General features: G+C 62.7%; 39 protein-coding genes and 3 pseudogenes. 32 read left to right on the top strand and 10 right to left on the bottom strand.

The features are described 5' to 3' along the window. Positions 1 to 173 (top strand): annotated as a pseudogene (locus E3O45_RS01970) (IS3 family transposase); the annotation flags it as partial. A gap of 166 nt (positions 174 to 339) precedes the next feature. Here E3O45_RS01970 and E3O45_RS01975 read toward each other — a convergent pair. The 3 genes and pseudogenes from E3O45_RS01975 to E3O45_RS01985 all read right to left on the bottom strand — a co-directional run. Continuing rightward, positions 340 to 777, bottom strand: a pseudogene (locus tag E3O45_RS01975) (transposase); the annotation flags it as partial. A gap of 642 nt (positions 778 to 1419) precedes the next feature. Beyond that, complete coding sequence (locus E3O45_RS01980) at positions 1420 to 1704, bottom strand: hypothetical protein (protein WP_134441328.1); 285 nt, start codon at positions 1702 to 1704, stop codon at positions 1420 to 1422. Further along, complete coding sequence (locus E3O45_RS01985) at positions 1701 to 3527, bottom strand: MBL fold metallo-hydrolase (protein ID WP_166789364.1); 1827 nt, start codon at positions 3525 to 3527, stop codon at positions 1701 to 1703. The genes E3O45_RS01980 and E3O45_RS01985 overlap by 4 nt, the downstream gene beginning before the upstream one ends. Positions 3528 to 3657: 130 nt before the next feature. On the opposite strand from E3O45_RS01985, the gene E3O45_RS01990 reads away from it, so the two are divergent. From E3O45_RS01990 to E3O45_RS02060, 15 genes are all read left to right on the top strand, one after another. Further along, positions 3658 to 4713, top strand: coding sequence for a nitronate monooxygenase family protein (locus E3O45_RS01990; protein ID WP_198418207.1), 1056 nt, complete (start codon positions 3658 to 3660; stop codon positions 4711 to 4713). A gap of 1 nt (position 4714) precedes the next feature. Beyond that, positions 4715 to 6250, top strand: coding sequence for a class I adenylate-forming enzyme family protein (locus E3O45_RS01995; protein ID WP_166789365.1), 1536 nt, complete (start codon positions 4715 to 4717; stop codon positions 6248 to 6250). Between the two features lie 49 nt (positions 6251 to 6299). Continuing rightward, a complete protein-coding gene (locus E3O45_RS02000) occupies positions 6300 to 7625 on the top strand; it encodes an MFS transporter (RefSeq protein WP_166789366.1) in 1326 nt (441 codons plus the stop codon). 150 nt (positions 7626 to 7775) lie between these two features. Continuing rightward, positions 7776 to 8795, top strand: coding sequence for an ABC transporter permease (locus E3O45_RS02005; RefSeq protein ID WP_134441336.1), 1020 nt, complete (start codon positions 7776 to 7778; stop codon positions 8793 to 8795). 53 nt (positions 8796 to 8848) lie between these two features. Further along, complete coding sequence (locus E3O45_RS02010) at positions 8849 to 9907, top strand: sugar ABC transporter substrate-binding protein (protein WP_134441338.1); 1059 nt, start codon at positions 8849 to 8851, stop codon at positions 9905 to 9907. 73 nt (positions 9908 to 9980) lie between these two features. After that, positions 9981 to 12086 (top strand): SMP-30/gluconolactonase/LRE family protein, encoded by a 2106-nt coding sequence (locus E3O45_RS02015; RefSeq protein WP_134441339.1) that lies wholly within the window; start codon positions 9981 to 9983, stop codon positions 12084 to 12086. Next, the gene (locus E3O45_RS02020) at positions 12083 to 13195 is read left to right on the top strand and encodes a hypothetical protein (protein WP_134441341.1); all 1113 of its coding nucleotides are present in this window, start codon (positions 12083 to 12085) and stop codon (positions 13193 to 13195) included. The genes E3O45_RS02015 and E3O45_RS02020 overlap by 4 nt, the downstream gene beginning before the upstream one ends. Continuing rightward, the gene (locus E3O45_RS02025) at positions 13192 to 14688 is read left to right on the top strand and encodes a sugar ABC transporter ATP-binding protein (protein WP_134441343.1); all 1497 of its coding nucleotides are present in this window, start codon (positions 13192 to 13194) and stop codon (positions 14686 to 14688) included. Before E3O45_RS02020 ends, E3O45_RS02025 begins: the two co-directional genes overlap by 4 nt. An 85-nt stretch (positions 14689 to 14773) precedes the next feature. Beyond that, positions 14774 to 16033: a sugar ABC transporter ATP-binding protein gene (locus tag E3O45_RS02030; RefSeq protein WP_134441344.1), complete on the top strand. Its 1260-nt coding sequence runs from the start codon at positions 14774 to 14776 to the stop codon at positions 16031 to 16033. Between the two features lie 42 nt (positions 16034 to 16075). Next, the gene (locus tag E3O45_RS02035; protein WP_134441346.1) at positions 16076 to 16339 is read left to right on the top strand and encodes a hypothetical protein; all 264 of its coding nucleotides are present in this window, start codon (positions 16076 to 16078) and stop codon (positions 16337 to 16339) included. After that, entirely contained in the window at positions 16329 to 17366 is a 1038-nt protein-coding gene (locus E3O45_RS02040) for an ABC transporter permease (protein ID WP_166789367.1), read from the top strand. Before E3O45_RS02035 ends, E3O45_RS02040 begins: the two co-directional genes overlap by 11 nt. Before the next feature lie 36 nt (positions 17367 to 17402). Further along, positions 17403 to 18590 carry a sugar ABC transporter substrate-binding protein gene (locus tag E3O45_RS02045; RefSeq protein ID WP_166789368.1) on the top strand — a complete coding sequence of 396 codons (1188 nt, stop codon included), beginning with the start codon at positions 17403 to 17405 and terminating at the stop codon, positions 18588 to 18590. Further along, positions 18590 to 19369, top strand: a complete 780-nt coding sequence (locus tag E3O45_RS02050) for an SDR family NAD(P)-dependent oxidoreductase (protein ID WP_134441352.1) — start codon at positions 18590 to 18592, stop codon at positions 19367 to 19369. The genes E3O45_RS02045 and E3O45_RS02050 overlap by 1 nt, the downstream gene beginning before the upstream one ends. Before the next feature lie 37 nt (positions 19370 to 19406). Continuing rightward, entirely contained in the window at positions 19407 to 20576 is a 1170-nt protein-coding gene (locus E3O45_RS02055) for an LLM class flavin-dependent oxidoreductase (RefSeq protein ID WP_134441354.1), read from the top strand. 65 nt (positions 20577 to 20641) lie between these two features. After that, positions 20642 to 20869, top strand: a complete 228-nt coding sequence (locus E3O45_RS02060) for a hypothetical protein (RefSeq protein WP_134441356.1) — start codon at positions 20642 to 20644, stop codon at positions 20867 to 20869. 419 nt (positions 20870 to 21288) lie between these two features. Here E3O45_RS02060 and E3O45_RS02070 read toward each other — a convergent pair whose 3' ends face one another. From E3O45_RS02070 to E3O45_RS02085, 4 genes are read right to left on the bottom strand one after another with little or no spacing between them, the layout of a single operon-like run. Beyond that, positions 21289 to 22020, bottom strand: a complete 732-nt coding sequence (locus E3O45_RS02070) for an SDR family NAD(P)-dependent oxidoreductase (RefSeq protein WP_134441358.1) — start codon at positions 22018 to 22020, stop codon at positions 21289 to 21291. After that, positions 22017 to 22484, bottom strand: coding sequence for an alpha/beta fold hydrolase (locus E3O45_RS02075; RefSeq protein WP_134441360.1), 468 nt, complete (start codon positions 22482 to 22484; stop codon positions 22017 to 22019). The genes E3O45_RS02070 and E3O45_RS02075 overlap by 4 nt, the downstream gene beginning before the upstream one ends. Further along, on the bottom strand, positions 22376 to 22606 hold the full coding sequence (locus E3O45_RS18320; RefSeq protein WP_134441394.1) for an alpha/beta fold hydrolase: 231 nt from the start codon (positions 22604 to 22606) through the stop codon (positions 22376 to 22378). The genes E3O45_RS02075 and E3O45_RS18320 overlap by 109 nt, the downstream gene beginning before the upstream one ends. A gap of 27 nt (positions 22607 to 22633) precedes the next feature. Further along, positions 22634 to 22831: an alpha/beta fold hydrolase gene (locus tag E3O45_RS02085; protein WP_134441362.1), complete on the bottom strand. Its 198-nt coding sequence runs from the start codon at positions 22829 to 22831 to the stop codon at positions 22634 to 22636. Between the two features lie 196 nt (positions 22832 to 23027). Here E3O45_RS02085 and E3O45_RS18325 point away from each other — a divergent pair, with 196 nt between their 5' ends. The 11 genes from E3O45_RS18325 (at position 23028) to E3O45_RS02140 (ending at position 34088) form a co-directional block, all read left to right on the top strand. Next, complete coding sequence (locus tag E3O45_RS18325; RefSeq protein ID WP_166789369.1) at positions 23028 to 23333, top strand: YciI family protein; 306 nt, start codon at positions 23028 to 23030, stop codon at positions 23331 to 23333. Positions 23334 to 23399: 66 nt separating this feature from the next. After that, a complete protein-coding gene (locus tag E3O45_RS02095; protein WP_134441365.1) occupies positions 23400 to 23879 on the top strand; it encodes a 2,4'-dihydroxyacetophenone dioxygenase family protein in 480 nt (159 codons plus the stop codon). A 307-nt stretch (positions 23880 to 24186) separates the two neighbouring features. Continuing rightward, a complete protein-coding gene (locus E3O45_RS02100; RefSeq protein WP_134441367.1) occupies positions 24187 to 25038 on the top strand; it encodes a cyclase family protein in 852 nt (283 codons plus the stop codon). A gap of 101 nt (positions 25039 to 25139) precedes the next feature. Next, complete coding sequence (locus E3O45_RS02105) at positions 25140 to 26264, top strand: acyl-CoA dehydrogenase family protein (protein ID WP_134441368.1); 1125 nt, start codon at positions 25140 to 25142, stop codon at positions 26262 to 26264. Between the two features lie 83 nt (positions 26265 to 26347). Further along, complete coding sequence (locus E3O45_RS02110) at positions 26348 to 27151, top strand: acyl-CoA dehydrogenase family protein (protein ID WP_166789370.1); 804 nt, start codon at positions 26348 to 26350, stop codon at positions 27149 to 27151. Further along, positions 27144 to 28340 carry an acetyl-CoA C-acetyltransferase gene (locus E3O45_RS02115; protein ID WP_134441372.1) on the top strand — a complete coding sequence of 399 codons (1197 nt, stop codon included), beginning with the start codon at positions 27144 to 27146 and terminating at the stop codon, positions 28338 to 28340. The genes E3O45_RS02110 and E3O45_RS02115 overlap by 8 nt, the downstream gene beginning before the upstream one ends. A 151-nt stretch (positions 28341 to 28491) precedes the next feature. Next, entirely contained in the window at positions 28492 to 29262 is a 771-nt protein-coding gene (locus tag E3O45_RS02120; RefSeq protein ID WP_134441374.1) for an electron transfer flavoprotein subunit beta/FixA family protein, read from the top strand. 16 nt (positions 29263 to 29278) lie between these two features. After that, positions 29279 to 30253, top strand: coding sequence for an electron transfer flavoprotein subunit alpha/FixB family protein (locus E3O45_RS02125; RefSeq protein ID WP_134441376.1), 975 nt, complete (start codon positions 29279 to 29281; stop codon positions 30251 to 30253). Next, complete coding sequence (locus E3O45_RS02130; protein ID WP_174843040.1) at positions 30250 to 31158, top strand: cytochrome b/b6 domain-containing protein; 909 nt, start codon at positions 30250 to 30252, stop codon at positions 31156 to 31158. The genes E3O45_RS02125 and E3O45_RS02130 overlap by 4 nt, the downstream gene beginning before the upstream one ends. 31 nt (positions 31159 to 31189) lie before the next feature. Beyond that, a complete protein-coding gene (locus E3O45_RS02135; protein ID WP_134441377.1) occupies positions 31190 to 32398 on the top strand; it encodes an acetyl-CoA C-acetyltransferase in 1209 nt (402 codons plus the stop codon). A 118-nt stretch (positions 32399 to 32516) separates the two neighbouring features. Next, positions 32517 to 34088 (top strand): class I adenylate-forming enzyme family protein, encoded by a 1572-nt coding sequence (locus E3O45_RS02140; protein ID WP_134441379.1) that lies wholly within the window; start codon positions 32517 to 32519, stop codon positions 34086 to 34088. Positions 34089 to 34274: 186 nt separating this feature from the next. Here the strand turns inward: E3O45_RS02140 and E3O45_RS02145 are convergent, their stop codons facing one another. Continuing rightward, on the bottom strand, positions 34275 to 34559 hold the full coding sequence (locus tag E3O45_RS02145) for an EthD domain-containing protein (protein ID WP_166789371.1): 285 nt from the start codon (positions 34557 to 34559) through the stop codon (positions 34275 to 34277). Positions 34560 to 34659: 100 nt separating this feature from the next. Here E3O45_RS02145 and E3O45_RS02150 point away from each other — a divergent pair, with 100 nt between their 5' ends. The 3 genes from E3O45_RS02150 to E3O45_RS02160 all read left to right on the top strand — a co-directional run bounded on the left by E3O45_RS02150 (position 34660) and on the right by E3O45_RS02160 (position 37298). Next, entirely contained in the window at positions 34660 to 35406 is a 747-nt protein-coding gene (locus E3O45_RS02150; RefSeq protein WP_134441383.1) for a glucose 1-dehydrogenase, read from the top strand. A 44-nt stretch (positions 35407 to 35450) separates the two neighbouring features. Further along, positions 35451 to 36230 (top strand): SDR family NAD(P)-dependent oxidoreductase, encoded by a 780-nt coding sequence (locus E3O45_RS02155; RefSeq protein ID WP_134441384.1) that lies wholly within the window; start codon positions 35451 to 35453, stop codon positions 36228 to 36230. A 333-nt stretch (positions 36231 to 36563) separates the two neighbouring features. Further along, positions 36564 to 37298 (top strand): SDR family oxidoreductase, encoded by a 735-nt coding sequence (locus E3O45_RS02160; protein WP_134441386.1) that lies wholly within the window; start codon positions 36564 to 36566, stop codon positions 37296 to 37298. A gap of 119 nt (positions 37299 to 37417) precedes the next feature. On the opposite strand, the gene E3O45_RS02165 is transcribed toward E3O45_RS02160, so the two are convergent. Together E3O45_RS02165 and E3O45_RS02170 are read right to left on the bottom strand one after the other, a co-directional pair. After that, positions 37418 to 38089: a 3-oxoacid CoA-transferase subunit B gene (locus E3O45_RS02165; RefSeq protein ID WP_134441388.1), complete on the bottom strand. Its 672-nt coding sequence runs from the start codon at positions 38087 to 38089 to the stop codon at positions 37418 to 37420. Continuing rightward, the gene (locus E3O45_RS02170; protein WP_134441390.1) at positions 38086 to 38778 is read right to left on the bottom strand and encodes a 3-oxoacid CoA-transferase subunit A; all 693 of its coding nucleotides are present in this window, start codon (positions 38776 to 38778) and stop codon (positions 38086 to 38088) included. The genes E3O45_RS02165 and E3O45_RS02170 overlap by 4 nt, the downstream gene beginning before the upstream one ends. Before the next feature lie 300 nt (positions 38779 to 39078). On the opposite strand from E3O45_RS02170, the gene E3O45_RS02175 reads away from it, so the two are divergent. After that, positions 39079 to 39573 carry a flavin reductase family protein gene (locus E3O45_RS02175; RefSeq protein WP_134441391.1) on the top strand — a complete coding sequence of 165 codons (495 nt, stop codon included), beginning with the start codon at positions 39079 to 39081 and terminating at the stop codon, positions 39571 to 39573. 205 nt (positions 39574 to 39778) lie between these two features. Next, positions 39779 to 41179, top strand: a pseudogene (locus tag E3O45_RS02180) (IS1182 family transposase); the annotation flags it as partial. Between the last annotated feature and the right edge of the window lie 149 nt (positions 41180 to 41328).

Genomic DNA, 41328 nt, shown 5'->3' on the forward strand with positions numbered 1-41328 from the left:
TCAAAAATGAGCGTGTTTACCGCACCGCGTATGCCACGAAATCCCAAGCTCGCAGCGACGTCATCCGATATATCGAAGGGTTTTACAACAGTCGACGCCGGCACTCCGCACTCGGTTACCGAAGGCCGAATGAAGTCCACTATGGTTATCAGCAGCCAGCATTGGCAGCGTAGAAGAATCCACTAATTCCGCTGTCCGAAATGCCCACGGCAGGTCAGACGCGTCGAACGTGGTTTGGAATGCGAGGTCACCGCCCCGGTGAGACCGCAACCATCGGTCATGTTTCTGGGTCCACGCGTCGCCATCCGAATACACCAGCCCGTGCCTCAGTAACAGCTTCGACAGGCGGTGCCGGGCGCTCATTAGATCCTGTCGGGTGTCCTCGCGGGAACGCACCAAATCCCTCGCCGTCTCCTCCTGGACCGTCGGAACCGTCACCGCGACGATCTCGTCCAGCTTCAGCAGCCGGGCCAAATGGAACGCATCCCGGGCATCAGTCTTCACCCGATCCCCCGACGGGCGTTGCAGTTTCGACGGCGCCGCGACGACGCAATCAACACCGGACGCGTTCAGCTGACGGAACAAGCCAAAACCGGTCGGCCCGGCCTCATACGTCGCCGCCGAGGGGCCAGGAAGCGAAGCCGTCCACGCGAGGACCTCGGCCGTCTCGCCGCCGAATCGTCGACGAACCACCTCACCAGTGTCAACATCGATAGCGCAGCCAGCCACAGAACGTGCGTGCACATCCAGGCCAATGAAATTACGATAGGTAGTCACTGGGGCCTCCAAAGTTCAACTGTCGGATAGGCCAACTCTTCACCGACTGGCAACCCACGTCTATATGAACGGAGGCCTCAGCCAGAAAAGTTTGCCACCCTCATATCGTCTAGCTGGGCCATTGCGTGTGATGTAGCGAACACGTGGCGCCAAATGGCCGTGGCATGGTCAGGGTACGGATGGGAAAGAATACCCTGAGCCACGATCGTCGGTCGCGGAGTTCCCACCGACGTCCCCACCGCGCGCCGCGACATCGCCCGCGAGTGGGATCCGCTCGGGGGTGATGTCATTGAGGCTGGCGAGCTCGACACGATCCTGAGGCGAAAGACGTCGAGCTCCGACGGGATGGCATCCTGTGCAGACGGACAGGATGCCTGCGGGCCTATCGTGAGCAGGCTGCGTCCAGAGCGGAGTGCGCCGGGGGGCCCAGGAACGGTTCGCTGCACCGCAAGCTCATTCCCGGACTCGGGATGCCGTTCGCCGAGCTGCTCAACTTCGAGCGGGTCGCCCAGCGGGCTGCGGAATCGGGTCAGCACACGTTCTTCGTCAGCGCAGCTCCCCTCGGCGCTGACGGGTGGCGCAAGCTCGACGGCCTACGCGCTCGCTGTCCACTGACTGTCGATCGCGGCGCACGCGTGGAAGTTAGGAGTGAGAGTCGTCGGTGAGCACGACGAACTTCCCGCTGGCAGTGCGGTTGCGGAGGGCCTCGAGCACGCCGACCACGTCACTGAAGCCCACGGCGTGTGGTTCGGGGCCGGCCATTCGCCCCTGACCCACGAGGTCGAGCAAATGCTGCATCCCCAGTCGGAATCCGAGGAGATCGTGCTCTTTTTGCAGCCCCCAGTACACGCCAACCACCTCGCAGCCGTGGAGGAGCAAGCGGTTGACCTTCACCTGGGGAATCACGCCCGACGTGAAGCCGATCACCAGGATACGACCACCCCAGCGAGGCTTCGCAGACCGCTGTCGAACGCATCCCCACCCACGGGATCGACCACGACGTCGACCCCGCGACCGTTCGTTAGCTCGGCGACCCGGCTACTCACGTTCTCCGAGGTGTGGTCGATGGTGTAGCTCGCTCCGTGCCTGAGAGCCACCTCGCGTTTCTCCGCTGAGCTCGCCGAGGCGATCACGGTGGCACCGGCGGCGTAAGCGATCTCCACCGCAGCGAGGCCGATGCCGCCACCGGCGCCGTTCACCAGAACGGTGTCACCCTCGCGGAGTCGTCCCCGATCCAGCAACGCGTGGCCCGAAGTGCCGTAGATGATCGGAAAGCTCGCGGCGGATGCGAACGAGAGTGCATCGGGGATGCGGAACACGTCGATCGCGTTGACGACTACCTCTTCGCTGAAGCAGCCCACGAGCGGCACTGCGAGAACGCGATCGCCGACCTGAACGGAATCGACCTCGGCCCCGACCTCGACGACCACGCCCGCGCATTCCGAGCCCGGCACAAGGGGCAATGGCCTCTTCACCTGGTAAGTACCGGCGATCACCAGCACGTCGGGGAAGTTGATGCCGGCAGCGTGCACCCGGATGCGCACGGAGCTCGGAGTGAGCGTGTGTCGGGCGATCGTCCTGAGCGAGAGATTGGAAGGCGGACCGAGCTCTTCGCAGACGAGAGCGCGGATGCTGTCGGCTGACTCGGGCGCAACGAGCTGAAATCGCGGGTCGTCGGGTGAATCAGGCATGGTGTTCCTCTCGGAATTCGTCATGAGCGCTCGGCGGTGCGGTAGCGCACGACATCGCCATCGTCCTCGGCGATCAGGAGCCCGATGTTCGTGAGTCGTGAGTCGTGTGGCGTAGGCGATGGCACGGCTGATCGTGAAGCCGAGCCAGACGTCGTCGGCTGCCTTTCGGGACATCAATGGCACCAGCTCCGCAGCCGAGATCGGGGCATCCCGCGCCGTCTCGAGGATTCGCCCGTCGACCTTACGGTGGTATGCGACGATCCTGTCGATCGATTCGTGCAGGTTCATGTTCGGCTCCTGATGGCCGGGCAGTACCAGGGTGTCGGCAGGGAGGGCATCTCTGATGCTCAGTACCGAGGACAGATAGTCGGAGAGCACATCCTGGCCGGCCGAATCGGAAAGCTGCCCCACGCTCGGCACGAACTCAGGAGCGATCTGGTCGCCGCAGATGAAGATATGGCTGGACGGGGAGTAGAGGCCGAGAGCGGCAGGAGAGTGTCCGCCGAGATGAACCACCCGGAACGTGTCGGATCCGATTCGGAACGCCGTGCCGGCGGCCGGGGACTCGTACGCAGACGGCAGTGGACTCATGTGGGAGAGGTAGTCGAACCCGGCATCCAGCCACGGCGCCAGCTGCCGGACATCGGCTCCGTGCCGGCGGAGGTGCTCGCTCTCCTGAGCGCGGCGCTCGGTGCGCCCAAGGGCACAGTGCTTCCAGGCTCGGGAGAACTCTTGGTCGGACATGATGAGAGCCGCCCCGGTCTCTGCGACGAGCCATCCTGCGAGGCCGACGTGGTCGCTGTGCCAGTGCGTCACTACGAGTCGGTTAACGGGCTTCGACGCCAGTGGCCCGTCCAGTAGCATCTGCCAGACTCGGCGGGTGTCGGGACTGTCGATTCCCGCCTCCACGATCAGCCAACCGTCCTCATCGTCCAGGACGTAGCAGTTCACATGGAACGGTGCATATGGAAGGGGCAGTCGGGACCAGTACACGCCGTCAGCGAGTCGACGCAGTTCGCCCTCTTCGGGAGCGAACGCAACTGCGCCAGAAATATCCACGTCGACAATCCTCCTCGCTTGACACCGAGCATTCACGCTTGACACGGACTAGCGCGTCGGTAACATGATGCTATCGACCATTCGGTTGGTTGATGAAATCGTCACATTGGATCAAAGGTGAACCATAAACATGACTGACACTGGCGAAATGAGTCCGCTAAACACGCGGCTCACCGACCTCTTAGGAATCCGCTACCCGGTCATCCAAGAGGGGCTCGGCCCCTATAAGACCGTGAAGCTAGCCGCTGCGGTCTCGAACGCGGGCGGCCTCGGCACCGTGAGCATGCCGGGCATGACCGAGGGTGAGGTGGAAGGCGCCAAGCACCTTCGCGACTTCATCGACGAAGCCTGCAGCCTCACCGACAAGCCGTTCACCGTGAACATTCCGGTGGGCACCACGAGCGACGGCGAGGTGCTGCCGTTCAGTGCTGCTTATGTCAGGGCAGTGGTCGAGTCGATCTCCGACCCGGAGGTAGCTAAACGACTGAAGGCCATCACCACATCGGCCGGGGCTCCCGGCGTGGTGCGAGGCATCATCCGCGACAGCGGTCTGATCCATCTGCACAAGGTCGGCGGAACGCGCCAGGCAATCCGTGCGGAGAAGGATGGCGTCGACGGGCTGATCGTGTCGGGCTACGAGGCCGGTGGGCACACCCACTCCCGGCCCGTCAGCACGATCATCCTGGGGCCGAGCGTTGCCGATCACGTCTCCATACCGACGATCCTCACGGGGGGATTCCGTGATGGACGGGGACTGGCTGCTGCCCTCTGCCTCGGCGCCGATGGCATCGCGATGGGCACACGTTTCGTCGCCAGCCGCGACAACACCGATTGGAATCCCGCTTACGCCCAGCGCATCAACGATGCCAAAGAGGGTGACGACATCATCTTCGATGCAATCTACGGGCCCTCCCGGGCTCTACCGAGCCGCGGAATCGCCGAACTCGCCGAGCTGGTGGCAGCCGGAACCATGGACACGATGCAGCTCACGGCCTGGAAGGACGGGAGATTGATCGGCGCGCAGCGCGACGGCGACCTCGAGCCCGGACTTCTTCCGGCGGGCCAGGTGTCGGGCGCCATCAACGACCTGATCGATGTCGATCCCTTCGTGCGTAAGATCACCGAAGAGGCGGCCGCGATTCTCGGCCGGCTCTCCTCGGTCCGCATCGGTGGAGAGGTGCGCTGACATGCTGCTCGTCAGCGACTCGGTTTCGCGCAACGCCGCTCGCGACCCGGAGAAGGTCGCATTGATTGTCGAAGAAGCTCACTGGACCTACGCACAACTCGACGAAGCCGTCAACCGACTCTCGAACGCGATGATCGGGCTCGGCATCGAACGCGGGCAGTACGTCACGCTGCTCAGCCGCAACCGGGCCGAGCATGTCATCTCCTACCTTGCGACCGCCCGAATCGGGGCGATCCTCAACCCGATCAACTACTGGCTACGGTCGGGCGAGATTACCGCGCTTCTCGAACAGGTGTTGCCGAGCCTCGTGATCAGTGAACCCGAGTGGTTCTCCGTGGTGACGGACTACGCTGTCCATTCGAGCACGACGGTGGTCGGACTAGACAAGGCCGCGGCCGGATTCCTCCTCTGGGGCGAGCTGCTAGCTACCGCGTCTCCGGATGCGCCGACACGTCATGTCGACGAGTCGGATCCGCATATCGTCTTCTACACAAGCGGAACAACCGGCAACCCCAAGGGAGTGCTGAAGACGCAACGCGGGCACGTTCTGAACGCTGCCCAGTTCGCGTTGTCGCTCGGATTGACCGAAGACGATCGCGGGCTCTGTGGCTTTCCTCTCTTCAATGTGGGCGGCTACGAGTCAATCGTGCACAAGTACTTCTACGTCGGCGGAAGCATCGTCATCATGCCGAGATTCGATGCGGCCGAGATCCTGCGCACCATCGAGCGTGAACACGTCACCGTTGCCCTCTTCAACCCCACCCACTTCCGGATGCTTTTAGACAGCCCTGCCATCGGCGACGCGGATCTCTCGAGCCTTCGTCTCTGTTACATCGGTGGCATGGTGACCTCCGAGCGACTGCTTCGTGAAGTTGCCGATGTCTTCGGCGTTGGGATGAGTGGGCTTTACCACATCTACGGTCAATCCGAGGCTCCACCACTTCTGACCGTTCTCCGCGGCGTCGATGCCGAAAGGAAGATTGGTTCCATCGGCCGTCCTGTCGCCGGTGTCGACGTGCGCCTACTTGCCGAAGACGGCAGTTTCGTCGGTCGGGGCGGAACGGGTGAGATCGTGGTGCGGGCGAACGACGTAATGCTGGGCTACCTGCACAACCCGACGGCAACGGCGGAAGTCCTCGTCGATGGATGGCTGCACACCGGAGACGTCGCCCGGATGGACGAGGACGGCTACTTGTTCATCGCAGGCCGCCAGAAAGAGATCATCCGCACCGGCGGTCAGACGGTTTTCCCGAGCGACGTCGAACCCGCCATCCTCGCCCACGAGTCCGTCCGCGAGGTGTGCGTCATCGGAACTCCAGACCCCAGCGGGGTCTGGGGTGAGCAGGTGTGCGCGGTCATCGCACTGAAGACCGGCTACGCGCCCGATGACCAGCGTCTGATCGATTTCCTAAAACCACAGATTGCCGGCTATAAAGTGCCCAGGCGATTCGAGTACGTCGATGAGATCCCGAAGACTGAGACTATGAAAATCGATAAAAAGCGACTTCGTGCCGCCTACGGCTCCGTCTTCGCCTGATTACGACTCGCTCCCGCCTACACGACGAGAACTTCCAATGGAGGAAGAAATGGCTCTGACCAACACTATGAGCACGCCCGAAATTACGACGAGTCCGCGACGAGCCGCGATAACCGCGGGTCTTGGAACCTTCATTGAAGGCTACGACCTCAGCGTCTACGGCTACACCGCGATCTTCCTCGCGCCACTGATCTTCCCGTCGGGTGACCCGATAGTCTCGCTTCTGCTATCCCTCGGCGTGTTCGCACTCGCCTACGTCGCCAGGCCGTTGGGTGGCATCATCTTCGGGCATTTCGGCGACCGGATCTCCGGGAAGGCGATCCTCGTGATTACCATTTCCACCATGGGGATCGCGACCTCGGTCATCGCTTTCATCCCCACCTACGCGCAGGTTGGCCTGGTCGCTCCGATCGTCTTGTTGCTGTGCCGCTTGGTGCAGGGGTTCTCCGTCGGTGGAGAAGTCGCGGGCGCAACCACATATGTGCTGAGGATGAGCCCGGCCGAGAAACGCTCGCGGTACGGTGCGTTCAACCCGCTCGGCGCATCGATCGGCTTCGCGGGTGCCTCAGCGATCACCGGGTTCGTGTCGGGGATCGTGACGCCCGAGCAGATGGCGGAGTGGGGCTGGCGGATTCCCTTCCTCGTCGCGTTGCCGTTGACCATCATCTGCTTTGCGGTGCGCCGACGCATCTCCACCGATGTGGAGGACAAGGTGGCGCCAGCGAAGAGAGTCGGTGTCAAGCTGCCCTTCGCCGCGTTGCTCCACGATGACTGGCGTGCCTTGCTCAAGACGGTTCTGATCGCGATGGCGGTGAATGCTGCGAGCTACCTCGGCTTCACCTACATGTCGATCTACCTGATCAGCACGCTGGGCTACCCGGCGACCCCGGTGTACTGGTTCGTGACGGCGGGAATCGCACTGTCCGCGATCGCAATGCTCTTCACCGGCCGGCTCGGCGACAAGGTCGGCTTGAAGCCGCTGGCCGTGATCGGTCTGGTCGGCTACGGTGCGCTGACGATTCCAGTCCTGGCTGTGATGGGGCTCGGCAGTCTGCCGCTGGCCGCACTCGCGTTCCTGGTCTTCGTGCTGAACGCATCCTTCCTGCAGGTGGCTGCCTACTCGATGCTGCCGATGCTCTTCCAGCCGCACCTGCGAATGTCGGGCATGGGCCTGGGCTACAGCCTCGGTGCGGTGATCGCCGGTGGTACGGCCCCGTTCTTCGCCGTGTGGCTGGTGCAGACCACCGGGATGAACATCGCACCGGGCTTCTTCATCATCGCGGTGGTCGTGATCGCCTTGATCACGATGGCCTTCGTGCGCGTCGCAGAGCCGACTCAACCGCTCGAGGACGCGGTGGCCAGCCTCGATCGCTGACGGAGAAGTCGAGGCAAGCTGCCACGAAATAAAACAATCGTTTGGGCGGAGAGATGTCTTGACGGATAGCTGGCCTCCTTATACTGTGTCAACCAAACAGTCGCTCGATTAAGCGCTGTTCCGTGTCAATGATGATAGGAACGATGAATTGTGACCAGTGCGCTCGGCTCCACGTCATTCAGGTCGACTGATTGGCTGAGCCGCGGGCGACGAATCAATCAGTTCTGGTTGCTCGTGATCGTGGTGGTGATCGTCTTCGTGCTGTGCTCCGTTCTGGTGCAGGGCTTCTTCTCCATGTCGAACCTGCAGAACGCATTGGTCGGGCAGATCCCGTTGGCGATCCTCGGACTGGCGATCGCTATCACGATCATCGGTGGGGCGGTGGACTTCTCCGTGCTCGTCGTCGCGGTGTGCTCGGCGCAGGTTGTGATGTCGCTCGCCGCGAACGAGGTGCCGCTCGCCGTGGCGCTCCTCGGCGGCCTCGGCTTCGCCGTGCTGATCGGCGTTCTGAACGGCGTGATCGTCGCATTCGTCGATCTGCCCTCCCTCGTCGTCACGATCGGGATGTCGCTGCTGGTCATGGGCGTGGCCAGGCTCACGTTCTTCGGCGAAGCTAGCCAGGTTCTGCCCGCCCAGGCTGGCGGCATCCGCCAGGCGCTCGGAGGCTCACTCCTCGGAGTGCCCGCGGCTCTGGTTGTGCTTGTGATCGTCGCTGTCGCCCTGCAGCTCGTGCTCTCCCGGTCGGTTCCGGGGCGCTTTCTCTACGCCAAGGGCGACAACGCTGAGGCGGCACGGCTCTCGGGTATCGCGATCCGGGTTATCACGGTCGGTGCTTTCATCGCCTCCGCGGGGCTGGCATTCGTGGCCGGTCTCGTGATGGCCGCGCAGGGCGGGGCTCTCGCCTCGAGCCAAGGCACATCCGCGATGCTCTACGACATCATCACCGTCGCCGTCATCGGCGGGGTGAGCCTGGCAGGAGGCCGGGGCGGAGTGGCCGGCGTGCTCGTCGGCGCGCTTCTCGTAGCGCTGCTGCTGAACGCCCTCACGCTCCTCGACTTCTCCGAGAACCAGAAGGTGCTCGTCAAGGGCGTCGTTCTTCTTACCGCGCTCGCGATGGACGCCGTTCTCCATCCGCGTTCGCTTGAAGACCTGAAACCTGGGGACCTCTGACCATTCGCTTATTCGCCTCACAATGAAGTCGAGGCGTCGAAGAAAGGACCACCATGTCGAAAATCCACAAAGCAGCACTCGCCCTGCCGCTGGCACTCGGTTTGCTGCTCGTCGCGGGCTGCACTTCGGGCGCCGAAGAGTCGGGACCGGAGCAACCTCTCTCGGTCGAGGGCGGGTCGGTAGAGATCAGTCTCCCCGCCGACACCAATTTGGCCGATATGAACGACGTCGCGAGTGATGTGTTCGCCGGCAAGAGCGTGATCTTCGTGCCGCAGGGCCTCGGTTACCCCATTCACGATTCGCAGAACGCGGAACTCGCGCTGCAGATGGGAAACATCGGCGTCGACTACGAGGTGATGGATCCGGCGAACGACCCGCAGAAGCAGGTTGCGAACCTCCAGGCCGCCATTCAGAAAAAACCGGATGTGCTTGTCGTGATCAGCCTCGATCCTCAGATCACCGCCAAGCTTCTGACGGAAGCCCAAGATGCGGGAATCTACGTCATCCAGTCGAACCTGCAGTCGACCACCATCACCGACGCCTACGTCGGACCCGACTTCCGCGACGAAGGACTGCTGCTCGGTCAGCTGGTCGCGGAGAAGTGCGAGGGCAAGAAGGTCGGCCTGCTGCACGCTCTCCCCAATTCCAGCTTCGACATCGCGGCGACCGACGGCTTCAAGTCGGTCGCCGACGAAAGCGGGATGACCATCGTCAGCGAACAGTCGTCGGGCCTGGACCCGAGTGTCGCGGCCACCATGAGCACGGCGATGATGCAGCAGAGCCCCGACCTCTGCGGGATCGCCGGCACCTATGACGAGAGCATGATCGGCGCGGGCAACGCAGTGTCCAGCGCCGGCAAGACGGGCAAGATCGGGGTCTGGACGATGGGCGGGGGCAACGCCTCGTGCATCGGGGTGAGAGACGGTATCTTCGACGGCGCAACGGCGAGCAACGGCCCGCGTCTTGGAATCCAAGTCGCCTCCGTGATTCAGATGCTGCTCGAGTCGAACATCGGTGCGGGCAACAGCCGCTTCGCGGTGTACACGCCGCTGATCCGAATCACCGCGGAGAACTACTTCGAGCCAAACATCTGCTACTCCGTGACGAAATAAGCCCATTGTGCGAACGCAAACCGTGAACGTGAAACGCCCGCCCTTGGCCGTTCGATGGTCGCTCCAAAGAAGCGTGGCCGACCTGCTCGGCCGCAAATGGATGCAGGGCTGGGTGCCCGTCGTCACGCTGCTCGTGGCGCTCGTCTGGGCGCTCATCGTCGACCCGTATCTTCTCAACGCGCAGAATATTAACGACATCGGTTTCGATCTGGCCATCACCGGATTCCTCGGCCTCGGGCTCGCTCTCACGGTGCTGGCCGGTGGGATCGACATCAGTGTCGTCGGAACCTACGCGCTGTCATCGGTCGTCTCACTGGTTCTCGCGCAGCAGGGCATCCTCTCGCCGCCCCTGGCGCTGGTCGCGGCCCTCGTGGTCGGCGCAGCCATCGGAGCGGTGAACGGTTTCCTCGTGGTGGGCCTGGGGATGAGACCGCTGCTCACCACCCTCGTAGTGCTGGTGTCGCTCCGGAGCGTCCTCACGATCGTCAGCGATTCCGCGAACCGGAGCCTGGAGACTCGTGCGATCGACGATCCGACCTGGGCCTTCTTCGAGGCGGGAACTGTTGTGGGGCTGAAGGTGCCTGTTCTGCTGTTCCTCGTGGTCGCCCTCGTTCTGCACCTCGTGCAAACGCGCACGAGGCTCGGCAGTCACTTCGTCGCCACCGGGGCCTCGGAGCGAGCGTCCCGCGAGGCCGGCATCGCGACCAAGCGGGTGAAGTTCACAAGCTATTTGGTCGCCGGCCTCCTGGCCTCCATCGCGGGCATCTTCTTCGCCGCGCGGGTCGGGGCGGTCAGCGACCAGATCGGCGGTGGTCAGGAGTTCGCGCTCCTGGCCACGCTCCTTCTGGCAGGTGTGAGTCTGGCCGGTGGTGTGGGAACCGTTCCGCGGCTGCTGGTCGCGACCCTGGCCGTGGCCGTTCTGGGCAGGACTCTCATCAACCAGGGCGCCGACGCGAACATCTACGGTGTGCTGATCGCGCTGCTCTTGCTCGCAGCGGTCACGATCGACGCAAAGTTCTTGAAGCACCGGGGGAGAGTACTGGAGAAGCTCGAAGTGGCTCCCACCGCGGTGGAGTTGAGCGGGGCGCTGCCCGACTTCGATGTCGGCAGCGGCTCGTTCTGGGCTCTCAACGACAAGCTCGCTTCGGCGGGGAGAATCGGGCTCGGAGTCGTCGAGGGACCCGAAGATTGCGCTGTCGACCGCGAGGGTCGGGTATATTGCGGAGACCGCCGAGGCTGGGTCTGGAGGTTCTCCGGAGTCGACTACGAGCACGCCGAACTATTCTCTCGGCCGGGTGGTGGCCCGCTGGGCCTGGTGTTCGACCTCGAAGGCAACCTGATCCTCTGCAGCGCAGGGCGGGGATTGGTCTCGATCGATCCAGCTGGAATCGCGACCACGTTGACCGACCGCACCCGGCGCTCGCTGTTCTCGATCGTTGACGACCGTCGTCTCAGGTTGGTCGACGATCTGGATGTCTCGCCCGATGGCAGGATCTGGTTCAGCGAGGCGACGAAGCGGTTCGACCAAGAGAAATGGATGTTCGACACGCTGGAGAGCCGCCCGAACGGACGGCTGCTCTGCTACGATCCGGCGACCAAGAAGACGACAACCGTACTGAAGGAACTCTTCTTTCCGAACGGCGTCTGCAGCACCCACGAAGGCGATTCCGTACTCGTCGTCTCGACCAGCCGGGCCAACGTGAAGCGCTACTACCACTCGGGACCGAAGCGCGGCCAGCTGGAGATGTTCATCGATGGTCTGCCCGGCTACCCCGACAACATCAATCGCGCGAGCGACGGCGGGTACTGGATCGGCTTCGTCGGCGTGCGGAATCCCGCCTTCGATCTCGCCATGAAAGACGTCGGGTTCAAGCGTCGCATGGTGCATGAACTGCCAGTCGATGACTGGATGTTCCCGAATTTCAACCAAGGGTGCCTCGTGAAGCTGTCCAGCACCGGTGAGCTCGTCGAATGTTTCTGGGACAAGGGGATGACCGAGCATTCGATGGTGACGTCGATGCGCGAGTTCGACGGTCGCCTCTTCATCGGCGGCCTGACAAACAACCGTGTCGGCTACATCCCAGTACCCACGGGCACCTGCGACTGCGGGCAAACGCCCTGCGGCGGCGGTCAGGCAGTCTCGGTCAGTACCGAGAGGGTGCAGGAGGTGATCCGATGAGCGTGGTCGACAAGCTGCCGGGCCGATCGTCGCGTTCCGCCCGAACGCGTGAACGCGCTCTGCGCTCGGACATCCCGCCGATGGATGGGGCGTGGACCCCGAACGAAGACCTCGACGGTCCTCCCGCCCTATGGAGCGGACCCGGCCCGGTGGACGTGCTTCCGCTCGGCGACGGCGCCGCCGTGGTGGTTGGAGATTCGCGACTGGAAACAGTGGTCGCGGCGGATCCGGCGTCCCGCCGGCTGTTGATCGACTTGGAGACCACCGTGACCGCAGCCTGCGCTTTCGGAGACGACATCGCGCTGGCGACCACCGGCGGGATACTTCTCGTCACCCAGACAGGCGTTCTCCGTCAGGGGCCGCGACTCCCGGACGCGACCTTCGGGCACGTGACAGCGCTCGCTTCGGATCCCTCCGGCTCGCTCTGGGTCGCTGTGGGGTCATCGGTGCGCACCACCGAGGAGTGGCAGACTGACCTGCTGATCCGCGGGCGAACAGGCAGCGTTCTCCGGATCGATCCGGGCGCATCCGATGCCGTTCTCGTGGCCGACGGTCTCGAGTGGCCGAGCGGCCTGCTCCCCGACGATTCCGGCTGCATCGTCTCCGAGGCGTGGGCTCATCGCCTCATCCGCGTCGACGATCACGGACGCACAGTTCTGCAGGACGACCTCCCAGGGTATCCGGGGCAGCTGAGTGCCGTGCCCGGCGGGGGTGCCTGGCTTTCGCTCTTCGCACCGCGGTCGGCGCTGGTCGATTTCGTGATGAAAGAGGAACGATACAAAGAGGAAATGATCCGAACACTCGAGGCCCGGGCCTGGGTCGCGCCGCAACTGCGCACCCTCCACCATCCGGTCGAACAGGTGCAAGGTGGCGAGTTGCTGGTGTTCGGGCAGATGAAGCCTTGGGCGCCGACGCGCTCGTACGGCTTGATCGCCCGGCTCGACGAGAACGGGCGAGCGCTTTACAGCCATCACAGCCGAGCCAACGGCTCCCGTCACGGAATCGTGCGGAGTGTGGAAGACGGCGACCGCCTTTGGGTCGTGAGTCGTGGGTCGGGCGAGGTATTTTCGCTCGATCGAACGGGTCCCGAACTTGGAGAAGGACAATGACCGTGCAACCGGAAGCGACCGTGCCTCTCATCGAAGTGCGAGGCGTCACCAAGCGATATGCCGGAGTGGCGGCGGTCAATGCCCTCGACCTGACGATCTTGCCGGGTGAGATCCACGCGCTCGTGGGGGAGAACGGCTCGGGCAAGTCGACGGCCTGCAAACTGCTCGCGGGCGTCATCCGACCTGACGAAGGCCATTTGGAGATGGATGGCGGGCGGGTCGACTTCCACAGTCCCGCGGATGCGCGCAAGCGCGGCGTCGCCATGGTCTACCAGGAGTTCAGCCTGATCGACTCCATGACCGTCGGCCAGAATCTGCAGCTGGGTCGAGAGCCGCGCGTGTTCAGCGACCAGTCGGTGAACAGTGCGGCGCAGGCGGTGCTGTCGGAGCTCACATTTCCGCTTGACCCGCGGGCGGTCGTGTCGACGCTCGGCAGTGCGCACAAGCAGATGGCCGAGATCGCGAAGGCAGTGGGAAGCGGCGCCCGCGTGATCATGTTCGACGAGCCCACCGCGACCCTCACTCCGGAAGACAAACGTCAGCTCTTCTACGTGATCGAGAAGCTCCGCGACCAAGGCATCGGCATCCTTTTCGTCTCGCACGTGCTGGAGGAGGCGCTTGATCATGCTGATCGGATCTCGGTCATGCGTGACGGCGTTCTCCAGGTGACAGCGCCGGCGTCGGAGTTTACGAGGGAAGCCCTGGTGCGCAGCATGGTGGGGCGTGACGTGCAGTTCACCCGGGTGAAGAGGCCGCCGTTGCCGGACACCGAGCCGGCGCTCGTCGTTCGTGGGCTCAGCGTCGGGAACATCGTGCGCTCGATGTCGTTCCGGGTTCGCCGGGGCGAGATCGTGGGGTTCGCCGGTCTCGTTGGATCAGGGAGGACGGAGACCGCCCTCGTGGTCTCCGGCGCGTTGAGGCGCAACCGGTTCGGAGGCGGCAGGGTGGTGATCGACGGCCGGGCCGTGCGCTTCCGCACTCCGGCGGCCGCGATCCGCGCCGGTGTGGGATACATCACAGAGGATCGCAAGAAGAACGGCTTCTTCGAGACGATGAACACTGAGCAGAACATCTATATGGGCTGGCTCGCCAAGCATCGCGGATTCTGGACGTCGCCAAAACGTGCTCGGAAGCTGGTGGAGCGCTATTCCACCGAGCTCTCGGTGCGGGGGAACCTGAACGGCTCGGTGAAGAAGCTCTCGGGCGGTAATCAGCAGAAGGTCGTGATCGCGAAGACACTCAGCGCCGACCCGGAGATCGTGATCTTCGACGAACCAACCCGAGGCGTGGATGTGGGAGCGATCGACTCGATTCACGCGCTCATCCGCGCCACGGCCGACAGTGGCAAGGCTGTGGTTGTCATCTCCAGCTACCTTCCGGAGGTGCTGGCCATCTCCGACCGGGTGCTGGTCACGAAAGCCGGCCAAGTGGTCGCAGAGTTCGACCCCGAACGCGCCACAGAGGAGGACATTCTTTTCGCCGCCGTGCATTGACATCTGAGGTTCGAATGGATAGGTTTTACCGACAATCAAACAATCGATTGATCGGTACCAGTAACCAGACACAAGGAAGTGGCTGATGTTCCGAGGTGAAGATTTGACGCGCGACGCATCCGGCGGCCTCCCCATGGTCACGATTGCCGGGCTGACGAAGCAGTTCGTCGGTACCCGCGCTCTCGACCAGGTAGACCTCCAGATCGCCGCTGGTGAGATCCACGCCCTCTGCGGCGGGAATGGATCCGGCAAATCGACGTTGATCAAAATCCTGGCCGGAATCGAGCGGGGTGACGGCAATGGCAAGATCGTTGTCGGCGACCGAACAGTGCGGGCCGACTCGATCACCGCGGAGTTCTCACACGCGGCCGGAGTGCGCGTCGTGCATCAGGACCTTGGGATATTTCCCGACATGCGGGTGTCGGAGAACCTGATGCTCGGCAGTGGGTATCCGCGCGGACCGATCGGGAACATCCGCTGGAAGGCAGTCAAGAAACGTGCGAACGAGCTGATCGCGCGGTTTGACATCGCGGCTACTCCCGACACACTGATGGACGAGTTGGCGCCGGCGATGCAGACCCAGATCGCCATCGCCCGGGCGTTGCAAGACGTCACGATCGGCGAGCCGGGCCTCTTGATCCTCGACGAGCCGACCACGGCCTTACCGCCGCATGAGGTCGACAAACTGTTCGCGGCACTTCGGCGTTACGCAGCCGAGGGACTCAGCATCGTGATCGTCACCCATCGTCTCGACGAAGTGTTAAAGCTCTCCGACCGGGTCACCGTGCTCCGCGACGGCACTCGACTCGGCACCTGGCAGACCCGCAACCTGACGGAGTCCGACCTCGTCGGGCTGATCGTCGGGCGCGAAATTGATCTCGTTCACCGCGATGCGTCGGCGGTAACGGGAGAGGTCGCCCTCGCGCTGCGAAACGTCTGCGCAGACCGCGTCGAAGACGTATCATTCGATGTGCGTCAGGGCGAGATCGTCGGCATCGCCGGACTGATCGGGTCGGGCCGAACTGAGCTCCTGCGCACGGTCTTCGGGGACCTGGCGCTTCGATCGGGCACCATTCGCGTCGGCGGCAGCCCTGTGGGCCGCACGCCGACGCGCGCAATGGCCGCGGGTATCGCCTTCATCCCGGAGAATCGCAAAGCCGAGGCTGCGTTCCTCGACCAGTCGATCACCGAGAACATCGGCATCGCAGTATTGAAGACCTACTGGCGCCGGCTGCGCATCGACAATACGCGTATGAAGCTTGATGTTGAACGTCTCGTCAAATCATTCGACGTGAAGTCCTACTCGCCAATGCAAGAGCTCCAGACGCTTTCCGGCGGAAACTAGCAGAAGGTCATTCTGGCCCGCTGGCTACAGCGTTCCCCCGCGGTGCTGCTGCTCGACGAACCCACTCAGGGAGTAGATGTCGGCGCGCGCAATGACATCTACCGGCAGATCCGCACCACGATCGAGGCCGGTGCCGCGGCGATCCTGGTCGCCTCCGATTTCGAAGAGCTCGCCGAACATTCCGATCGAGTGCTCATTATGTCGCGAGGTCGCATCACGCGCGAGATCCCGACGGACCGGCTGAGCGCACATGTCCTAACGCAAGCGATGTTCGATGAGGAAGAGGCCGAGTCTCATGTCAGCTGAAACTGAAACGGCCCTTGAAGTGGGCGCTGTCGCGGCGCCGGTGCAGATTAGCCGCCAGCGATCGGTCGGGCGAGAGATCGGACGATTCGGCCTGCCGTTGCTCCTCGTCATCCTGATCTTCGTGTTCGCCACGAACGGGGAGAGCAGCGCCGCGTTCACCTCGCTTCCCAACATCCGTCAGCTGCTCGCGAATCAAGCTGTAACCGGGCTGATCGCACTCGCGATGGTCGTCCCCCTGGTGGCCGGCTACTTCGACCTCTCGGTCGGTGCCGCGGCAGGGGCCTCAAGCATCGTGTTCGCCCAGCTGGTCGGTCCGCTGCAGGTCACGCCGGTGCTCGCCATCGCCGTTGCCATGGTGGTCGCGATCCTGATCGGAGCGGTCAACGGTTTCCTGGTGGCGGTGCTGAGGCTCAACGGGCTCATCGTCACCCTCGGAACGTATATTCTGCTCCAGGGCGTGCTGCAGTGGCTAACCGGTGGTTCGACGATCTCCGACGGAATTCCCGAGGAGGTGGGCCGCTGGGGCAGCAACCAGTTCCTGTTCGTACCCCAGGCTTTCTGGCTCCTGATCATCGTCGCCGTGATCGTCTGGTATCTCTTGAGCTACTTCCCGCGCGGGCGCGAACTCGAATCGATCGGATCGAACGAGCGCGCTGCCCATCTTGTCGGTGTGCGGGTGCGTCGCAACATCTTCTTCGCCTTCCTCTCCGCGGGATTCATCGCCGGCATCGCCGGGGTGCTCCTCACGTCACGGGCGGGCAGTGCCGACCCGACATCCGGCCCGGGCTACCTCTTCCCGGCTCTGGCAGCGGTCTTCCTGGGCGCCACGTGCTTCCGGCCTGGCAAATACAACGTGTGGGGCGCCATACTCGGCGTCTACTTCCTCGCCATCGCGGTCAACGGTCTTACCCTCCTCGGTGCCGACTCCTGGGTCACGCCCGTTTTCAATGGCGCAGCCCTGATCGTGGCGGTGATGATCTCCACCATGATCGGCCGTCGTCGAGGCGGCTCCAGCAGCGCCCCCTGATTTTCACGAATGCGACCACCTTCCGCTACCCGAACAATGGAGTTCATCACAGCGATTAAAAACAAGAACGCGCGAGCACGACTCATCGCCGGGCTCGCGCTCGGATTGGCCGCCGTCTTCGGCGTGACAGCATGCGGCTCGAATGTTAGCTCGCCTGCTGCGACCGAGGACTCCACAAACGCCGGATCGGGCACCGTCACGACGCGAAGCGTCGACGAACTCGCCGCCACGGGCCTCGAGACGGCACCGCCGACGGAGGGGCCGTCTCCGGCGAGCGGCAAGAAAGTGTGGTGGGTGTCGTGCGGGCCGATCGCGGCCGACTGCGCCCTGCCCATGGGCGCTGCGCAGGAGGCCGCCGACGCGATGGGCATCGATTTCAATACCGCCGACGGCAAGCTCAACGAGGGTGGCGGGTTTATCTCGGCACTGCAGACGGCCATCGCTGCGCGGCCTGACGCCATCATCGTTCACGCCCTGGACTGCAACCTCTTGAAGGCGCCGCTCCGAGAGGCCAAGGAGTTGGGAATCGCAGTTTTAGGTGTTGAGACCACACCGTGCACCGGCGATCAGCTCTTCGAGGACATGATTTATGCTCCGGAAATCCAAGATACGAACGCCTACTTCGAGTCGTGGGGCATCCAGGCGGCCGAGTACCTCATCGCGCAGTCCGATGGGAAGGCGAAGGTGATCGTAAACGAGGGCACCGACTCCGTGTTTCCGCCGGTCCAGAAGGGCTTCATGGACACGCTCACTGGGTGTTCAGGATGCGAGGTCGTCGACACGGTGACGTTCACCATGGCCGATCAGGTTCCGAACGGTCCTTGGATCCAGCGCCTGCGAGCGACTCTCGTGCAGAACCCTGACGCGACCGCGGTCTTTATCCCGTCCGACAACATGAGCGTGACGCTCGGTGGAGCCCGCGCCGCTCAGGAGGCGAATCCCGACATGGTCGTGATCAACGGCGGAAGTGGAACCAGCAGTGGTATCACCGGCGTGCGGAACGGCGACGTCACCGCGATCGGCGCGGCTCACGACGCGGGGTGGATAGGTTATGCCGCCATAGACTCCGTCAATCGCCTCCTCGCCGGCGAGGAGCTCGTGCCCGAAGGTATCGGAGTCATCGCCGTCGATGCCGAGAACAATCTGCCCGAGGCCTCGGACGTACCGTACGAGAGCAAGGTCGATTGGAAGAGCGCCTACGAGAAGCTGTGGGGAGTAAATTGATGGTGGATTTTAGCGCCGTCTCGCTGGAGGGACGAGTGGCCGTCGTCACGGGCGGGCTGGGCGGACTCGGTGCCGGAGCCGTCGAGTCGATGACGGCGCTCGGAGCCCACGTCTACGTTCTCGACAAGGCGCCTTTGGGCACAGCCCCGGACGTGGGCTGCCACGTCGGCCGGTTCTCGGTCGACGTTCGCAACCGAGCCGCAATCAGAGAGGCCTTCGACGAGATCGTCGAGAGGGAGGGCCGACTCGACGTGCTGGTCAACGCGCACGGCGTGCGGCAGGACTTTTCCTCGGTCGAAGACACCCGCGATGCCGAGTACGAGCGAGTGATGTCGATCAACACCTATGGTGCCTTTCTCACCTGCGGCGAGGCGGCGCGGGTGATGAAGCCGAACGGTTTCGGACGAATCGTGAACCTGGCGTCGCAGGCCGCTCGGGCACCCTGGCCCGACCTCGGCATCTACGGCGCTTCGAAGGCGGCGGTCGTCGCGATGACCCAGACCCTTGCGACCGAGCTCGGGCGCTACGGCATCACCGCTAATGCGATCTGCCCTGGTGTGATGCTGACGGACATGACCGAGAAGTCGTATGCCGACATCAGCAACTCGACCGGCCGACCCGTCGCCGATCTCCTTGCGGAGAAGGCGGCGACGCTGCCGGTGCGTCGGCTCGGTCACGGTGGGGATGTCGGCGGGCTTGCCGCCTGGCTCGCATCCGACGCCTCGTCGTTCATGACCGGGGCGACTTTGAACCTGACCGGCGGCGAGCAGTTCTTTTGATCTGCCACCGGTACCCGCACGACATGAGAGGAAACAAATGAAGTTCACCAACAGCCCGATGCGTTTCGGCATTTTCATGGGACCGGTACACAAGCCGGGACTGAACCCGACACTCTCTTTCGAACAGGACCTGCAGATCATCGAGCATCTGGATCGCTTGGGATTCGACGAGGCCTGGCTCGGCGAACACCACTCGGGAGGGATCGAGACCGTGGGTTCTCCCGAGCTTATGGTGGCCGCGGCTTCCCAACGCACGAAACGAATCAAACTCGGCACGGGGGTCATCTCGATTCCCTACCACAACCCGTTCATGGTCGCCGAGCGCATCGTGCAGCTGGACCACATGACACGGGGTCGGGTGATGTTCGGAGTGGGCCCGGGCCAACTCGCTCAGGACGCCGAAATGATCGGTCAGAGTCCGGTCGACAATCGCTCGCGTCAACACGAGTCGCTCGATGTTATTCTCCGGCTGTTCCGCGGTGAGAAGGTCACGGAGAAAACCGACTGGTACGACCTTCGCGATGCCGAACTGCAGTTGCTGCCCTATTCCGATTTCGACGTCACCGTCGTCAGCGTCATGTCCCCGTCCGGCCCGCAGGCCGCCGGTAAGTACGGCACCGGCATGATCTCGGTTGCGGCGACTGATCCGGTCGGCGTCGAGAAGCTGGCGGGCCACTGGGACATCTGGGAAACGGAGGCTCGAGCTCGCGGGCGCGAGGCGAGGCGTTCGGACTGGCGAATGATGGGCCCCATGCACCTGGCCGAGACCGAGGAGAAGGCGCGCGCGGACGTGCGTCACGGTCTCTCGGTGCTCGAGGACTACCGTGCACACATCAACCCGACGCCCCCGACCGACTTCTACGATCTCGACAAGCTGATCGACGAGTGGAACGCCTCGGGCGCGGCAGTGATCGGTACGCCCGAGATGGCGCGCAAGCAGATCCAACGTCTGATTGACAAGTCGGGCGGCTTCGGCGCCTACCTATTGATGGGGGTCGACTGGGCGAACTTCCCGGCGACACTCCGCAGCTACGAGCTCTTCGCTGAAGAGGTCATCCCACATTTCACGGGTGTTCTCGACTCGATGGACAAGTCTTACCACCGAACGATGGACGAGGGGTTCCGCAGCGCCGACGTCGCGGGGCAGGCACAGAAGGCGTTCGCCGAGAAGTACTCAGCAGAGCGTTTGGCTGTGGTCAGCTCCTGATAGTCATCCGATACGACGGCTCCGGCAAGCCCGATTCGAGTGCGTTACGCCTGGACAAACCCGAGGTGTTCGCCCATCTCAAGGCGGTTCCCCGCAGTTCGCCCAGCGGGGAGCAGCACCGATCTGCCGAGCTTGGAACCTGGATCGACGGGGAGCACTTGTTCGTGCTCCCCGGTACGATCGAGCGGCTCGCGGGTGACGTGGCGCAGGAGGCGAGGGGGCAGTTGGGCTTCGCCGGAATGATCGCCTACGCCGCGCAATCGGGCTGGGTCGATCCCGAAGGACTCGTGTGAGTTCACGTCGAATACGTGGATTGAACGGATTACTGGAAAGGAGCGAGCATGACCGTGGCGCTGCAGGGCTACTTGGGGGAGTCAACACGTCATCTTCGTCAAACTGGACGGCGGTGCGATCACGGATCGACATCAAGGCGGAGCTCTCCCTGATGTAGGGTGCCGTGGGCAACACCGTTCCAGGGTGATTGTCGAGTGCGGCGGCATGGCCACCTGCGGCACCTGCCACGTCCATGTGGATGCCCCGTGGGCCGAAAACCTGCCAGAGCCCGAGTACGAGGAAGAGGTACTCGTGGAGTTCACCGCGACCAGCGCCTCAACTCCAGGCTCGGCTCGGCTGCCAGATCATCACGGGCAGCGACACCGGTGGCTGCGTCGTGCGCATTGCCGAAGGCACCTGACCGCTGGAGACCGAAACCTTATCGGGCGGTATAACCGCCATCTGCGAGATAGAACGAACCCGTCACGAACGAGGAAGCGGGGGAGATCAGGAACAGCGCCAACTGGGCGATCTCCCCGGGAGTGCCAAGACGGCCGAGCGGATGCCGACTGCCGATCTCCGCACGCTGCTCTTCGCTGCGGTTCGCCAACATTGGCGTCTCAATGTAGCCCGGGCCGATCGCATTGACACGGATGCCCTGATCTGCGTAGTCGAGGGCGGCCGCCTTAGTCAGCCCAACGACACCGTGCTTGCTCGCGACATAGGCGCCCGCCCCTGCGGTGGCGACGCTACCCATGATTGACGCGACGTTGACAATGGACCCGCCCGCCTTGATCAGTGCGGGAATTTCCGCTTTGAGGGACAGGAAGACGCCGTCCAGATTGACGGACATGAGCCGGTGCCACTCATCCACCGAGATATCGGCGACCGGGCTCTTATCGACGTTTCCGGTGCCGGCATTGTTCACAGCGAAGTCCAGCCGCCCGAATTCGACCAGGGCGACGTCCACCATCTTCCGGCAGTCTCCTTCCTTCGACACGTCCGCCTGCACCCCGACGGCGGCGGGGCCGAGTTCCCGGGCGAGATTCTCGGCACGCTCGAGGGAATAGTCCGCAATGACGACCTGGTGACCCTCAGCGACGAAAGCGCGCACGCAAGCCTCACCGATGCCGGAGGCGCCACCAGTGACGAGGCCTGCGAGCGGGCTCATACGGTCGTGCGACTGTCTGCAAACTCGGCGCTAACGGCATCGACGAACTCACGGGTTGCGTGGTTGATTTGGTCTGCGTGGGTCAGGTTGAGCGCGTGAGGGCCACCCTCGACGAGGAGAAGGCCCCGGCTGTCGGGTACTTCGTTGGCGACCCTCTTTCCCAGTTCGAACGGAGTCGACACGTCGGCGAGGCCGTGGATTACCGGGGTGGGCGGCGTGATTTCGCCGAGGCGGTCTTCGATGGACTTCGCGTCGTACAGCGCATAGGTCGCATCCAAGAGGTTCTGCGGCATCAGAGTCGACCAGTAGTCACGCCAGACCTTCTGGTCAGTTCCGGGGCCGAGAATAAGACTCACTAGGAAATCCAGCTTCTCCTCCGTGGGGCCGAGCTCGATCCACTCGGCAACGATGGCGCGGAAGGCCGCTTCCTCCTCGCCCGCTGACCGCCAGCTTGGGTGGAGCACTGGATTAGTCCCACAAAACGCTCGGGGTGCGTGAGCACCGCGCGCAGTGCGAGCAGACACCCCTGGCTGAAGCCGAAGTGAATGAACTTGTCGATGCCAAGGGCGTCGGCGAGGGCGAACAGGTCTGTAGCGGAGTCCCAGTAGGTGAATTAGCCCGCCCATTCCGTTTCACCGTGTGCGCGCTCGTCCCAAACGATGCAGCGGTGATCCTTCGAAAATTCTTCGAGTTGTGGAGCGAACATCTCCCGGTTCATGAAGAGCCCGTGGCTGAAGATAATGGGTACTCCCTCTCCGCCGGTGTCTGCGTAGGCGATGGTGGGACCACTGGGAATCTGAATTGAGGGCACGACATTCTCCATCCGAGTCAACGTTTCAACATCAGTGTTCAAACGTTTGGTATAAATCAAAATCTACGCAATGCTGCGATGTGGGGCAAATAGTGTGACAAATCGCATGAGTAATTTCGCTCAAACGCTAGCCCGATTAGCAGTGCGTTCCTCGGCGAGCCACGAGAAACATGTTCGAGAAAAGAAGGGTACGTGCATGAGAGTCTTCGCCGTTCGATACGGATACGACCGCCGGAATGAGGGCGCTCGCTGCGCGGCACTCCCTGGTCATCGCTCATGGTTGCAGGGTCTTCTCGACGATGAGCTGCTGATCGGGGCGGGCATCTTTCCGGATGGCACAGGCGCGATGCTTCTGCTTCTCGCGGAGGACGAGCCCTCGGTTCGCCGATGTATGGATCAGGACCCCTACGCTCTCGAGGGGCTCATCGTCGACGTCCAGGTCACGCACTGGGCACCAAGCTGGGGCCCAGTGTCAGCGCTGGCGGCGGGCAAGTCGGGATAATAAATCAGCCAAACGTCTGGTATGTTTTAGGCAGTAGTTCACCGTACCAATGGAGTTAGGAAAACTATGCTTGAGACAAGCCCTTGGAGCCCCGAGGAGATCGTCGAGATCGCGAACAGTGCCGACGAACGCGAGTGGGTACCGGGAGCGCAAGAAGGCGTGCACATGCGCCCGCTACTGTTCGATACGGTGCGTGGAGCATGGGTCAATGTCACGCGACTCCGGAAACAAGGTTTCGTCAGTCGTCACGCCCATCCGAGCCCGGTGCACGGCTTGGTGCTGAGCGGTCAGTGGCACTACGCCGAGCGCGATTGGGTGGCCACGGCCGGCTCGTACGTGTTCGAGCCCCCGGGAGACGTGCACACCCTGATCGCCGAGGGCGAGGAGTCGCTGACATTATTCTGGATCACAGGCACCTTGGTCGAGATCGACGACAACGGCAACACGGTCGGTTACGCCGACACCTTCACACGGCTTGAGCAGGCCGAGCGGCACTTCGAGAAGGTCGGGCTCGGCAAAGACTACGTCAAGCGCTTCGTCCGCTGAGGCGCCGACCTGGACCGTGCGTAGACCTTGCACGACTGGGCATTCTCCCAGCCGGACAAGGCCTACTTCATGACCGGCGACAACGAGCACACCTTCCTTCGCAGAGGTCCCGGACGCGATCATTGAGGCAACGGCAACCTCGCCCCCGTCACCTTGTAAGCAGCCCTTGAAGCTCTGCTTCTGAAGGGTGTTGGCCTGTTAGACCCGGCATGGTTATTGCCCCAGTCATTAATTCCATTCGCCGTCGGCGTCGTGACCGCGGCGAACGGCTACCTCGCTACCCGACCCTCACTACAGGAGTGACATCATGACCGGAGAACCGCACGAGAATTGGTCGGGGTCGTACCTCGACACAGACATCGATGTCTCGATCTCGGGCCGGGTACGGGTCTTCGACCTCGCGGTGCGCCTAGAGATGGGGATGTCCCGGCACCCGCACCACCCGCCGTACAACTTCACGATGGCGAAGACGCACGGTGGCGGCCCCTACAAGAACGGCGTATCGGCGGCCATGGAGCAGTTCGCGATGGGCGCCCACGTAGGCACCCATGTCGATGCACTCGGCCATGTCTCGAAAGACGGGATGGTGTTCGGCTGCCGTGACGTACTGATGGGCGACGAGGGCCTGGACGGCCTCGACGCCGGCAGCATCGAGGAGACCCCGCCGATCATCGGGCCTGGTCACCTCTTCAACGGCCCCTCCTTCTTCGGCCGTGACCTCACCCCTTCCGACGGTCTGGGGCCCGAGGTTTTCGAGAGCTGGTTCGGCGACCACCCTCCGCTCGAGCCGGGCTCGATCTTCTTGGTGCGCACCGGGTGGATGAAGTACTGGAGCGACGCCGAGCGCTACATCGGCTTGTCGACGGGTCTCCCGGGCGTCACGGTCGACGGGGCGCACTGGCTGAGCGAGCACGGCATCATCGCCGCCGGATCGGACACCATGAACTTCGAGCACAAGCCCAATTCGAACCTCGTCGATCTACCCGTGCACGTACACTTCCTGGTCGAGAAGGGCATACCGATCATGGAGTCGATGGCTCTGGAGCAGCTGGGGGCGGCCGGCGTGACCGAGTTCACCTTCATCGCGACGCCATTGCGCATCGGCGGTGGAACGGGCTCGCCCATCCGCCCAATCGCCATCGTGGACACACCGCGATAATCACCTATAATCAAACAATCGTTTGACGAAATAAACAGACTCATCATCACCGGTAGGGTTCTGTAAACAAACAATCGTTCGGTTAATTTTGAGAGGTATTCATGCCCAATGTAGAAACGCTCCGGCGAGAGGGCTTCGCAGAGACCGTGCGCACCTGGCTCGAAGAAAACGTCCCTCATCGTTGGCGAACCGAGCGGGGCGCCCTCAGCGAGGACGAAAGCGATGAGATCCGTCATGAGTGGGACCGGCAACTGTTCCGCGGAGGACTCGCCGGCCTCTCCTTACCCAAGGAGTTCGGTGGACAGGGCCTCGGGGTAGCCGAGGAAGTGATCTTCGCCGACCTCGCCGGTCGAGCTCAGGCCCCCGACGGACTCGCCCGCATCGGCAGAATCCTGACTGCGCCGACCTTGATATCGCACGGTACGCAATACCAGCTCGAGCGCTATCTGCCCCGTATCCTCAGCGGGGATGAGATCTGGTGTCAAGGCTTCTCTGAGCCGGACGCGGGCTCCGACCTCGCAGGCGTGCGATGCAATGCCGTCAAGGTCGACGGAGGCTACCGTGTGACGGGTCGCAAAATCTGGACTAGCTTCGCCCGCCTGGCCGATCGCTGCCTGCTTCTCGCTCAGACCGACCCGGCCGCACCACGGCATAAGAACCTAACGATGTTCTTGCTCGACATGAAGCAGCCGGGCATCTCCATCAGCCCAATCCGTCAGGCATCCGGTATTTCGCACTTCGCTGAAGTGCAGTTCGAGAACGTGTTCGTCGCCGACGATGATCGTGTCGCCAACGACGGCGACGGGTGGAAGGTCGCCATGACCGTTTTGGCGAACGAGCGCGGCGGGGTCGAAGCGGCCAGCCGCTACGTCGAGCTCCGGGCCGACATGGACCTCCTATCCCAGTCGATCGGGCACCTCCCCGAGTATCAACGCCAGCTGGCAGAGCTCGATACACGTGTCGAGCTCATTCGTTGGCAGACCCTGAAATCGATCGACTTCGACCCGCAATCGACGGTATTCTTTCGCTCGGCCGCCATCCTCAAGGTGTCTTGGAGCGAGCTCCTCCAGGAGATCGCCGCCCTCGGTATCGAAACGATGAATGCCGACACTGCCGATCACTGGCGGTTTCAATATCTCGAGACCCGCGCCGCGTCGATCTACTCGGGAAGCAACGAAATCCAACGCAACATCATCGCCGAGAGGATCCTGGGGCTGCCACGATGAATATGATCAAGACAAGCTCCGGCGACATCGGCCTGGTCGTGGCTGAAGCCATCCGCGAGGTCATGACGAAGGCCACGGCCGGAATGACGGTGGCGACCTACATCGAGGCGGAATCTCCCGTCGGCTGGGATGCGCTCGGTGACGCCGGCTGGGATCTCTCGGGGGTGATCGAAGACAAAGATAGTGCGACCCTGCGCGACCTAGTCGAGATCGCGGGCGCGTGGGGGTCGACCCTGATCCAGCTTCCGCTCATGACGACTATCCTGGCGAAGCGCCATTCAGCGGCCGCCGCCGAAACCGATGGTCCGATAACCTTCAGCATTCCGATTCAGAGCATCGCCGAACCATCTGGTTTCGTGCCGTTCGGCCAAGTTCCGGACATCTCAATCGTCGATTCCTTCGAAGGAGGTGGCATGGTGCACCCCTTCGCGCAGGGAGCGACCCTGGAATTTGCGCCCAGTCTGTTGGCCGCGGTGACGCCCGTGACCACGGTTCTCAGCGACGATGTGCGTCGTGAACTCGCCGTTGTGTGGGCAGCCGAAGCTGTTGGAAGCGCGAGGCGCGTTCTTCTCGATGCAGTCGAATTCGCCAAGCAGCGGCAGCAATTCGGTAAGCCCATCGGCTCATTCCAAGCGGTGAAGCATCACCTGGCCAATGCTCACGTGGCAGCGGAGTTCGCCGAAACGGCATCGATTTGGGCGAGCCTTCAGCCTGAAGACTCGGAACGAGCCATCACGCAGTCGTTCAAGGAGGCCCTTCGCAGCGTCCAGTTGTCAATCCAGGTCTATGGCGGCCTAGGGTTCACCTGGGAAATGGGACTGCATTTCTACCTGCGTCATATCACGACGCTGCGCGAACTCGCGAAAGGTGTTCAGAGAAATGCGTGAGGCAGTCATCGTCGCCACGGCGCGGTCTCCGATCGGGCGTGCGTTCAAGGGATCACTGACCAGCATCCGGCCCGATGACCTGACTGCACAGATAGTCCGACGAGCGCTGGACCAGATTCCCGAACTTGATCCGATACATATTGACGAAGTACTACTCGGATGCGGACTCCCCGGCGGCGAGCAGGGGTTCAACATCGCGCGGGTGGTGTCGGTGCTTCTCGGCCTCGACTCTGTGCCGGGAGCGACCGTGAACCGGTTTTGTGCTTCGAGTCTTCTGACTACGCGGATGGCCTTTCACGCTATCCGCTCGGGCGAGGCCGACGTCGTGGTATCGGGCGGAGTCGAGATGGTATCCCGGCTGACGCCCAACAATCCCGACGCTGCTGCCGCGCGGAACCCGCTGTTCGCTGCCCTGCCTCCGGTCGGATCTGCGACTTGGGTCGATCCGCGGCAAAGCGGTCACGTGCCCGACATCTACGTCGCTATGGGGGCAACCGCCGAGAACGTCGCCGGACTCCACGGGATCACCAGGCACATGATGGACGAATTTGCCTTTCGAAGTCAGATGAAAACCAAGGCGAGTGATGAGAACGGATTCTGGGCCACCGACATCACCCCAGTGACTCTCCCGGATGGAACCGTGGTTTCCCGCGACGATGGCCCCCGGCACGGCACTACGCTCGAGGGTTTGGCTTCGCTGACCCCGGTTTTCAGCGAAGACGGACTGATCACGGCGGGGAACTCCTGCGGCCTGAACGACGGTGCGGCGGCGCTGGTAATCATGAGCAACACGAGGGCGCGTGAGTTGGGGGTCACCCCGCTCGCTCGGATCGTATCTACGGCGGCGTCCGGAGTCTCACCGGAGCTCATGGGTCTCGGCCCGATCGAGTCCACGCGAAGGGCACTGGCTCTGGCGGGGTTGAGCGTTGCTGACATCGATCAGTTCGAGATCAACGAGGCCTTCGCGGCGCAGGCCATCCCCTCGCAACGGGAACTCGGCATCCCGGATGAGAAATTGAACGTGAATGGCGGCGCTATCGCCCTCGGGCATCCGTACGGGATGACAGGGGCGCGCATCACCACGACGTTGCTGAATTCGCTGGTCCGGCGCGACCAGACATTCGGCGTGGAGACCATGTGCGTGGCCGGAGGCATGGGCATGGCGATGGTCATCGAGCGTTTGGCGTAGTGGTTCGGTGCGATTCGCTTTAAAACAATCAAACGTATGGTTGAATATTTTCTTCCTTCGTGTTCTACTAGTCGAACGGTACTTATCGCAGGGACGTCCCTTCGAGCTCAGGCGCAAGCGGGGGCGTCTCGAGCATTGAGAGGGCAGGCAAATGAAGATTTTGGTTCTGGTCAAAGTTGTCCCCGACACTTGGAGTGAGCGGAAGATCGATCTGGCATCCGGGTGGGTCGAGCGCGGCACAGCCGACGACGTCATCGATGAGATCGGTGAGCGCGCCCTCGAGGTCGCCCTGACTTACAGGGACGTGCACAAGGACACCGAAGTCGTTCTCGTCTCGATGGGACCTGCCTCCATTATCAAGCCCCTCCGCAAGGGACTCGCAATGGGGGCGACTTCGGCGGTCCACCTCGTCGACGACGGTCTCGCCGGCGCCGACCTCCTGGCCACGGCCGCTGCACTCGCCGCAGTGATCCGCAGGGAGGGCTTCGACCTCGTCCTGACGGGCAACGAATCAACCGATGGCCGCGGAGGCCTGATACCAGCAATGCTGGCCGAGCACCTCGGAGTGCCGGAACTGACATTCCTGAACTCCATTGAGATCGCAGAAGACCGTGTGCGCGGGGAACGCCGCACGGAAAGCGGGACGGCCCTAATCAGCGCGTCCACTCCCGTGATCGCGTCGATCACGGAGCGCTTACCGGACGCCCGCTTTCCGAATTTTAAGGGCCTGATGACGGCAAAGAAGAAGCCTCTCGTCGCTGTCTCCCTTGCTGAGCTGGGCTTGCGTGCTGATCGACCCGCCGCCTCCGTGGTGGTGTCGGCCAAAGAGCGTCCCGCTCGCACCCATGGTGTGAAAATCTCGGATTCCGGGAACGCCGGAAACGACATCGCCGAATTTCTCGCCTCGAATCGCCTGATCTAAAGCAAAGGATCACGTCATGTCATACATTCTCACTTTGATCGAAGTATCCAGCGTCGGCCTAGTGCGCGGAAGCGCGGAGACGCTGCTGGGAGCCGCATCTCAACTGGGAGTTCCGGTGGCCGTGGTCACCGTCAAGCCGGGGGAAGGCCTGGCTATCGCCGAGCGACTCGGGCAGCTGGGTGCGCAAAAGGTCGTCGTGGCCGAAACCGAGCACGCGCAGTCGACGTTAACGACGCCCCAGGTTGAGGCGCTTGCCCAAGCAGCGCTGATATTTCCTCCTTCAGGGATCCTCCTCTCGCACTCGAGCGAGAGTCGCGACGTAGCGGGCCGCATCGCCGTGCGCCTCGGCGCTGCGCTGAACGTAGACGCTGTCGGTGTGCACCTGGCAGGCGACCAACTCGTTGCGACCCACTCCATTTTCGGAGGCGGTTTCATCACCGAATCCACCGTGAGCACCGGGCCTGCGGTGATAACCGTCCGCCTCGGCGCCATCGACGCCGGGGCTGAGGCCTGCGCCGATGCCGAGGTCATCCAGCTGACGATCGACGTGTCAGGAGCGCCCGCGGCAGTCGTCGAGTCGCGACAGGAACTGGCCGACACCTCGGACCGTCCGGAACTCAGAACCGCCGTCAAGGTGGTTTCGGGCGGCAAAGGCGTGGGCTCACGCGACAACTTCGCCCTGGTCGAGCAACTCGCCGACGCGCTAGGCGCGGCAGTGGGAGCATCGCGGGCCGCCGTGGACGCCGGCTACACGCCCCAAAGCCGGCAGGTCGGACAGACCGGTGTCACCGTGTCTCCGGACCTGTACCTCTCCCTGGGGATTTCCGGAGCGATCCAGCACCGCGCCGGGATGCAGACGGCGAAGACGATCATCGCAATCGACAAGGACGAAAACGCTCCGATCTTCGAAATTGCTGACCTCGGGGTAGTCGGCGATCTGTTTACGATCGTGCCCCAGCTCCTCGAAGCGATCTCGAAGCGGGAAAATTGACCAAGAACAAGTGGTCCAAACTGATATGGATCATCCCCATCGTCGTGCTACTTCTGGCTGCTCTGGTGCTGGTGGCGCGTCTGCTGCGTGACACACCCTGGATGCGCGACTTCATTCTCAGCTACCCCGGAGAGACTCCGCTCCCCGATAGCGCCCCGTCGGGACTGCCGGTCTGGCTGACCTGGCAGCACTTCCTGAATGGGTTCTTCATCGTGCTGATCATCCGATCGGGCTGGCGGGTTCGCACACAAACTCGCCCGAGCGCGTATTGGACCCGCAAGAACACCGGATTGATCCGTACGCGGAACGCGCCCACGAAGATCAGCCTCGATCTTTGGTTCCATCTTTCGCTCGACGTTCTTTGGGTACTGAACGGGCTGGTCTTCTACCTGCTGCTCTTCGCCACGGGCCATTGGATGCGCATAATCCCCACGAGTTGGGATATTGTTCCGAACGCGGTCTCGGCTGGCATCCAGTACCTTTCCCTGGACTGGCCGACCGAAAACGGTTGGGTGAACTACAACAGCCTGCAACTGATCTCATACTTCGTCGTTGTCTTCGTCGCTGCCCCCCTGGCGATCATCACGGGTTTGCGCATGTCGGGTGCCTGGCCGAACGGCGCCGAACGGCTCAATAGGGTGTATCCGATGGAGCTGGCCCGGGCCATCCACCTGCCGGTGATGCTCTTCTTCGTGTTCTTCATCATTGTGCACGTTGCCCTCGTGCTGTCCACGGGTGCGCTGCGCAATCTGAATCACATGTACGCGGGCTCGAACGACGCGGGTTCCTGGCGGGGATTCTGGATCTTCGTGGCGTCGATCGTCGTAATGATCGTCGCGTGGATCGGTTCCCAGCCGGTGGTGCTGCGGCCCATGGCGAATCTCATCGGCAAGGTGAGCAAATAAGCGCTTCGACGCTGGATAAGAGGGAGAACTAATGAGAGACGTGGTAATTTGTGAGCCCATTCGAACCCCGATCGGACGATTCGGAGGGGTATTCGCCGCGGTGACACCGACGGAGTTGGCCACCACCGTGATTGCGGACCTCCTCCGCCGCACCGGCATCGATGGCGCGATGATCAACGACGTAATCTTCGGGCAGGGCTATCCCTCGGCCGAGGCCGCGCCGATCGCCCGCGTCGCAGCCCTCGACGCAGGGCTCCCCCACACGGTGGGCGGATTGCAGGTCGACCGGCGCTGCGGTTCGGGACTGCAGGCTATCCTCGACGCGGCCATGCAGGTTCAAACCGGTGTGGGTGATGTCTTGATTGCTGGCGGCGTGGATTCAATGAGCCAGGCGCCGATCTACTCGGTGGATTCACGCTGGGGAATCAAGGGCACGTCGGGTGTGCGTTTTCAGGATGCCTTGGGTCGTGCCCGCGACACGGCAGGAGGCAAGTTCCATCCGGTGTCGGGAGGAATGTTGGAAACCGCCGAGAATCTGCGCCGAGACTACGGCATCAGCCGGCGCGAACAGGACGAGCTGGCGCTACGTTCCCAGGAACGAGCGGCGCACGCCGTCGAGGCCGGACTATTTCGCGACGAGATCATTCCGGTAACGGTGCCTGGTCGACATGGCGACGTCATCGTCGACGCCGATGAGAGTCCACGGAAGACCTCGCTGGACGTGCTGGCTGGCCTCCGCCCGGTGCTTATCGGCTCAGACCCAGAATCGACCGTCACGGCCGGCAACTCCAGCACCCAGAACGATGCCGCGGCGGCCTGCATCGTGACAACGCCAGAGCATGCATCGGAGCTCGGGTTGAGGCCGCTGCTTCGGCTGCGTGCCTGGGCGCGTGCCGGAGTCGAGCCCAAGCGAATGGGGCTGGGCCCCGTCCCCGCGACTGAGCTCGCCCTCGAACGATCCGGGCTGTCATTGCCCGACATGGACCTGATCGAGCTGAACGAGGCATTTGCCGCCCAGGTACTGGCCGTTTCGCGCGAGTGGAATTTCACAGATTCGGACTGGGACCACACGAACGTGAACGGATCGGGAATTTCGCTGGGCCACCCCATCGGGGCCACCGGTGCCAGGATCCTCGCGACGGCTGCACGGGAACTACACCGTCGTGACGGCCAGTTTCTACTGGAAACCATGTGCATCGGCGGCGGTCAGGGCATCGCTGCCGTGTGGGAGCGCGTCTGACAGCTACGCGGGACGCGGCCACGGGCTCCGCGCCCGGCGTGCCGGGTATCCATGAAGCCGCGGGTGCGATGCATTTCATTAACAAAACGATTGATAGCTTAAGCCGGGAGGGTCAACAGTGAACTCAGAGTCAACCCCTACATGCGAGGGCGCAGAGGACATCGCCGACGCGTTTGGGACCGTTGCGGCGCTGATCCTCTCAGCCGCGGCGAACCGTCCACGCGGTGTGGCCATCAGGGACGCCGACGGTGCCGAAGTTACGTACGAGCAGATGGTGTCCGCCGCTCGGAGGATCGCCAACGGATTGCGCGCGCAGGGCATGGCCGTCGGCGGCCGTGTCGCGGTGTGGCTCCCAGACACGAGCGGCCACATCGAGATGTACGTCGCGTGTGCGATCGCCGGCTTCGTCGTGGTGCCGATCAATGCTCGCTACACCGCCTACGAGGCCGCACACATCGTCTCGGACTCCACCGCCGCGCTCCTGGTTCACGCCGATCGGCCTCCGGGTGAAATAACTGCCCTGGCAGGGCTCGTGTCTGTCCCGATGATCGATCTGGGCCCGGGCAGCGATGTGGTATTTAAAGAGCACCCCGCTCTCGAATTCTCGTCGCATCGCGTCCAGCCGAACATGCCCTTCATCATTGGTTATACCAGCGGCACGACTGGCAAACCGAAGGGTGCGGTACTCACGCAGTCGTCAGTAGCGAAGCTTGCGCAAATGAATGCGCGCTCATACCGACTTCGGCGGGGAAGCGTCGCGCTCCTGACCGGCTCAATGTCGTTCGTCGCCGTCGTGCCCGCGCACGTGATCAGCCATTTCCACGTGCAGGGCACGATCGTGCTTCCCGGCGCCTGGGACGTCCCGCGGATGATCGACTTGATCGACGCTCACGATGTGACATTCACTTACGTGCCCTCCCCCCTCGTCTTGGAGTTTGCCGATGAGGCGGCCTCTCGACCCGACGCCTGGAAGACCCTTGAATCGATCTTGCACTCGGCCTCCAAGATCCCTCCAGCTTCGCTCGCGCGTCTTGCCGATGTCGTCGGCACGCGCCTGATCGAGGGGTGGGGGATGACCGAACACTCGGGTGGGCTGATGTCGGCCACCTCGATTGCCGACGTCGCACCGGGCCAGTATCGACGCCTCACTGGCGTGGGCAGGGCAGTCGACGAGGTCGACATCGACGTGCGTGCCACCGACGGTTCACCGATCGATCATGACGGCGAGGCACTCGGCGAACTGTGGATCCGGTCGCCGGCATTGTTCAAAGGCTATTGGGAGCTGCCAGAAGCGTCGGCGAACGCGCTGCAGGACGGCTGGTTCCGCACTGGCGACCTCGGCACGATCGATCCCGGGGGCTACGTCGTGATTGTCGAGCGACGCTCGGACCTCATAGTCTCGGGCGGTATGAACGTCTACCCGTCAGAAGTGGAGGAGTGCATCGCCGAAATCCCCGGTGTGCGGGAGGTTGCCGTAGTTGGGATGCCCCATCCTCGGTGGGGCCATGCGGTCGTCGCGGTGGTGGTGTCCGAGCCGGAAGCACACGTCACCGTCGAGGATGTGCTGACGCAATGCCGCGCACATCTGGCGAGCTTCAAGAAGCCGACTAGGGTCGAGTTCGTGGGCGCGCTGCCGCGCACGACGAGCCTGAAGGTCTCGCGCAATGCCGTTCGCGAGGCGCTGAGATGATGCTTCCTGAAGATCCATTCATCCGGACTTTTGGAAGGCGGAACGCTGACCCCGGTGTTTCAATCGTCCCAAGGAACGCAATGCGATCAATCGGCAGGTACGTGCGAAGCTGACAGCGTTGCTCGAGTGAGCACCTATGGTGCCTAACATAAAAGTCGACGTGATTGTCGAAAACGAGCGGGCTTTTTACGCTGGTGGCGATGTCGATGCGATGAGCTTTGGCGACGCCAACAGCGCCAAGAAGCTCCTCCGGTTGGGCCTACCACCCAGACGATCCGCGATGCCATCCCACGGTTCATCCGTCGACCAGAGCGGCCTCAGCACATGGGTCTGCGCGTACTCCGAGCGGTGCCGGAGGTAGTCGGGCTGGGCCAGCAGAAACGGCCCGTGGCGGCTGTGCCAGTACTCGGTGAACTCGGATTCCAGCAGCTCAGCGCGTCGGCGAAGAAGTGCCACTCGTCTTTCCGTCATCGGCATCTCCCTAGTTGACATCGCACTCCGGTTCGTGCGACCTTCGTATAATAAACCAACCGATAGTTTGGCAATGAAGCCGAAGTAGGGAGCACGGTCAATGAATCGAATGACAGGCAGGGTAGCCTTGATCACCGGAGCAGCGCGCGGAATGGGCGCATCGCACGCTCGGCTGCTCGTGGACGAGGGGGCTCAAGTCGTCGTGGCCGACGTCCTTGATGCAGACGGAGAGGCGCTCGCGGCAGAACTGGGCGACGACGCCATCTATGTGCACCTCGACGTGACCGACGAGGCGAACTGGGCCGAGGCGGTGCGCGCTGCGCTCGACCACTTCGGACGGCTCGATGTGCTCGTCAACAACGCCGGGGTCAACCACGTCGCCTCGGTAGCCGAGCACACCCTCGAGCACTGGAACCGGGTCATCGCCATCAACCTCACGGGAGCTTTCCTCGGGATCCGCGCGGCCTCCGACGCGCTGATCGCGAGCGGGAGCGGCTCGATCGTCAACATCTCATCCATCGGAGGACTTCAGGGCTTCGCGATGCAGGCGGCCTACATCTCGAGCAAATTCGGGGTGAGAGGGCTTACCAAGACGGTCGCGCTGGAACTCGGAGCGCACAACGTGCGCTGCAATTCGGTACACCCCGGTTTCATCCACACCCCGATGACCGAGGGGGCCGACGACACGCAGGCTCACGTGGCGATGAAGCGCGCCGGTGACCCGATCGAAGTCTCGCGAGCAGTGCTCTTCCTGGCCGGTGCGGACTCGTCATTTAGCACCGGAGCAGAGTTCGTGGTCGACGGGGGCGAGACCGCCGGTCTCGCCCAGAATGCGGTTTTCCATTGAGCACACAAATGTCACGCGACTCGGGCTCACGAAAGGACAGTGCCATGGCAATAAATGAAGGATTCGAGAAGGTCGCACTCACCGGTCAGGTGATCATCGTGACCGGTGGCGGAAGCGGAATGGGAGAGGCCACCGCGAAACTCATCGCGCGGCGCGGCGCCAGAGTTGCCGTGGTCGACATCAATGAGGCCGGCGGTACGGCCACAGTCGAGGCGATCCGTGCGGGCGGCGGAGACGCGGAGTTCTTCCGCGTCGACGTCACAGTCGAACTTCAGGTCGCTGGGTTGATCGGTGATGTCGTGGCACGTTTCGGCCGACTCGACGGGGCGTTCAACAACGCTGGCATCATCGGGCCGAACGCTGTCATCGATAAGTTCAGCTACGAGGACTGGCGCAAGGTGCTGACCGTCAACCTCGACAGCGTGTTCCTGTGCATGAAATACGAAATCGCCTATTTCCGCGAGCAGGGACGGGGCGCGATCGTCAACACCTCGTCGACCGCCGGCCAGATCGCCTATCCCAATCTGCCCGCCTACGTGGCCAGCAAGCACGGCGTGGTTGGGTTGACGCGTCAGGTAGGTGTCGATGTGGCGAGTGAAGGCATCCGGGTGAACGCCGTGCTCCCGGGCTCAACACTGACGCCGCTCGCCGCGGAGTCGTTCGCCGACCCGGAAGTGAAGGCCAAGGCGGAGTCGGTGCAGCCTATTGGCCGTCTCGGTGTGGCAGAGGAGATCGCCGAGCTGGCGGCGTGGCTACTCTCGGATGCCGCCTCCTTCGTGACTGCCTCGGCGTACTTTGTCGATGGCGGAGTCAATGCGGCGTAAAGGTTCGCCGCCCACTGCGACGACGAACGGGCAATGCCGTGGATGGCTGTCGCTCTCGACTTGCCGGAGGAAGGGAGCCTCACTATGTCGGAATGGTCGGCGCGCAGTCTCGGGGTTGGCAAGGAACCTCATCTGACCGAAGTCGATCGGCAACTCCGACCCAGGCTCGCATTATTGACCCGCACAGCTGACGGCTCCGATACCCGCTCCATCGCGCAGCGAAGCGACATCCGATACGGCACGACACAGCCCGACCGCACCTGATCGACTTAGAAACCAACCGTTTGATAATGTAGAGAGGAGATTCCTCGAATACATGGATGTAGGTGAACTATGGCTGTTCTCATCACGGGCGGATCCAAGGGGATCGGTCGAGCAATAGCTGGGCGGCTGGCGCAGCCCGGCATGGACGTCTTCCTCTCATATCATTCCGACGATACCGAGGCGCTGCTGGCCGCCGATGAGATCCGGGCGCTCGGGGCCGTGCCGCACCTGGTCAAGGCGGATATGGGGTCGCTGGCGGACATCGAGGCAATGATACGACGGATAACGCAGCTAACGGATAACCTCGACGTGATCGTGCACGCCGCCGCCATGGCCATCTCCGGCCGGATCACTGAGATCGACGGCAAGAGCCTCGACAACGCCGTGGCCACCAACGGCACGTCCATCGTGCACATCGTGCGCGAAGCACTTCCACTTCTGAGGCCCGGCGCGAGCATCATCTTCGTGACCAGCAAGGGAGCGGAACGTGCACTCACGGGCTATGGAGCATTGGGTGGGCCGAAGGCGTTGGGTGAGCACCTGGTGCGTTATTTGGCGACGGAATTGGCCGGTCGCGGCATCCGAGTGAACAGCATCTCACCCGGCCCCCTCGACACGGACGCCCGGCGACGCATGTTCCCGGATACGTGGCAATCCCGGCTAGTCGACCAGACTCGCGCTAATCCTTCGGGCCGGGGCGTGGAGTTCGACGACGTCGCCAACATCGTCGAACTGATCTGCGATCCGCGCTTCACTATGGTCCAGGGCCAGGTCTTCACTATCGACGGCGGCTTGACCTTGTAGGGCATCCGGGACTCAACCGCACACCTGGGGGTCCCACCCACGCCACAGTGCCGCCCCCGACTTCCCTCTTCATTGAGCGATGGCACAGGTCGCGAGGGTCGCGCCAATTCTACCCACCGTTAGGGAGTTCCGGCCATGACGTTCACGAGAGTAGGCCGCGCGTCTATCAGGGGGAGTCCCATGATGGCTGAAAGCTGCTCAAGGTCAAGGTCGTCGAAGATCTCGAGCACGCGGACGTTGCCCCTGGTGAGTTCGAAGACCGCGACGTCCGTGTAGACCCGTTCAACGCACTCCGCACCGGTCAGCGGGTACGTGCAGGCCTCGACCAGCTTGCACTCGCCGCTCTTGGAGAACAGATCCATCACCACGTAGACGTGCTTGGCCCCGACCGCCAGGTCCATGGCCCCGCCGACCCCCGGTATCGAGCGAGGGGAGTCCGTGCGCCAATTGGCAAGGTCGCCTCGAGCTGACACCTGGTAAGCACCCATGACGCAGTAGTCGATGTGTCCACCACGCATCATGGCGAACGAGTCGGCATGGTGGAAATACGCCGCACCCAGCTCCTCGGTGACGAAAATTTTACCCGCGTTGATGAGATCGAGATCGATCTCATTCTCGGTTGCCGCGCGCCCCATTCCGAGCATCCCGTTCTCGGTATGCAGGACGATTTGCCGATCATCCGGCAGGTAGTCCGACACCAGGGTGGGCACACCAATTCCTAGGTTGACATACGCCTTGTCCGGGATGTCTTGGGCAATTCGTTCGGCGATCTGTGGTCGGGTGAGTCTCACGGGCGAACCTCGCTTGTGGCTTTCGTCGAAACTATCTGGACAATCCGGTCAACATAAATTCCGGGAGTAATAATGTGTTCGGGATCGAGCCCGCCGAGCGGAACAATGTGGTCGACCTCTGCAATAGTCACGCTGGCCGCAGCGGCCATGATCGGTCCGAAGTTCCGGGCAGTCTTGCGGTAGATGAGGTTCCCCAACGGGTCGCCCACTGACGCCTTAATGAGTGCAAAGTCCGCCCGGAGGGGGCGCTCGAGCACATAATTCACACCGTCAAATTCCTTAACTTCCTTGCCCACTGCCAGTTCGGTTCCATAGCCGGTCCGCGTGTAGAATCCGGCGATTCCCGCTCCGGCGGCGCGAATCCGCTCGGCGAGGTTTCCTTGTGGAACTAGCTCGAGTTCAATCTTCCCGGCCAGGTATAACTCGTCGAAGACCGTCGACCCGATCGCCTTGGGAAACGAGCAGATGACTTTGCGCACGCGGCCAGCCGCGAACAGCCTCGAGATGGCATCTCCGCCGGCACCCGCATTGTTGTTGATGACCACGAGATCCCTAGCGCCCTGCTGCAGTAGCGCCTCGATCAGCTCTCCCGGCTGACCGGGCGGGCCGAAGCCTCCAATGAGCAGGGTTGCGCCGTCAGGAATATCGGCCACGGACTCGTGGACATCTAGGATCTCTTTGTTAATCACTGAACACCTTCAATGCGGCTTCTTTGGCGGATCTGAGAGGAGCGAATCTATCGTCGGACCAGCATGCTTGACGAGTGGCACGACTTCTGCTGCATCCAGTATAGGCAACCATTCGATTGGTAGTTCCGTTGTCGCCAGTTCGACCGACCGGGCCCTTCTTGGATCTGCAATATTTTGCCGCGACGCATTGACTTGGGTGCCTCAACGGGGTTAACATCAGCATCCAACCGATTGGTAGAAATTCTGTTTGATCGTTTAGGACGATTCACGTGTCAACGAAGACCTTGAAGGGCCAATTCCATGAACTCCACCGCTATCGATCCCCTTGATTTTCGCAAGGTACTTGGCCAATGGCCGTCCGGCGTTGTTGTCGTCACGGGCATGGTCGACAATGAGCCGATTGGTATGTCGTGCAACTCCTTTAGTTCTGTTTCGCTGGATCCGCCACTCGTAGGGATCTTCGTGGCCTCCACCTCGTCGACCTGGCCGGGCATCAGAGATTCGGGCAGCTTCACCATCAATGTGTTGGCTAGTCATCACGAGGAACTTTCCAGAAATTTCTCTCGACGGGGCGTAGACAGATTCCGTGACGTGCTGTGGAGCAGGCGCCCAAGTGGGCCAGCCTTAGACGAAGCAGTCGCGTGGATCGAGTGCGAGCTGTTCGCGGAGCTTGAGACGGGTGATCACACCCTCGCGTTGGGACGCGTTACGGCCATCGAGATGCAAGACGGGCTCGAACCCTTGATTTTCCATCGTGGACAGTACTCCGCGAGCGGTTCGGGTGTCCTTGTATGACGTACATCTCCTTGCTGCCCTGCGCTGCAGGGCGGCAAGGTGAACTGGTCATGGACGGGCGGTATCTAGGAGCGTGGGTCAGTAGTAGCAAAGTTTAAAACGCCGGTCGATTTCCCGGGGTTGGGGTGGTGGTCTGGGAAAATTGCTTATGAGCGATTCTGATGGCCTGTTTCCCGCGTAGGAGCTTGAGCATGTTGACCCGGTCGTGGATGACGGAGTCGAGGCTGGCGCCGGGGTGAACAAACGTTTTCGGGCTTTCGAGCCGGCGGCGGTGATGCTGGTGCCGCCGTCGCTGGATGAGTGGTTGCCGCAGAATCACCTGTCTCGGTTCATCGCGGACATCGTCGAAACGCAGCTCGATTTGAAGAAGTTCTACGCGTCCTATGCGAAGTCGAAGGGCCAGCCGCCCTACGATCCTCGGCTGATGGTCCGGGTCCTCCTTTACGGGTACTGCGTTGGTGTCAGGTCGTCGCGGGAGTTGGAACGGGTCTGCGTGGATGTGGTCGCGTTTCGCTGGTTGGCCGCGCAGCAGGCACCGGATTTTCGCTCCATCGCCCGGTTTCGCAAACGCCATCTGTCGAGCCTCGGAAATGTGTTCTTGCAGGCGTTGGAACTGTGCCGCGCTGCCGGAATGGTGTCGCTCGGGCAGGTCGCGTTGGACGGCACGAAGGTGCGCGCGAATGCCTCCCGGCGGAAGGCCATGAGCTACGCCCGGTTGACAGAGAAGCAGAAAGTCCTCGCCGACGAAGTCTCTGCCCTGCTGGCAGACGCCGACGCAATCGACGATGCCGAAGATGCCCGGTTCGGGAAAGACAAACGCGGTGATGAGTTGCCGCCGGAGCTCGCCCGGCGGGAGTCGCGCCTGGTCAAACTCGCCGAGGCACGCGCCGCATTGGAAGCTGATGCGGCCGTCCGGGCTCGGAAAGACGCGGAGAAAAAGGCCCGGGACAAGGGCGACGATGACGATACTGCCACGCAGAAAGGTGACGACGCAGCGAAGAACGCGGTCGTCGCCCCGAAGGCTCAACGCAACTTCACCGACCCGGACGCACGGATTATGAAGACCGCCGACGGGTCCTTCCACTACGCCTACAACGCGCAGGCCATCGTAGATGCTGACCACCAGATCATCGTCGCAACGACGCTGACGAATATCGGCGTCGATGTTGAACAGGTCGTGCCGCTGGTTACGAAACTCCACGCCACGATGGGAGCTCTGCCCGGTCAGATTCTCGCAGATGCCGGGTATTGCTCAGCAACAAATCTGGACTACGCCAAGACCATTCAAACGGCCGGCGAAGGCCGGACCGAGTTCTTCATCGCGACCGGCCGAGCCAAGCACGGCGAGCGTGTTCCCGAGGTTCCCCGAGGCCGAATCCCCGCCAATGCGACGCTCCGGGAACGCATGGCGCGGAAGCTCAAGACGAAGAGGGGCCGGGCCGTTTACGCCCGCCGCAAAGCGATCGTGGAACCCGTGTTCGGTCAGATCCACACCCGGCAAGGGAAATTCGTCCTGCTCCGCGGGTTGGAGCAAGCAGCCCATGAGTGGGACCTGATGGCCGCCTGCCACAACTTGATGAAACTGCACACCATGCACACCAAGGCGCTCCTGGCCACGCAAAGGGCCCCGACGGCCCGACCGGCTACTGAGCTGCCGCGGATATCTCGGACAGTGGGCCCTCTTAAAATGAGGGTTCACTGAAAGTAGAGATCAGCATGACCGCAGCGCGTAGGCGTTTCACCCAGGAGTTCAAA

It is taken from the genome of Cryobacterium sp. TMS1-20-1 (genome assembly GCF_004402355.1).
Classification (GTDB): Bacteria; Actinomycetota; Actinomycetes; order Actinomycetales; family Microbacteriaceae; genus Cryobacterium; species Cryobacterium levicorallinum.

Excerpts from the sequence above, each read along its gene's own strand:
- E3O45_RS02010 (WP_134441338.1), top strand. The coding sequence starts at position 8,849 with ATGTCGAAAATCCACAAAGCAGCACTCGCCCTGCCGCTGGCACTCGGT.
- E3O45_RS02145 (WP_166789371.1), bottom strand. The coding sequence starts at position 34,559 with ATGACGGAAAGACGAGTGGCACTTCTTCGCCGACGCGCTGAGCTGCTG.
- E3O45_RS02160 (WP_134441386.1), top strand. The coding sequence starts at position 36,564 with ATGGCTGTTCTCATCACGGGCGGATCCAAGGGGATCGGTCGAGCAATA.
- E3O45_RS02040 (WP_166789367.1), top strand. The coding sequence starts at position 16,329 with ATGTCAGCTGAAACTGAAACGGCCCTTGAAGTGGGCGCTGTCGCGGCG.
- E3O45_RS02020 (WP_134441341.1), top strand. The coding sequence starts at position 12,083 with ATGAGCGTGGTCGACAAGCTGCCGGGCCGATCGTCGCGTTCCGCCCGA.
- E3O45_RS02175 (WP_134441391.1), top strand. The coding sequence starts at position 39,079 with ATGAACTCCACCGCTATCGATCCCCTTGATTTTCGCAAGGTACTTGGC.
- E3O45_RS02055 (WP_134441354.1), top strand. The coding sequence starts at position 19,407 with ATGAAGTTCACCAACAGCCCGATGCGTTTCGGCATTTTCATGGGACCG.
- E3O45_RS02105 (WP_134441368.1), top strand. The coding sequence starts at position 25,140 with ATGCCCAATGTAGAAACGCTCCGGCGAGAGGGCTTCGCAGAGACCGTG.
- E3O45_RS02095 (WP_134441365.1), top strand. The coding sequence starts at position 23,400 with ATGCTTGAGACAAGCCCTTGGAGCCCCGAGGAGATCGTCGAGATCGCG.
- E3O45_RS02125 (WP_134441376.1), top strand. The coding sequence starts at position 29,279 with ATGTCATACATTCTCACTTTGATCGAAGTATCCAGCGTCGGCCTAGTG.
- E3O45_RS02070 (WP_134441358.1), bottom strand. The coding sequence starts at position 22,020 with ATGAGCCCGCTCGCAGGCCTCGTCACTGGTGGCGCCTCCGGCATCGGT.
- E3O45_RS02120 (WP_134441374.1), top strand. The coding sequence starts at position 28,492 with ATGAAGATTTTGGTTCTGGTCAAAGTTGTCCCCGACACTTGGAGTGAG.
- E3O45_RS02110 (WP_166789370.1), top strand. The coding sequence starts at position 26,348 with ATGACGGTGGCGACCTACATCGAGGCGGAATCTCCCGTCGGCTGGGAT.
- E3O45_RS02115 (WP_134441372.1), top strand. The coding sequence starts at position 27,144 with ATGCGTGAGGCAGTCATCGTCGCCACGGCGCGGTCTCCGATCGGGCGT.
- E3O45_RS02025 (WP_134441343.1), top strand. The coding sequence starts at position 13,192 with ATGACCGTGCAACCGGAAGCGACCGTGCCTCTCATCGAAGTGCGAGGC.
- E3O45_RS01995 (WP_166789365.1), top strand. The coding sequence starts at position 4,715 with ATGCTGCTCGTCAGCGACTCGGTTTCGCGCAACGCCGCTCGCGACCCG.
- E3O45_RS01990 (WP_198418207.1), top strand. The coding sequence starts at position 3,658 with ATGACTGACACTGGCGAAATGAGTCCGCTAAACACGCGGCTCACCGAC.
- E3O45_RS18325 (WP_166789369.1), top strand. The coding sequence starts at position 23,028 with ATGAGAGTCTTCGCCGTTCGATACGGATACGACCGCCGGAATGAGGGC.
- E3O45_RS02100 (WP_134441367.1), top strand. The coding sequence starts at position 24,187 with ATGACCGGAGAACCGCACGAGAATTGGTCGGGGTCGTACCTCGACACA.
- E3O45_RS02030 (WP_134441344.1), top strand. The coding sequence starts at position 14,774 with ATGTTCCGAGGTGAAGATTTGACGCGCGACGCATCCGGCGGCCTCCCC.
- E3O45_RS02150 (WP_134441383.1), top strand. The coding sequence starts at position 34,660 with ATGAATCGAATGACAGGCAGGGTAGCCTTGATCACCGGAGCAGCGCGC.
- E3O45_RS02050 (WP_134441352.1), top strand. The coding sequence starts at position 18,590 with ATGGTGGATTTTAGCGCCGTCTCGCTGGAGGGACGAGTGGCCGTCGTC.
- E3O45_RS02155 (WP_134441384.1), top strand. The coding sequence starts at position 35,451 with ATGGCAATAAATGAAGGATTCGAGAAGGTCGCACTCACCGGTCAGGTG.
- E3O45_RS02135 (WP_134441377.1), top strand. The coding sequence starts at position 31,190 with ATGAGAGACGTGGTAATTTGTGAGCCCATTCGAACCCCGATCGGACGA.
- E3O45_RS02000 (WP_166789366.1), top strand. The coding sequence starts at position 6,300 with ATGGCTCTGACCAACACTATGAGCACGCCCGAAATTACGACGAGTCCG.
- E3O45_RS02045 (WP_166789368.1), top strand. The coding sequence starts at position 17,403 with ATGGAGTTCATCACAGCGATTAAAAACAAGAACGCGCGAGCACGACTC.